The organism is Paenibacillus tianmuensis (assembly GCF_900100345.1).
Lineage (GTDB): Bacteria > Bacillota > Bacilli > Paenibacillales > NBRC-103111 > Paenibacillus_G > Paenibacillus_G tianmuensis.
Genome location: NZ_FMTT01000003.1, coordinates 55718 through 112810, shown reverse-complemented (window position 1 = coordinate 112810; position 57093 = coordinate 55718). Strand labels below are relative to the sequence as shown.

Sequence of the window (57093 nt, the reverse complement as noted above, 5' to 3'; positions counted from 1 at the left end):
ACCTTCGCCAGAAACATTTATATGTACGTGAATATCATCGACAATAAAGTAAGAGGTTTGAAAATTATATAGTATCCGGTTGCATTCAAGTTTGTTGTAAAGAACAGCGACACTTCGCTGTTGGGGTTGTTGGGAATGGGAAGTAAGGATGCACCCTCGCCTGTTTACCGGACTGCAAGGCTCCTAGACAAAATGCAGCCCGCCCTCTAGCGAGGGACGAGCTGCATTTTTCGTTTTACTTACGTACGAACGGAAAAATTAATTGCGGCACAGGGGTACTTATACCGAGCTCACATCGCTTCAAGATCCAGCAGATAATTTTTATACCGATCCAGATAACTTATGCGTTGCTCATTTGATATATATTCGGGTTGGTAGACGACAAAAGGATTCAAGACTTTGATGTGGGAATACTCTAGCATGCCGACTTCAATGTGTTTAATCCAATCTCTGATCGGTCCCTTTTGTCCTTTCAAGGAATAGGATTCTTCTGAAGCACCCGTGGTCATGATACATATTGCCTTTCGGCCGCTTAAGTTTTGAGGAACACCGTCAATATGTCCATAGGCAAATCCATAGGCAAATACCCGATCGACCCACCCCTTCATGATTGCAGGCATGGAAAACCACCATACCGGAAATTGGAACAAGATCAAGTCCGCCCATAGCACCTTGTCTTGTTCTTGCTGAATCTCTTCTGCAAAGCGTTTATGAATCGAGGAATTCATTTGCTCTGCAGATAGACTTAAAAACTCGCTGTTTTTTCGCTCCATAAAATCATAATAATCCGCAATGGGATTGAATTTCATTGTGTACAAATCTGAAATCTGTACTTGATGCCCTGCTCCAGTCAGTGTTTCCACCGCCAGATTCTTCATTGCGGCATTGAAAGAGTTTTGTTCCGGGTGAGCATAAACGATGAATACCTTCATAGCTGACCTCCATTGTTTTTTTGATTGTACATTAACGAAGACAATTGAATGAGCAAATCTGTGACAACGATGCGCAAAAAAATCAGGATGGCAGTTCAAGCAAGCGGGCCGCACTATTCAATTTGTCCGGATTCATCATGACATAAACACGCGAAATGGCCGAACCGTCCGGAGTGAAAGCCAGTGCGTAAACGCCATACGGTTTGCCGCCATGCATCACCATGAAGCTGTTGTGGCCGTTGACGACAACCGACCGGATAACGCCATTCTGGAGATAACGAGAAATGGAAAAAGCCAGCAAAGCCCGGACGCGGTCCCGGCCATAAATCGGATTGACAGCGGCTTTCACTTTGCCGCCGCCGTCTGAAAGCAAGATGGCGTCTTCGCTCAGCAATTCGACGATGGAGGCGATATCTCCGGCGCGAAAGGCGGCACTGAACGATGTGCTGAGCGCCTCAGCTTCCGGATTCAGGGGTGCTATCGGCACGCCGGCGTCGTTCTTCTGTACGTCCAGCTTGCGCTTGCCGCGACTGAACAGTTGCCGGCAATTGACAGCAGATTTGCCGATCATTTCGCCGATATCCTCGAATGTGAAGCCGAGTGTTTCCCGCAGTACGAAAACGGCCCGTTCCGCCGACGTCAGCCGCTGCATGACGACCAGATATGCGTAGGCGATGTCATCCTTCAGGGCCAGTGCTTCCGCGGGATTGCCTTCGGCCGCTGTGACGATTGGTTCGGGCAGCCATGGGCCGATATAAGTAGTTTTCGCCTTGCGCGACGATTTGAGTTCGTTCAGGCAGCGGTTGGTGACAAGTTTGCACAGGTACGCTTTCATATTGGCGATTTCGCCGGAATTGTGGTGCTGCAGCGAAACGAACACGTCCTGGACGACATCTTCGGCGTCCTGCGCCAATCCGAGCATCCGGTAGGCGATGGAGAAAAGAAGCTGGTGATACTGTTCATAAAGAGCATGGTAATCGAGCATTTTTATCCATTCCCATCTGCATAATAGGTGAGAAATCCGAAGCCAAAATCTTTGATATTTCGTAAGCGATTGTTTCAAATAAGTTGAGAATTTTATTGTCAGCAATTTATCTTACTAAAGGGTTTTTCATAAATATTGCAAAAAAGGTCACTTTGCGAACATGCAAAGATCTTGCCTATTATTCAGTCCTTTTTGAAGATAAATTCAACATTCTATTTGAGAACTATCTGGTTGTTCTGTTCCGCTATTCTGAGGGAGTTTAGCCCATATCTGGCGGACGACGGAAACGTGTTGCCTGCTCAAAACTATAGGCGATGCTGATTAGCGTGGGTTCACTAAAAGCCTTCCCGGAAAAGACAACGCCAAATGGACCCTGCGTCGAATCGCCATCCGCATCAATTGTTCCTTTGGCTGAATAACCGGCAGGCACCGTAATAAGGGGATACCCTAACCGGGCAGCAATATACATGCCATCAATGTCACCTGGTAACATTAATGCATCTAAGCCGTGTTGATCGAGTACATAGTCAATCCCTTGCGTTACAGCCGGCTGACTATATTCTTGACGTTTAAGTTGATAGGTTGTCTCGTTTAACGCATTTTGTTCCGAGCGAATCAGATTGTCTTGGCCAAACTTCAATGCGGAAGCAGCGTGTTTCTGATTATAAGCTATCAGATCTTGAAGAGAATGCACGGGCATATCCGAATTCAACTTCGAAAAATAGCGGTTCAGGCCTGTTTTGAATTCGTAGCAGATAACATCATTGTTCCATGGGTGCTGTTCCATATGGAGGTCCACAGGATCGACAACTGTAGCACCTTGCTCACGCAGAACATTGATGGCGGATTCCATGATGGAAAGTCTTTCTTCATCTAACGACCGATAGTATTGTCTGGGAATCCCGATACGAGCTTTATGCAGAAAATCTCGGTCGAGATAAGTTGTGTAGTCGCGTAATATACGATGCGGGCTAGCCCAAGTTGCCTTATCGTTTTCGTCAATCCCGACGATTGCCCCAAGTAAAATCGCTGCGTCAGTGACTGTCTTGGAAATTGGTCCTGGCGTATCCTGACTTGCGGAGATCGGAATAATGCCGCTGCGGCTCGCAAGTCCTACAGTAGGCTTTATTCCGACGAGAAAATGTTGGCTGGCCGGCCCAATAATCGAACCTGCGGTTTCTGTTCCGATCGCTGCTGCCGTCAGGTTCGCCGCTACGGCTGCAGCCGATCCTGAACTTGACCCGCTGACAAAGAGCTTGCTAGGTCCATATGGATTCAACACATATCCGCCTCTGGAACTGTATCCAGCTGGCATACGGTTTGACATAAAATTCGACCACTCGGTCATATTTGCCTTACCCAGAAGAACTGCGCCGGCAGCACGAAGCTTTGTGACTATGAACGAATCTTCATGAGCAAACGACTCAGCCAATGCGATTGAACCAGCGCTCGTATGCATCCGGTCGCGCGTATCGATGTTATCCTTGAGCAGGATTGGAATTCCGTGTAGCGGCCCCCTACTACCTGTTGTATTTCGCTCAAGGTCAAGACTCCTTGCGATTTCAAGCGCATCTGGATTGATCTCTAATACGGCATTGATCAAAGGATTATACCTATGAATGCGTTCGATATATGCAAGAACGAGGGCTTCGGAAGTGCATTCACCCGTAGTCATTGCCTTCCGCATGCTCACCAAATCGGCTTCCTGAATCCAATCTTGCAAGTTGATGCTCATATATTTAGTACCCCCGGTGCTGGTAAATTTTTAGACAGCAGTAACATGGTAACATGCTGCCTTACCAAGGGTATAGGGAAAGTTTCGATTAGATTAGAAAGTATCGGTTGGGCATTGCAATAGAGCTTTACTTTCCCGAATGTCAATGTTGAAACTATAGAAATCTACCCTTTAGTCAAATTGCATAACAAATCGACTATCAGTGCATCTCTCTCCAGAATTGTTCTGGATTCTCAATAATTTCATTAGAATAATGGCTCAAAACCGAAATCAGTTCTTGACGAATTAAGCTGAGGCTAGAAAAATGGAAAAACATCTGCTAATCCTGTAATGTTGTAAGTCCGACCAAACAACAAAAAGGAATAAACAGATGCAAACCCAGTATATCAATGAAATGCTCAACTTGCCAGAGCTAAAGATAAACCAAATTCTATCCATCAATGCTGATGAACTTCACATAGAAGCTGTACCACTGGACGACAAACAATGCTGTCCCTGCTGTGGATCGGATCAAGCCGTCATTCGCAAGGGAAGCAATGACATGCGGATCGTCCGGCATCTGTCCGTGTTTGAGAAGAAAACCTATTTGCATGTACCGTCCACTCGCCTGTTATGTACGCGCTGCAAAGCTGGGTTTGTATGGATGTACGAATTTGTCGGACCGAAGCAGCGCTACAGCAGACTTTTCCGGTCCCATACCGCTGAACAAGCATTCGGTTCTACAGCAGCGCATAGCGCCCGCATGCAGCAAGCGCCAGTCAGCACCGTACAACGCATTCATAACGAGGCGGTTCCGGTTGAGTACGAGCGGGTCTGTGAGCAAGTGTGGGAAGAAGCCAAAGAAACGACTGATCTGGTTTTAGACGTCGATGATTTTGCAATCAAGAAAGGTCATGCGTATAACACCGGGATTTTCAGCGCCGCCATTACTTCACACGAAATCGCAGTCGCTATAAAGCAGGCATTCTGATCGAATGTAACCGCCATCGGATGTTGGGCTAGCAGTCAAGCACTGATTTTGAGGTTGAGCCATAATTTTTCGACAAAAACTTTTCACTGTCCTGTACATATAATCTTATCCTAATTGGAAAAATAAGATCATGGTTTGGAAAATCGGGACAGGGGTGGCAAAGAGTGTTATCCAAATGGTCTCATCTTAAAAAGCTCTTTGTAAAGAATCGACCGCAAGCAAAGCATAATCCGGATTCATCTTCCGATTCCATTTTGCTAAATAAGAGCCTTGCGGCCAATATAGCTTCGCTGCGTCAAGCCTTTGACCAGTGTCAGGATCTAGTTATTCACGATTTTTTCATCGGTGATATACAGGCTGTGATCATTTATTTTGAAGGTGCAATCGACACCCAGACGCTGAATCAGAATGTGCTTAGCCCTCTGGTTGACGTCACCCAATCGCCTCGCACGCTAACCGAAATTTCGTCGATGCTCACTTCGCCTAAATTTCGCAGCGTCGCACTTCTGTCAGATGTCATCGCTGGAATAACGGAAGGCAATGCCATTCTATGTTGCAACGGGATGGAGGAAGCCTTACTTCTCTTCTTGTCCAAATGGGAGCATCGCTCCATCGAAGAGCCGCAAGCAGAATCCGTGGTGCGCGGGTCACGTGAAGGTTTTACCGAACTTATCGGACTGAACCGCTTACTCGTTCGTCGAAGGTTAAAATCCCCCCGCCTCAAGACGCTTTCTTTAAAGCTGGGCAGCTTGAGCCAAACCCAAATCAACGTGATGTACGTGGAGGGAAACGTCGACCGTGAGTTGGTGCAAGAGGTGATGTCAAGGCTTAACCGCATCCGGACGGATATAGTTACGGAGAGCAACAGCCTCGAAGAGTGGATTGAAGACCACCCGTTCTCCCCATTCCCTCAAGTGCAATCGACGGAACGCCCTGATGTCGTTTCTGCGGCGTTATCCGAAGGCCGGGTGGCAATTCTGGTCGACGGTACTCCGTTCACGCTGCTCGTTCCAGCGACACATATCGCTTTCCTTCAATCGCCCGAGGATTACAACCAACGCTTTCTTGTAAGCACGGCGATCCGCTGGCTGCGGTATTTATTCTACATAATTTCCTTGGTCGCGCCTTCTACTTATGTAGCTGTTATTAGCTATCACCAGGAGATGGTGCCGATCTCACTGCTCATGAGGATCGCCTCTACGCGAGAAGAGATCCCATTCCCAGCCTTTTTTGAAGCGTTCATCATGGAGATCATTTTTGAAGCCTTGAGAGAAGCCGGTCTGCGGCTTCCGAAGCAAATTGGCTCTGCGGTCAGCATCGTCGGAGCGCTCGTCATCGGTCAAGCAGCTATCCAAGCCGGACTCGTGTCGGCGCCGATGGTTATGGTGGTAGCGATTACGGGAATCGCGTCTTTCATGGTGCCACAGTATGCGACCGGGGCGGCGATAAGATTGCTGCGCTTTCCCATTATGATACTTTCGGGTTTGCTCGGCTTTTTGGGCCTAATGATCGGGCTGATGCTCATTCTCACTCACTTGTGCGCCTTGCATTCGTTCGGCCATCCCTACCTTCAATCGATTGCCCCTATACGTTATCGGGAATGGAAGGATGTGTTTTTGCGTGCACCTTCGCCATACCTGCATCAGGAAGCGGTGTATGCGACTCCGCAAGACAAAAAATCGAAACGCAATTAAGTGGGGATGGCGAACAACCGCTTATTTTACGCTCCTTACTCTTCTGCTTTCGGGCTGTTGGGATCGCAAGGAAACAAACGAGCTCGGCATGATTCTTACTGTAGGATTCGATCAGCTCGTCGACGGTACCAAGGAGGTTAGCATCCTCTGGTTTGTCCCCGGCGCAGGCGGAGGTGAGAGCGGTGGCCAAAGCGGAAGTAGTAGCGGAGGACGTCAAGGAAATATTTACCGCTATACTGGTACCGGTCGAACGGCAACCGAAGCCTACAGCAGTATCCAGCAGAAAATCACCCGTAGGCTGTTCTGGGCGGAGACAAAGATCGTCCTGTTTGGGGAAACACTTGCGAAAGCGGGGATTTCTGATGAACTTGACTTTCTGTTCCGCAATCTAGATACCCGTGAGCAGATGAGATTATTCCTCTCGGAACGCTCCGCCAAAGAAAAGATTTATGAATTATCTGATCCGAATGTTGTCAGCTTGCTGCTTTCATTCGCCCAGGATGCTAAATTTCGCTCAAATACATTGGTCGAGGTGATGCAAGGCATCAGTGGCGAATCCAAGGCGTTCTTCCTACCATATCTGGATACTCGTAAAATCAATGTAAATTTGAAGCAAACAGGAATTTGGCAAGAAGCCGATAAAATAGCCGTGATTTCGCAACGGAAGCTTACGGGCTCTTTGGAAAAGAAGCTAGCCAAAGGAAATTTATGGTTGGGCCCAAATCTCTTGCGTAGAATCGTCGGTGTCCCGTTCGGGAAAGACGGCCAACTAGTCACTCTGGAAATTATCCGTCATAAATTTCGTTTGAGACCGCAGGTTTCGGGGAATAAGTGGTCAATGGAGGTGAGAATCGATGTAGAAGCTGATGTGTACCAAAATACATCCAACGTCAATTTCTTCGCCGCGGAAGATAACTTGAGGAAGCTAGAAGGACCCTTTAATAAAGAAATCCAAAAAGAAGTGGAATCCGTGATCGAGTATCTCCAAACGGAGGCTCGTGCGGATGCGATCGGATTCGGTCATGCCTTCCATTGTCGGTACCCAAGTATCTGGAAAAGAGAGAAAGCGAACTGGAATGAACGGTTCCCGAGTGTGGAGACGAAAGTGGTCGTCAATAGCAAAATTCGCCGTGCGGGTCTTTCTACGTTGATCCAACTGACGGATCCTAAAAAGTGATAAACTGGAGGAAGTGTTGATGAGAATTACCAGCCGAAGTCTCTTTTGGCTTATTATCTCCATGCAACTCATCATGAACGTCATATTCACAATTGGTCCGGCCATGCAATTAGCGAAGCAAGACGCTTGGTTCTCTCTCATTCTGGCAGTAGGTCTAGGAGTCGGGATCGCGTGGTTATGCGGAAAGCTAGGTACGTGGTACCCGGGGCTTTCAGTCATTGAATATTCTCCTAGAATTATTGGCAAATGGGGAGGGAGATTCATTGGATATGCCTACCTCTGTAACTGGCTGCTTATCAGCGGTATCATTTTACATGCATCCATGTCGTTCCTGACTACTACGATTTTACATCGAACTCCACTATGGGTCGGCGTTTCGGTGTTGCTGATCGCATGTCTATACGCAGTCTATAAGGGCATTCCCACAATCGCCCGGCTAGGTGAATTGGTCTGTCCATTCATTATCATCGGAACATCGGTTCCTCTTTTTCTAAGTCTCAATCATGTGAAAATGGACCTGCTGCTGCCTGTTTTAACGGATAATAGTGTGCTGTCCCTTATACAGGGCTCTATGCCTCTCGCTGAGTTTCTGGGGGACTGCATCGCGATACTGGTGCTGTCGAAGTTCGTGACGGATCCTGAACGGATCGTAAAGCATGTCGTTCTGGGTGTCGGCCTATCCGGCTTCGTTACGTTCGTAGCGGGTTTTCTCATCTTGATCGTATTTGGCTCAAACGTGGGGATGAGTTATTCTTATCCTTACTATGGATTTATACGCTATATTTCGATTGCTGGATTTATTGAAAATATCGACGCCGTAGTCATTGCTATCTGGATTTCCAGTATGTTCATAAAAATCAGTCTTTACCTGTTTCTTGCTAGCTACAGCGCGGCACAGCTTTTTCATATCACCAACTGGAGGAAGGTAATTGCCTTCATAGCTTTGCCCGTGCTTGTGATTGCGATATTGCCGCGAAACTCAGTGCAGGTGGGGGTTACGTTCCCTCAAAAGGTCGCTGCGCCGTTTTTATTACCGGTGTTCAGTATCGCTATCCCCCTTATGCTGTTCCTAACAGCACTTGTCAAGAGACGAAAAAAACGTTCAAGCGCTTAAATTGATAAGACCGGGGTGGCTCTCATTGATTAACCAAGCGGCTCCGCCGCACTGAAATATTCAAAATAGCGTCTTTGACCAAAACTGGGTACTTGATTTATACTGACGGCATCGATTCTAGACGTTTCAACCAGTGGAAAGTCACTTCGTCGTTTTCTTCTGCAAAATCATGATGGTTCGTTATCACGATTCTCACTGCTTTATAGACCCTGCAGATTCCATAAAAACTTTGGTCGATACTATCAATTTTCGTATAATAGATTCCACTTTTGGGCAACAGAAATGGTTCGGATATGATGAAGACACCTGTCGAAATTTTCGTCCCCTTGATTTCATAATGCTTCCCAAGATATTCCGGAACTAAATCAACCAAACCATCCGACACAAGATGCCGAATATGCGTAGAACTAATCTTTTTGTACTGATGACTTAATTTTTCCTCTTCATGTACGTTAAAATAGCCTGCCCCTTCATTCCTGAGAGTCTCTATACTCCCCTCGCCTCTGTTCCCGTATTTGAAATCAAATCCTGCAACAACGTGCTTTGCTCGTAAAGAGATCAAATATTCTTGTACAAAATCGCTGGATGACAATTTCGCGATATTTTCGTCAAACCGAACAACATATAGCCTGTCTACACCCAAACGTGAAAAAATTTGTTCTTTGATACGCAAGGGTGTCAAATACTTCATCGGTTCTAACATATGACCAACAATCTGTCGGGGATGTGGGTAAAACGTCATAACTGTCAAAGCTAATTTTTCGGCCCGTGCAATCCTGGCCGCTCGATTAATAAGAGATTGATGGGCGATATGTATCCCATCAAAAAAACCAAGAGCCATGGCGCACGAACATTTGGTCGTTGTCTCAATTTCACATGGATGTGACAAATGTATCGTTTCCATTACTTAACTCCTTTCGCTTGATTCTTGACTAGCAGTAGAATCCAGTATCGCAGAAAGTCCCCCTTACAACTACTAGGGAACTTTCTTATACTTGAAATTCAATTATGAAATTGAATCTCAGGAGCAACTAATTAGCACTTTCTGTCCAGCAGTCTCCAGGACGTTTCTTCGGTATCGATTATTCCCAAGGGAATTTCATTTGCAAATGATCGGAAAACTCTTTGCTTCCCTCCCGACGGAACTTCCGCATTTCAGCTCGCTGCTTGGCAGATTCGTGCAGCATGATTTCTTCCTGTGTTTCGGGTATGACTTGCGGCACGATAACTGGCTTTCTGTTTTCGTCCAGCGCGACGAACGTCAAGAACGAAGTGGCGGCAATATCCCGTTTTCCGCTTTTCAAATCTTCTGTGATCACCTTCACGAACACTTCCATCGAGCTCTTGCCCGTCCAGGTGACGAACGATTCCAGGCATACCGAATCAGTCGGACGGATCGGCAACAAGAAGTCGACGGAGTCAGTCGAGGCCGTCACAATCGATTGCCGGCAATGCTTCGACGCGGAAATGGAGGCAATATCGTCAATATACGACATCAGCTTACCGCCGAATAACGTATTGTGATTGTTGACGTCAGTCGGAAAAATGCGCGACGTTTTATACGTCCTCGATTCTCTCACATATCTGATTTCCATACAGAAAGCCCCTTTTTTAGTTGGTTTATACGAATAGTTTGCTCGATCCGCTTCCTGTATCCCCGCTTGACCGACAGCCGATTCTCACATTTTGCCTGCTTTATTCGCTTTGCCTTTTGTCGCTTCTCCGCCGGCGTCGGGCGACGCTGGAATCGATGGCTGCCTGTACAACGGCTTCACGCACCCGTTTCACGACATTATGGTCAAACACGCTCGGTATAATGTAGTATTCGTTCAGCTCGTCTTCACTTACGACGACGCGATCGCTTTCGCCGCGGCCAACTTCATCTCCTCGTTGATTCGACTCGCCCGGCAGTCCAGCGCTCCACGGAATATACCTGGGAAACAAAGCACGTTGTTGATCTGGTTCGGATAGTCTGAACGACCGGTAGCCATGACGCGCACATACGGCTCGGCTTCCTCCGGCGTAATTTCTGGGGTCGGATCGCCATTGCGAACACGATGGGATCGTCAGCCATCTTCTTCACGTCTTCGACGGAGAGTAACTTCGGACCGGACAGCCCGATGAACACGTCGGCCTCCTTGATCACGTCAGACAGCTTGCCCCTTAGACCGTGTGGATTCGTATGCTCCGCATACCACCGCCATGCATCATTGCTGTATGCGTGAATCGCCATACATACCCGGGCGACTCCCGGCGTATAAACACGTGACAAATCTTCTCGGTTTTTGATTGGCATTTTCGGAGTCGTTTCGATTTTGCCGCCAAAGGTGGACAAGGAACGTCTGATCCGATGCGTTAATGACTTTCACGCCGGGCAAGCCTCGCAGCTTGTCCACGATCGTATTTATCATATCCGAATCGCTGACCTGCACTGTTATGTCGCGCGTTGTCGTCGACTTGGTTGAGCCGCTTACGTCGACCGCCATGATTTCCCCGCCCCCGTCGCCGATCGTCGTGGCGATCTGTCCGAACGTGACTAACTCCTTATGCATCTCCAATCGCAATATGACGCTCGTACTAGAACGTAAATTCCCCAACATTAATGTATCACTCCAAACAAATTGGTATAGATTTTCCTCTATTGCCACGCCGATTCGCAAACATTCACCGCGATGTTATTGGCCGCCTCCACAGGCTAATTAAGCAGCGTCCGATCTACTTCTCTGCGTCTCGAATTTAAATGCTGATTGTGCCCAATATTCTTTTGATTCGAAAAGGCGCCACACCCATTTACAAGTCAAATGAGTAGGCGCCTCTATCTAATCCATCACTTCGGTGCAAACAGGCCGGGAGGGAAAGACGTAGTCCAATACTCCGGTTGTCGCCGATGTGATAAATAGCACGGTACCGAAAGGCGGATGCCAGGCCGATCGTCAGATTGATAATGATGATCGGCCCTAGGTGAATTGGATCCACGCCGTATTGGGCGGCGATCGGTAACAGGATCGGCGTAAGAAAAATAATGCCCGCAGCGCCCTCAAGGGGGTTGATGCTATTGCTTTCTTACAGAACGCGATGCTTTAAGCTGGGGAATACTTCGCGAATACGCTGCACTTCCGTTGGGTCGATCTCCGCCTTGACGATCGTTTCCCGTTCCCCACTTGATGCTAGCACTGTACCCCATGGATCGATTACCGAGCTGTGTCCGCCAAGGAGCACGCCACGAGTTGTACCAACACAGTTGCAGGAAATGAGAAAGCACTGATTCTCAAGTGCCCGTGCTGTATTGAACATCTTCCAATGCTCCAGTCGCTGATGCGGCCAAGCAGATGTGATAAGGAAAAACTCCGCTCCCAGATCAACCTGCTGCCGGTATAATTCGGGAAATCGTAAATCGTAACACGTTGTAAGTCCAATCTTACCGAATTCCGTTTCAAATACTTTAGCGCCCTCTCCTCTTGTAAGTATCTCGCCTTCTTTGGATCCATAGCGGAATAAATGCGTCTTTTGATACGTGCCTGCCAGCTTGCCCTGACGGTCAAACATGACGCTGGTGTTGTAATAACTACTGTCCTTCACTTCCACGAAGCTTCCGGCGAATATCCAGACGGCGTGCTGCTTCGCCTTGTCTGCGAACAGCTGCACGAACGAGCCGTCCAATGGTTCAGCTTCTTTCACATAGTTATCAAAGGAGAAGTATCCAGTAGCCCAAATTTCTGGAAGTAGGATCAGATCGGCGTCAGCCGCCGCCTGATCCACGAGAGCCGCAGCACGCTGGATGCGTTCCTCTTTGGACTCCTGATCATTGATTTCCAACTGAATGGAAGCAATTTTCATAAACCTGTTGCTCCTCTCTTAAGACAAACCCTTAAGTTGCGGTTCTCATTTCGTCATCGAGCTTTTTGACCAAATCTTCCTTGTAATCAATGCTGTTTAAGCGAATTCGTGTGGAATTTTCCGTGCGACTCCCGATTCCATAGCTGCTTGGATGACTTTTTTTCTAACGATTTCAACAACTCGGGTATTGAAAACACTCGGGATGATATACTGCTCATTTAGCTCGTCTTCCCCTACTATTGAAGCGATTGCGTAAGCCGCAGCAAGTTTCATCTCCTCGTTTATTTTCGTCGCTTGGCAATCCAATGCGCCTCTAAATATCCCTGGGAAGCATAATACGTTATTTAACTGATTCGGATAATCAGATCTTCCAGTTGCCATTACTCGAACGAAAGGTTCTGCCACTTCCGGCAAAATCTCCGGGATGGGATTGGCCATGGCAAAAACGATGGGATCCCGGGCCATTTTCTTTAAATCTTCTGCATCAATGACATTCGGACCGGACAAGCCGATAAACACATCTGCATCATTCATAGCATCTGACAAACTACCGGTTATACTGTCAGGATTGGTATGCTGCGAATACCATTCAAACATCGGATTATCGTAATTTTCGCCCCGATGCAGAATACCTGCAGATCTTGTGGCCCCGACGATATGCTTTACACCGGCTTCGATCAACATTTTCGTGCAAGCCACGCCTGCCGCGCCAATCCCGCTGAAAACCACTTTAATTTCTGCCATGTCTTTGCCGACTATCTTTAATGCGTTTATCAATCCTGCTAACATCACTACAGCCGTTCCGTGTTGATCATCATGAAATACCGGTATATCCAGTTCTCTCAGTAATCGTTCTTCGATTTCGAAACAGCGGGGTGAGGAGATATCTTCTAGATTAATTCCTCCAAATACCGGAGCGATAGATTTGACGATTTTAATGATTTCTTCCGTATCTTTTGTATTTATGCAAATAGGAAATGAATCAATCCCGGCCATTTCTTTAAACAGCATCGCTTTCCCTTCCATCACAGGCATAGCTGCAATTGGCCCTATATCGCCCAAACCAAGTACAGCCGTCCCATCGGTCACCACTGCCACCGTGTTGCGTTTGATTGTTAACGAGTATGCCTTGGCAGGGTCTTCGTGCAACGCCATACAGACACGGGCTACACCGGGGGTATACACGTGGGAAAGATCGTCCCTGTTTTTTATTGGCACTCTCGAATTAACTTCCAGCTTGCCTCCTATATGCATCAGAAAGGTGCGATCGGATATGTTCATTATTTTAACTCCGGGCACTTTACCGATGCCGTTAATTAATTCCGCTTCATTCTCTGTATTCGGAACTGAAACCGTTATATCGCGGACACTCACAATCTTGCTTCTGCTTACAGTGTCCACTGCCACAATTTCCCCGCCCGTCTCATGAATGGCGTTTGCTATTTGGATAAACGCGATGTTGGGTTCCATTTCCAGTCTTAAAATAATCGTATGGATGCCGCTTGTTTGACCTCTCATGATACATCTCCTTTTGCCGCTGAATATATGGCGTACTCATAAGCGTATAGTCAAAAACAATGATCAATCGCTTTATTGGCGTTGAGCTCGACTTCGATGCTGGAAACTTTTTGACGATGACGATTCACCCATACGCCAGTAGACAATGAAGCTCACGGCGACGCAGGCTGCTACATAGAAGTAAAAAAGCGACTCGGACCCGATGATTTTGAACTATAAAGTGATGTATTCCGCAGTTCCGCCGAACATTTATTTGGAATAGTAGCGAACTTCGAACGTTTTGCAGCCGTTTTTCGAAATCCAGGGCCCGTGCTTCATGCCCGGCGGACGGCAAGCCACCATGCCGGCGGTGAACTCCTGCTTCAGCGTGAGGTCATAAATCGAGCCCTCGATGATGTACAACTCTTCCCAGAAATCGTGGATCTGTACGCCGTTCGGAGACGTGTCCGTACCCGGTGCAAAAATGAGAATGCGTGTCGCAACCCCGCTTTCCGGGTCTTTGGCGATCACCCGTTCCGTCAGCCCCTGCACTTTGCTGAACGGCACCTCTTCAAATTGACGGTAATCCGTAAATTCCAATTCCGGTTTAGCCATGTTTTATTCCTCCTCAGCGTCTTTAAGTAATTTTGTGCGATACTTGAGCTCAATTCTGCGACCGGTTGCGCGATCGGTCATCTCTGCGCGGAACGTGCCTCCGTACACAAAATCTCCGTGCAGCGGGAGCGTGCCGCAGTATAACGCCATGCCGGCGGCGTCATACCTTCGCTCCCGCACGATGCGCATCAGTTCGCTCGGGTGCAGAAACTCGCCGAGCGTTCCGGATTGATACAATTGCTCCTTGCCGTCTTTCTCCACCCAGCTTCTTACTTCGATATCGTCCCAGTGGTCCAAAATATTGTCCAGCGCCCACACCTCTTTACTGACCGGCTTGGCGCAAACCTCCTTCGACTTTTGGATCGATACCGCCTCCAGCACGCGGTCGGTATGGTCGCTGCCGAGCCCGACGTACCATTTGCCGTTCACATCCAACAAAACGGCTTCCGCCTCGCCGCTACCATCGTTGCGGACAACCGTAATTTCGCTTGCGGTTTGCAGTAGGTGCGGGGAAAGATCAAACAGCATGGGCACCCGGGGTGGAGCCGGGATCCCCAGCTCCTTCAATTCGTCGATATGCTTTTTCACGGCCTCCTGGTTTTTCCCCGTATATCCGGCGATAACCAGCCGTTTCGGCGTCCATTGCAATGCCGTTCCGTTGCAAATCAATTCCAAATGGCGCACTTCCTCTCTTAAGGCTGGTTTAATGCGATTTTCATGAATCCCGCTGTCCTTTTTTCGTATCATTTTGCGCCGTTTCGCTTTACGGCAAGCTGTTGAGTGCGGTTCTCATTTCGTCGTCCAGCTTCTTGATCAAATCTTCCTTGTAGGTCTTGACGAAGGCCGGTTGAGTCACGATTTTACCGCCGTAGAACATGATGTCCCGGATTTCTTCCACAGTTACTTCGATGAGCGCCATTTTGAGCGTCAGCCCTTCCGTCTTGGCCACCTTCACGGCCGCCTTGCCTTTGACGGAGAACACCGTCTCCTGCACGATAAAATTCATGATGAGCCGCGGATCCTGCTGCAAAATCTGCACGAAATCCGATTTCGCATCTATGGCGAAGCGGATTGCCGTCGGACTGACGGCATATACCCACGACAGGCAGGTGGAGTAAATGTCCCCCGTTTCCCGGTTGACGATGTTCAGGAACACGATATTTTGCCCTTGCAGTTGCTGCACCATTTCGGGCGATAATTCGGCAATCACTTTGGACATGGCTTGTGATGAACCTCCTTCCGTGACGTATGCTTGTTATGCTTTCGGCAGCTCGTAGCTGTTCAGGAAGCGCTCCAGCAGCTCAAGCGGCTCGTGGTAGCCGTAATTGCGGAACGCGTGCCCTCTTACCACAAAAGGCGCTCCATTGTAAAACATTTCATACTGCTGATGACGGCCGGCGAATTCCGAGCCGATGACATCCCAGGCGAGCCGGAACAATTTGATCTTCATTTCGGAATCGACGCCCGTCGCACGGATGTATTGCCGGATATCATCCTTTGTCTCCTCGTTCACCATCTCGTGATAGGAGGACGGTAACTGAAGCACGCCGCCGCCGACGAGTTCGCGCAATATTTTGATAACGCCGGCGTAAACCTGGTCCTGCATCCCGACGATGCCGTACAGATAGCGTGAGGCCGGGCGGGCGTTACCGTATTTGTCGAACATGCACTCGTACTCGCTTGCCAGCAGCATGCCTTCGACAGTCGCCGCCAGCGACGCCAGCTCGCCGAGCCGCTCCTGCACTTGTGGAAATTTGTCAGTGCCGCCCATTGCGGTAACTTTCCGGGCAATGCCGATCAGGAATTTGATTTTTGTGCAGAGGCGGATTTGTGCCTGATTGTTACCCAGCACGTGCGCCGGCGTCTTATGGAACTGATCGCGCGTAGCCTCGATGTTCCTGTAGACGAAGACGTGCTCCCACGGAACGAACACATCGTCGAACACCATAAGCGAATCGCTTTCGTCGAACTGGGTCGACAGCGGATAATCGAAAACGCTCTCCTTGCCCATCGCATAGCTCGGACGCGGATACAATTTCAACCCCGGGGCGTTCAGCGGCACAACGAACGAAACGGCGTAATCTTCGTCGCCCGGCCTCAGCGGAGTAATGCAGCTGACGAACAAATCGTTGGATACCGCTGCGCTCGTGCCAAGCATTTGCGAGCCGCGGACGACGATGCCGTCCTTGCGCTCTTCCAGCACGCCTACCGGCAAATACTTTTCTTCCTGTTCGTAAGCCGCCTTGCTGCGGTCGACCTGCGGCGGGATGATGACGTACGTGACAAACAGATCTTCGTCGCGGGCTTTCTTGTAATAGTTATGCACGTTCCGTTCATATTCGCCGAACACCTCCGGGTAGCTCGAAAACCCGGCCAGGAAACTGGCGACGTGATCCGGAGTGCGGCCGGCGAAGCCGCATGTCGCTTCCGCCCACCGCTGGATCGCCCGGCGGCGCTGCGCCAAATCATCGCGGCTGCGCGGAATCATGAACACCTTGTTGGCGACCGTTCCGTCCTCCGTCGTATACGTCATCTCGTTTGCCGGATCGGCGGCCATATCATACAGCTTGGCGTACGATTGGACGATGCCGGCAAATGCCGGATGTGTCGTTACATCCTTGACCCGCTCTCCATGAATATAGATGCACCGGTCGTCCTTCAGAGACTCCAAATACTGTTTGCCGTTACGAACCATGGCTGACCATCCTTTCACGCACAGAGTATTGTGTGTCGTGTATACATAAAGTGTTTCATTTCAGCATGTTCATGTTAGAGAAACCCGTAAAAGACGCTGTATTCCAGTGCCTTTTACGAGTCATCTTGCAAATGGTAACGGATACACGTCAATTGACAGGTGGCTGGACTGCTGCTATAGAGTTCAGCCCGAACTTATCCTTTAGCCAAAGCGCCACTTCGTTGACAAGTGCGTCCAAAATAATTTTGCCGGCTGCGGCGTTAGCCCCTCTGGGCGTGCCGAACACGCCGTTCGGACTGACGGCTCGCACTCCATGCAGCTGTATTGTTTCCATCCAACCGGGCCGTGCTTCCGTATACCCGGAAACTGTTCCGAATGAGCGGACCCATTGCTCACCCATCGCATGCAGCGCCAAACTCGTTTCCAGAGACCCTGCATGGCTGTCCGCAGGTGTAAGCTTCAGACCCGCGGACAGTCCGGCGTCATACATGACCTGCAGGAACCTGCGGAAATCGGTGTAAGCCTCAATCTGCAATTCACTCCGGATTTCGGAACTTCGTGCAGCGTACTCACCGAGAAAGGTGAAGTTCCCCCCGTGAAAGCTCAGCAGACAAATACGCTTCAGGCCCATGTGCTGGAGTCCGTCGATATATGAATCGAGCACAGCTCCGAGAGAAGTTGGATTCAGCGTGATCGTGCCCGGGAAATCGGCATGATGCTCTGACAAGCCGGCGGTTAAAGTCGGTGTTACTATTACAGGTTCTCTGAAGCACTCTGCAACTTTGGCAGTCAGGATCTCAGCCAAAGCGGAATCCGTTACTAACGGCAGATGCGGTCCATGCTGCTCCAAGGCTCCAACCGGGATTATCCCCACCGCTCCCGGCCTCTTTGAAACTTCGCCGGCTTCAGACGACGTCAGGTACTTAAGGTCGATGCAGCTCATAACGCTTGCTCCTTGCCGGCTTCCGCTTCCGCAGAGCCGTTCTCATCAGATAGAAACACATCTTGAAACGTGATTGTTCCGGCTGCGCGTTTCTCTTCCGCATATTGCCCGCGGTTGATCAACTTCAGCTGAGGACGCTCCCGGCGAATTTGGTTACGGCGCGCGGCCGTGGCCTCCTCATCGACAACATAATCGATTGTCAGCCCCTGAACGCTTTTGTGAATAATTACGCCATAGTCACGCTCTGCACATTCAAGCGAAACGATTTGACGCAGGACGTCCAATCGCACCTCTTCAGTCTCACGCTCAATGGGGTCCCCCCAGCCTCCGCCGCCGGGCGTAGTAACACGGATAAGGTCACCCGCTTTAACCGGAATACCCTCTTGGCAAAACTGAACGAGCTTCTCCTGCGGTGTACCCGGATTAACCCATGTTCTCCCAGGTGTTCCAGGTTCTCCGCCGTTGACACCAAAGCAGCCGAAGGCAGTCCGGTCGACGTAGGTCACGTAGTAGCAGTCAGCCAAAACCCGGATATCCTTCACATAGCCCATGCCGCCGCGGTACTTACCGGGACCGCCCGAATTGGGATTTAGCGCTACGCGCTCGATCAACACCGGATATCGCTGCTCGATGAATTCGGCCGGCAAATTTTTGGAGTCGTTGACCATATCGACTGCATCGGTTCCGTCGGCAGTCGGCCGCGCTCCGGAGCCTCCTCCAAACACCTCACGATAAATCCATGGCTTGCCATCCGCACCATAGCCGTATACACCGTACACCTGCACACAGTTCATATCCGCAACAACATGCCCGCCGAACGCTTGCGCCAGCGCTGCGCCATAGGCACCGAAGCTGCGGAACCAGCACTGCATTCTGTTAACGACGGCTGCCGGATATTCCGACGTGAGCACAGTGCCCGGCGGCAGCTCGCAGCGGAACACTCTCGTCAGCCCTTCGTTGATGACAGTTCCCGGCGAGAACTGAGCGAGGAACGAGCCAACCCATTTCGAGAGGAAGCGGCCATCACTGGGGGAGTTCAGCGGTCCTTCCGTCTGCGGGTTCGTACCGGTCCAATCGAGAATAATTTTTTCTGGATCCTTGCGCAAAGTAACCATCAGCTTTACCGGATCGGCGAGATTGATGCCATCGTTGTCGAGGAAGTCCTCGCCAGTGAATTCGCCATTCGGGAACATAGGCAAAATAACGTTCCGCACCGCGTCCGCGCAGCGATCCATCAGCTTGTACATAGCCGCTTCCAAAATATCCGCTCCAAGCCGATCACACATCTGCTTTATCTGTCGTTCAATGATTCGGCAGGCGCCGATAAATGCATCTAGATCGCCGCGCATCGTATCCGGGAAGCGGGTGTTGCGAAGCACTATTTTATAGATGTCTTCGTTGAACTTCCCTTGGCTGCACAGCTTGACGGGTGGAACTTGGATTCCTTCTTCAAAAATACTCCTCGATGTAGTAGGCCAGCTTCCGACCGAGCGCCCGCCAACATCCTCGGTGTGTCCGAAGATCATGGTGAATGCAATCAGCCGCTGGCTATGAAAGATCGGCAGGCACACACAATAGTCCGGCAGATGGGTAATGGTGCCGTGCGAGTCATAAGGATCGTTATATAAAAACACGTCGCCTTCGCGGATTTCCTCAAGCGGAAAGTGGGCGCGGATCGGATCTGCGCTGGCCCCCCAAGAAACGGATGTTACATTGTTGCAGTCGACCGTACAAATGGATGCCCGGAAATCGTGCTGCTCGCGAATGATCGTCGAACGGCCGGCCCGCTCGACAGCCGCTTCGCCCTCTTCAATCGCAGCCTCAAGCCCGCCTTCAACGACATCCAGTGTAATCGGGTCAACGAGCGCTTTACAACGCTCAATACGCATCCATTCTTCCTCCGAACGAGGCCACTCCTGCTGCCGAAACGGTTTGTATTGCGGCGTGCGATAAACGGATGTATCGAAAAATACGGCGTTGTCCTTTGACATAGTGAACATTCCCTCCCTTAAACTTCCCGTGTAATAAGCAGGTGTCCGTATTCGTTCACATGGACCGTCCAGCCGGGCTCGACTACCGTCGTCGTGTCGTATTGCGTAATGACGGCCGGACCTGCAAGCGGTTCAGCCATAGGCTCCATGGGGCGCTCGTACACCGGGCAATCCACATAACTGGAAGTTTCGCTGATGTATAATTGGCGCACTCCTTTGAGCAGGTCACTCCACTGCTTATTCGAAACCGCTTTCGGACGTAGGCTGGGCGGAGCCAGCAAGCCGAAGCCGGTAACACCGATATTGACGATTTCAACCAGAGTTTTATTTTCATAGGCGTAGCCGTATTGATTTTCGTGTATGGCATGGAAGTTCTTCAAGGCACTGTGAATTGCGCTAGTCACCGCCTGATGTTCAATCGGTAGTGAGACGCGAATCTCGAATGCCTGACCGACATAACGCATATCTAGAAATGCTTGAAGCTGGACACGTTCCGAGCCAAACCCTTGCTGTTCGAGATCATCCATGACTCGTTCGCGCAACTGTTTGAACTCATCGTTTAACCGCTCCATATCCAGCATGTCTTCACTCTGCACGTCAGTAATGACGTGATCGACGCGTACGTCCGAGTATAATAACCCGGCGGCCGCTGTTGCGCCCGGTGCGGTTGGTACAAGAATCGTTCTCATGTCCAACGCTTTGGCTACTGGAGAAGCCAGAAGGCCTCCCGCTCCTCCGAATGCAAACAATGCATAGTTGCGCGGGTCGCGTCCGCGCCGGACGGAAACGACGCGGATGCCGGCTGCAATACTTTGCGTGGTGAGCTCGAGAATACCAGCTGCCGCTTTTTCAACGGAAAGGCCGAGGGGATCGGCAATCTTAGACTTGATCGCATCATAGGCAGCTTGACGATCCAACTTCATGGAGCCACCCAGCAGATAAGGCGGAATACGGCCGAGGACGATGTTTGCATCCGTTATCGTAGGCTCTTGGCCGCCTCGTCCATAGCATACCGGACCCGGACTAGCGCCTGCGCTTTGCGGACCGATACGAAGCGACTTATTGCCGCTTAACCAAGCGATAGATCCGCCTCCGGCACCGACGGTAGTCATATCGATCATCGGAGATTTGATATCGTAAATATCAATTTTCCCCTCATTCAGCAACCTGGGAATACCGCCCTCTATGAGAGCCATATCGGTACTGGTGCCGCCCATATCGAGCGTCAATACGTCATGAATGCCTGCTGCAGCGGAGATGGCGGCAGCAGCAATAATACCGGCGGCCGGTCCGGAGAGCGAAGCTGCAATAGGGCGTTTGATCAGCTCGTTTGCAGTGGCAACTCCACCGCTAGACTTCATTACAAACAACGGTGCCGACGCGCCAGCCTCATGAATACGGTCGCTAAGCTTGTCTAAATAAGTGGAAAGAAGCGGCATTAAGCCGGTATTTAAGCACGTCGTTAATGTCCGTTCATATTCCCGATATTCACGAATGACATCGGCAGACGTAGACACAAAACATTCCGGGTATTCTTCCAGGATGAGTTCACGTGCGCGTTCCTCATGTACAGGATTTCGATACGAGTGGATGAATGATATGGCTATCGCTTTTACGCCCAGTTCACGATACTCACGCGCTGTCAGTCGAATTTGATCCTCATCCAACGGCAGCAGTTCTTCGCCTTTGTAGTTAAGTCTGCCTTTAACCTCGCGTACAAGCTCAAGCGGTACAACTCTGGCAGGCTTAATCCACCACGTGATTGCGCCAAACTCCCCGGGCACGTTCTGACGGGCTACCTCGAGCATGTCGCGGTATCCGTGGGTGACGATAAGGCCGAGACGAGAGTACTTTGACTCCAATACGGCGTTGGTAGCTACCGTCGTACCGTGCAGAAGCATGGAAATGTCGGAAGCCTCCACGCCAAGCTCCTTCATTACTCCCTGCACTGCGGTAAGGAATGCGCGAGACGGGTCATCGGGGGTGCTTGATGTTTTGAATACCTTCTCTTCGCCCGTCTCGTCGTTCAACGCGACCAAATCTGTGAAAGTGCCTCCTGTGTCGATACCAATGCGCCAACTCATTAAATCCTCTCCCTTCTAAAATCTTGCTGAATGCAGAGACAGTAAGCGGTTACATTTTAATTCGTCTGCGTCTGCTTGAAAACACTGTACCATAACAATGGCTACTGTATCTGTTACTTACTTACATACCGATAAAAAAAAGCGTCCGGCACTTAGGACTGCTTCAGAGTAAGGACGCCGGTTATTTATTCCGCTCCCAGCTCTGCCGTCCGTTCAAGCGCCGGCATATCAATAATGCATACTTCCCCCTTGCGCATCTGAACGATTCCGCGCTCCCGCCATTCGTTAAGCACCCTCGTCACCATTACCCTGGATGTGCCCACCAAGGACGACAGCTCCTGATGTGTTATTGACAGCGAGCGAGTCCCCTTCGGTCTCCAGCGTAGAATTTCAAGCAAAATACGAGCCAACCGCACTTCGAACGGGTCAAAGGTCAAAGACATCATCTGGTTGCTGAGCATCCAAACTTTATGCGCCATTGATTGCATCAACGTGAGGACAAAATCCGGTCGAGCCCGCATGATCATCTCCATCATAGCCTGAGAAAACTCACTTACTTGAGTGGGTTCCACCGCTTCGCATTTATACCAATGATTAACTTGTTGAAAAAATGGAACATCGGCGAAATACTGACCGGGCTCAGCAAAGGCGACTACTTTCTCCGTACCGTCGTATCTGAGGATCGATGCCTTCACTTGACCGGAATGCACATAATAGAAGTGTTGCGCAGGTTCACCCTGTTGAACAATGATACTCCCCTTCCCGAATATTTTGAGTTTAACAAGCTGACTGACTTCCGGCGGCAGCGGACCGAATCGACGGGGAAAAAATGCTTCATGAAAAGCATGTTGCATACCTTCTATGCACTCCCTTACTGATAAAACTGATAAAGCGCCAAGATTCAAAGCAGCGCAGGCGGGAAGTTCGCTCGTGTACCGGTGGGATTAACCCACCCGCCTTATCACTAGCGGCTTTGAGTTAAAACATCCCAACAATTCGCACAACTTGTAAATGATGCCGAAGAAGGCCTGCTAAGGCGAATACCAAGTATTATTCCAAGTATTATGTTTTGTATACAATCGTGTTTGCTTCGTTGCTTTGCCGTTCCCCAGAAGAGGCATTTTGACATTTTTGTAAGCGATTTCATTTTTGAACGATTGTAAGGACAGAACAGTTCGTCCGACTGTTTCGGTGGATCAGGCCCTGACACGTATTCCTTGTTCGAAGAATAGACATCCGGTTTATAGAGTTGGCAAAAAGATATATAGGCCTAATTTAAGTTTCAGCATAGATCATCCCGATTGGCAGTGTCAACATGCTTTTATGCGCCCTGCAGCCAGAATTTTCTTTTCAACAAGCTTTTAAAAAATCGTTTTATGCGCCTCCACAGTATTAACGTGACATCCGTCGGGTGATGAATGTCGGATTCCACGACGGTGCTGTCGGTGCGCAGTTTACGATGTTTGAGAATTTCTTCTCCATTTGAGCTTTTGCACCAGTGCCTCGTTCAACCCGAAGCACCTTCAGCCAGGCTCTGGACGACAAAGGACAAATTATATCAGTGATGCCCAAAAAAGCATTCTCACGGGCCAGCGACATTTATGTTCCAACTCAACGACATTTTATCCTCAAATCAGCGACATTTTTAATTACAACTCACACACAAAAGAGAAAAGAGGCCCGAAGGCCTCTTTTCTAGCTGCAACGGCTGTAGCCGCAGTTGCTGCAACTTTTACAACCTTCGGTGTTAATCAGCGAAGCCGAGCCGCAGGACGGGCACAGGTCAAGAGACGTGGCCGCGCTGCGTGTTACCGCGTATTGAGCGGTCGTTTCCATCACGACCTCCTGCGTGGCGGTGATGTAGTCATCCGCGCTTTCGGAGAAATCGCCGTGCATTTCGAGCGCTTTGGCGACGGCGTCGGCAATCGATTCGACGCGGTTTGCGCCGAAGCCGATCGCGCCGGAGCCGCCGATGCCCTTGAGGTGCTTGATCAGCAGCTGCACCTTGTTGCCATGGTCGCCGTAGCGCAGAAACAGCGAGCAGACGCGTCCCAGCGCTTCGGACATCGCGAAGACGTCAGAACCTGCTTTGCCTACGTTCAAGAAAATTTCGCTCGGGCTGCCGTTCATATCGTTAATCGTAATGTAAGCCATCCCGAACGGGGTATTGAATTTATATGTCGCCCCGCGTAGAGCCTGCGGACGGCGTTTGTATTCCTTGTCGAACACCTGCTCCGTCTTGGCGTCAATGTTGACTGCCAGCGATTGGGACAGGTTGGTGAGAGACTTCTCCTCGCCCGCAGCGGGCTCAGCCGCGGCCGGCTGTGCTGCCGGTTTCGCCTCCGCAGCCTTCTCTTCCTTCTTGTCCGTGCTCAGCACCTGCACGTCGCGGCTGCCGTCCCGATAAATCGTCACGCCTTTGCAGCCCAGATCGAAGGCAAGCTCGTACAGCTGCTTCGTTTCTTCAACCGTAAAGTCGGACGGGCAGTTCGCCGTCTTGGAGATTGAGCTGTCCACCCATTTTTGAATGGCGGCCTGTGCGCGAATATGATTTTCCGCGGACAAATCCATGGCGGTAACGAAATAGTCCGGCAGCTCTTCGTTCGGATGCTGATCCTTCCATTCCTGAGCAATCGGCACGTACTGCTTGTCGAAGCCGAGACGGCTTTGACGGTAGTACTCGAACGCAAAGTACGGCTCGATCCCTGTCGAGGTGCCCACCATCGTTCCCGTGCTGCCCGTCGGTGCCTGCGTAATGACCGTTACGTTGCGCATGCCCTTCTGCTGGATGGCGGCGCCCACTTCCGGGAAGACGGACGTCATATGCTTCATGAAGCCGCTCTGCAGGAACGGTTCCGCTTCGAACTGCTTGAAGGAGCCTTTCTCTTCCGCGATATCGGCAGACGCCAAGTACGCTTCCTTCGCCATGAAGCCGTACAGCTTATCGAGGAATTCGAGCGATTCCGGACTGCCGTAGCGGATACCCAGCTTAATCATCAGCTCGGCAAGACCCATGGAGCCGAGTCCGACACGGCGCTCGTCCTGCTGGTTCACCCGGTTTTGTTCGAAGTGATACGGCGTTTTGTCAATAACGTTATCCAGAAAACGCGTGGAATAACGGACGACCTCCGCAAGCTCGTCCCAAGCCATGTCGTGATTATGCTCATCGTAAAACTTGGACAGGTTGATCGCGGACAGATTGCATACGCCCCACGCCGGCAATCCCTGCTCGCCGCAAGGGTTCGTGCAGATGATCGGGTTGAAATACCAGCTGTTGGACATCTGGTTGTAATATTCCATAAATACGACCCCGGGTTCCGCCGATTTCCATGCGGATTCGATAATCGTATGCCATACGTCGCGCGCTTTGATCGTACGGTAATGGTTTATTTTTTTACCGGTCTTTCTCCACTTGTCCAAATCGCCGTCCCACAGCTCGTCATATTCGGGGTCGGTCGTATCCGGATAGACCAATTCCCAATCCAGATCCTCTTTGACCGCCTTCATAAAACCGTTGCTGACGCATACGGACAAGTTGGCGTTCGTGATCTGGCCCATCGTTTGCTTCACGGTAATAAAATCGACCACGTCCGGATGCCAGTCGTTGATCATCAGCATCAGCGCGCCGCGGCGGCTTCCGCCCTGTTCGATCAAGCCGGTCGTGTAGCTGAACAGTCCGCCCCATGACACCGCGCCGCTCGAAGAACCGTTGACGCCTTTGACAACGGAACGCCGCGGACGAAGCGAGGACAGGTTAATCCCGACGCCGCCTCCGCGCGCCATAATTTCCGTCATTTCGGACAGCGTCGCCATGATACCTCCGCGGCTGTCATGCGGGGACGGGATGACATAGCAGTTGAACAGCGTCAATTCGTCGCTTGCGTCCGCTCCCGCGGCGATCCGCCCGCCGGGCACAAGCTTCCAGTTATCGAGCACGTAACGGAACTTGTCCGTCCATTCCTTGCGTTTCTCCGGAGTTGCTTCCACGGAAGCCATGGCAGCGGCCAAGCGGTCCCACATCTGCTGCGGCGTTTTTTCCAGCGTCAGCGTCAGCTTCTCGACGGAGGAATCGACAACCTCTCCGCTCCGCAGCTTGACTTTGACCTGGGTTCCTTGACGTTCAATGACTTCCCCTACTTCCTTGGCCGGAAACTTCGGATCGTCCTTCGTCAGCACCAGTACCGTATCTCCCACCTTCGTATTGCGGGTATCGGCATCCTTCATCGCATAACGGTCAAGAAATATTTTTTCGCTTAAGCCTTCCAATTTGGTCTGCTGCATGGTCTTCAAAACAACAACCTCCCGGAAATATTTTCAAAGATGAATCACAATATATGGTATGCGAAATTCATTATACAACACAATATATTGTGTTACGAATAGGCAAAAAGCGGATTTAACGGTGTAGTAAGGAATACAAGCCCGATAGCTTCTTTTTTCGCGGTCAGGCTCTCTTTTTTGTTGATGAACTATTCATCTTTTTCGACAAAACCGGCCTAAGTTAACGGAAAACTGGATCTATGTACGCCCAAAAACATGTTGAAACCAACCTTGAAAATCTGCCCTTTGCTTCGTTTTGACAATGATTCAGCCGATTGTTAGTCTAGTAATAGTATAACCGTATTCAGCAGTATTATCAAACATATGTTCCCATTTTCCAAAACCTACATGATACGGGAGGTGTACCCATGACTCCGATTTACTTGATCCAAGACAGACTCGTTCCCAAGGAAGAAGTTCGCGTCTCGCCGGACGATCGCGGGTACTATTTCGGCGACGGCATCTATGAAGTATTCCGCGTCTACGGAGGCAAATTGTTCGAAGCCGAGGCGCATTTCAAGCGGTTGGAGCGCACGGCGGCTGCCGTCCGCATAGACTTGCCCGCTGCGTCAAGCGAATTGCAAAAGCAGTTGGAACAATTAATCGCCGCAAACTCGCTCATCGAAGGCACCGTTTACCTCCAGATCACCCGCGGTACGGCGCCTAGATCCCATGCGATTCCCGCTGATGCCGAACCTGTCCTTATGGCTTATACGACCGAGCTGAAGCGTCCCGTTCGCACGATGCAGCAGGGCATCGCCGTCGTTACGATGGAGGATATCCGGTGGCTGCGCTGCGACCTGAAGACGCTCAACCTGCTGCCCAACACGCTGGCGAAGCAGCACGCGCTCGATCAAGGCGCGGACGACGTCATATTGCACCGCAGCGGATTGGTCACGGAGTGCAGCGCCTCCAACATGATGATCGTCAAACAAGGCGCAATCATTACCCATCCCGCCGACAACTTGATCCTGCACGGGATCACGCGCGCCGTGGCGCTGCGCCTGGCCCGCGAGCTCGGCATCCCGGTTGCCGAAACGCCGTTCACGCTGGACGATCTCCGGCAGGCGGATGAAGCGTTCGTCACTGGTACGACCATCGAAGTAACGCCCGTCATTTCCGTTGACGGCATTCCCGTCGCCTCAGGCAGCCCGGGACCGGTCACGCGCCGCCTGCAGCAAGCCTTCGAGCAGGCCATCTCCTCCTGCATCCCTCAATAAATATCAAAAAACCTTCGGAGCGCTATCTCCGAAGGTTCCATTCTTCATTGCCATATTTTTCTTCCGCCAGCCGTTCCGCCAGCTCCTGCTCGTATGAGGTCAGCTCTCCCGGAACCAGCTTTATGCCCAGTCCCTCGGCCATGCCGGCCAGAAACGCCTCTTCCGTCTGTGCCAGCCCGGCCGGCGGTTGTCCGACGCTGCGAAGCAGATCGTTGATCGCGACCGCCTTCCGCAAAAACTGTTGCTTCATCCGTTCCATGATCCGTTCGTTCTTGAACCTGAGCAGCCGGAACAACTGGTCCGCATCGAGATCGAGCAAAATCGACCCGTGCTGCAGCACGACGCCCTTCTGCCGGGTCTGCGCGCTGCCGGCCACCTTGCGCCCCTCCACGACAAGCTCGTACCAGGAAGGTGAATCGAAGCAGGCCGCCGAGCCCATCGACTCGTACTTGCTCTTGTCCTCCTCGCTTTCGAGCTGCACCATATCGGCCGCCAGTCCGAGCTTGCGGAACCCAAGCAGCAGCCCTTCGCTCAGCACCCGATACGCTTCCGTCACGCTTCGTGGAATGCCGGGGTAGTTCTCGGACACGATGATGCTGTACGTCAGCTCCTTATCGTGGAGCACCGCCCTACCTCCGGTCGCCCGCCGGACGAAGCCTATGCCTTCGCGCTCCAGCGCATCGAAATCGATCTCTTCCTTCGCCTTCTGAAAATAACCGATCGACAGTGTCGGAGGATTCCAGCCGTAAAACCGCACGGTCGGCGGCGCTGCTCCTTCGCCGTGCGCGGTCAATATCGCTTCGTCTACCGCCATATTGTAAGCCGGCGAACCATAGCCGGACCGAATCCATCGCCATTCCTGCGTCATCCGCGATCCCTCCCATTTTCTATCGCCACCGGCCGCAAGCCGGCTCGCTTTACCTCTTAACAGCGAGGCATTTTGCCGCACGCAAGCCGAATACCCGCTGATCTCCAGCCACGAGCAGATCGCCCGGCTCATCCAAAGCGTGAGACGCTTCCGCATCAACCGGCGTCGTGCGGGGCGTGGCTTCCGAACCGAATATGAAGCATCCGGCGCAGGTCGCAGTCAACAGAAGCGCGAGGCAGATACGTAAGCATCTGCTCAAAGGTTGCTCTCCCTTTCTCTACCGACCTGTCACCGCGGAAATCAAGAGCCTGGCGTCCGTCCGCCAGGCCCCATCCCTTTCATCATAAAGCATTGCCAGTTCGTTTGAAAGACTTTATTTTCGTGCATACTAAAAATTGACTCGATTCGTTACCCGATGGAAAAGGAGCGCGTCCGATGCAATCCACCGAGCGAAAAGAACACGTGCGTCAATTGAATGAGCATGTTCAGCTGTATTTTGAACGGGATTGGTTCGAGGAGCTGCACGACCGGGCGCAGCGCAACGGTCCGTGGGATGACTGGATGATGTTCCGGCTGGCCGAAGAGGCCGAGCAATCGGGGCTGATCCGCAGCTTCGACGAGCTCCAGTGCTTGTCGCATTTGCCGAATCTGGTGCCGATGGACCATCAGATCGATACCGCCAAAAAAGTACTGACCGAAATGCGCGGACGGGCCATTCTGGCGGACGAGGTCGGGCTCGGTAAAACGATCGAGGCCGGCCTCATTCTCAAAGAGTACATGATCCGCGGACTTGTCCGCAAGGCGCTCATTCTCGTGCCCGCTTCGCTGGTGCTGCAATGGGTGCGCGAGCTGAACCAGAAATTCGGCATTTCCGCCGTCGCCCAGAAAAAAGAATACATGTGGGCCGCGAACGATGTCGTCGTCGCTTCGATGGATACGGCCAAGCGCGACCCGCACCGGGACATCGTGCTCGGGCTGGAATACGATATGTTGATCGTGGACGAGGCGCACAAGCTGAAGAACAAAAAGACGACCAACTACCAATTTATCAACGAGCTGCGCAAAAAGTACTGCCTGCTGCTGACGGCGACGCCGGTGCAGAACGACTTGAAAGAGCTGTATAACCTGATTACCCTGCTCAAGCCGGGGCAGCTTGGCGGTCAGGGCAGCTTTCAGGCGAATTTCGTCGTGGACAAGCGGATTCCGAAGAACGAAGAGCAGCTTCAGCACGAGCTGAGCAAGGTCATGATCCGCAACCGGCGCAGCGACGGCAACGTGAATTTCACCAAACGGATCGTGCGCAATATCCCTTTGCAGCTCTCGTCCGAAGAGCAGGCGCTGTACGACGGTGTGACCCACTTCGTCCGCGGGCGGTACGAGGAGTCCGGCGGCGATATCGGCAGCATTTTGTCGCTTGTCACGCTCCAGCGCGAAGTTTGCTCCAGCCGGGATGCGGTATTCATCACACTCGTCAACCTGTTCAAGAAAACCGAAGAGAACTCACCGCTCCGCGCCAAAATCTGGGAGCTTGTCGAGCTGATTCGCAGCATCAAAGCGAATACGAAAGCCGAAAAAGTGATGGAGCTGATCGGCAACATCGGGGAAAAAGTGATTATTTTCACGGAGTACCGCGCGTCTCAGGAATATTTGCTGCACTATTTGAAAGAGCGGAAAATTTCGGCCGTCCCTTACCGGGGCGGCATGAACCGGGGTAAAAAAGACTGGATGATGGACTTGTTCCGCAACCGGGCCCAAGTGCTGATCGCCACCGAAGCCGGGGGCGAAGGCATTAATCTGCAATTTTGCCACCATATGATCAACTTCGACCTTCCGTGGAACCCGATGCGGGTGGAGCAGCGGATCGGCCGCGTGCACCGGCTCGGTCAGCAGGAGGACGTCAAAATCTACAACCTATCCACCCTCGGCACCATCGAGGAGCATATTTTATCGCTGCTGCACGAGAAAATCAACATGTTCGAGCTGGTCATCGGCGAGCTGGATACGATTCTGGAGCGGTTCGAGAAAAAAACGTCGCTCGAATCGCATCTGGCCAAATTGATCTTGTCTTCGCGCAGCCAAGAGGACATCCGCCAGCAGCTTGACGAACTGGGGCAATCGTTCACCGTTGTCCGCTCCGAGGTGGAGTATGAGTCGCAGGAGAACACGCGGCTGCAAAGCGTGCTGAACGCGGTAGGCCGCCTTACCCCCGGGCAGGACCACGGCGGGGAGGAGGCCCGGCTATGACGATGACGGCGGACCAGATCCGCTCCTTCGTGCTGCGCTATCTGGAAGCGGAGCAGTGCGACATTATGGAGAAGCATCCGGCCTACGTGACCGTGAAGCTGTCGCCCTCCGCCGACAAGGATTTGAATCACCGCCCTTATTATTGGAGCTTCGTCGAACGGACCGGCGTCACCCCGGAGACGATGACGTGCACCTTCGTCTTCGACCCGGAAGCCTACCGCGAGCTGCAGCCGCACGGCCCTCCTGGCGGGCCTCTGCCCGGCGTCAGCACCGCCGCTCCCGGGCTCGCGGGCACGGCCGGGACGCCGCCCGGCGGGCCCCCCGCAGGAGCTGCGGCGCAGACGGGCACGATGCCCGGCGTAGCACAGCCGCCGCAGGGAGACAGCATCCTCGGCCGCTATTTCGGCTTCGTGCCGACAGCTTTTACCGCGCGCATTCCGCGGGACGAAGTGACCTACGGCAGCCGGCGGCTGGAGCAGCTGTTCGCCGCCGTCCGGGCAAAAGGTAAGTATGTCCGGCTGTTCGAGCAGCATGTGCTGGAGCAGCCTCGGCGATCCGCAACCGTGCCTTACGATACTTGGCTCGCCGTCAATTTCAAGGTAGAGCTGGCCTGCGATATGAAGCGCAGCGAAATTCACTCGCTGGGCATCCAGCTGCAAACGGGCGTGATCCGCGAGCGGTTCATGGATTGGATCGCTCCGGTCACTTTTACACCGCAGCTGCCCGCTCACGTCTACATTACCCCGGACCGCATTGCGCTGCCCCGCGCGGTGCTCTACCTGGAAGAGCATCTGGAAAACAAGCTGGCCAAGTACGACCACCGTTGGGCGAAGGAAGCCCAGCTTCGGCTCGCGGATGAACAGGCTCGCGTCCGCGATTATTACGAAGCGCTGCTCAAGACCGCCGAGCCCGATCAAAGACCGGACATCGAGGCGCAGTACGCCGGCCGCTCCCGGGAAATCGAATGGCAGTACCGCCCGCGCATCCGAATATCCGCCATCAACTGCGGATTGTTCCACGTCTCCTCTGCGAAACCGCCCGCGTACTGACGAACGGGCGCGAAACGGTACGTTTTTCAGAGGAAAGTATTTTTGGACGGGCTACAGGTTCTAACAATCTTTTCGGCGCATACCTTGTACAATAAAGACATATTCGCAGTGGAATGCGCATAATGCCGATACTCAGGCCAACGACTCCCAAGCGAAGCAGGTGAAACTATGAAAAAGCTTTCGTTCGCGCTCGTCTCGCTGCTGCTCGGCACAAGCCTGCTTGCGGCCTGGCCGCTCGAATCGCCCCCCGCGCATGCGGTGCAGGAAACAAAGCCATCGGCTCCTCCGTCCGCGCCGCCGACGGAACCGGCAACCGACATTGCCGCTCCGACGCTGCAAGCGGCCGTGGAGCGGTTTATGAAGCAGCTCGCGCTCCAGCCCGGCTTCGAGCCGTGGCAGCAGGCGTCCTGGACAAGCTATCCGCTCGGACCGGGCATGCATGGCTGGGTCATCATCGTCAGCGCCGGAGGCTCGGAAGCGGGCTATCTGGTTATCCACGCCGGAGAAGCAGATACGTACCGGCTGACCGAGTATGGCAAAGGCGCTTACCCGTTATTCAGCTTGCAAACGCTGCATCGAAGCTTGGTGCAGCTTGAACTTATCGAATATCCGTATCAAACCGAGAGATTATACTTTGGTCCGCTGCAGGCGCTCTGGAAAATTACCGTGCAAAACGCGGACCGCATCTGGTATATCGACGCCAAAACCGGTGAGGAAATGCCTTTCACCGGCGACGCCAAGCTGCCCAAGAGCAAAGCGGCGCCCGCGCCAAACATCACCAATACCGATGCCAAGCATACAATAAAGGAAAGCGGGCAAGCGGAGCCCGCGGAGCCTTATGCCCGGCTGCCGTGGGTGCAAAACAAATCGGGCAAGCCATTGCCCTTCGACGATCTGAAGCAGTTGATCGCTCAAGGCAGCAAGCCCGTGTTCGCCGCCGAGCTTTACGAAGGCAGTGTCACCGTGCCGCTTCCCGTCGCAGGCTTTCAAGTGTGGTCCAGCGGGGATCGCTTCGTGCAATTCCGGCAGGACGACGACCGCTTTCTTCCCTACGAGGCGCTGCAGCGTCTCGGCAGCTTTTACCCTTAACCTACGGTTTCTCCTCTTCCCTATATCGAAAAGCTTCCCGCCTGACGGCAAGAAGCTTTTCCTTTTTTTTATTCAGGCACCATGCTTTAGCTGCTTTGATTTCACCGCTCCGCTCGTTTGCTTAGGCTTCTTCCGAAGCGCCGGGCGCCCTCGCGCAAAGGCTTCGTCCACATGTCGATCGCCACCGGCAGCATGCCGAACCAGCGGTACTGCCACGGCTCCTTGCCTTCCCTCCGGTCCGCCCGTACCTGCCTCCGCACCTCCTTCGGCGTCTCGATGTACCGGACGACCCGCTCCGTTACATATTTTACAAGCTCGTCGCTTTTCGCCATGTTGCCATTCACCTCTACATCCCAGTATGATCCGCACCCGGTTGCGGCAAACCTGCCTTCGTCTTATTAAAGCCGGTAACGGTCGCATGCAAAAAAACACCCGGATGCCGGCTGTCTATGACAGTCCGGACAAACAGGTGTTTTTGCCATGTGATGTGATGAGGTTTAAACCTTCTCCGGCGCTTCCAGACCGATCAACGCCAGACCGTTCTTCAGCGTAATCCTTACAGACTCCACGAGCGCAAGACGCGCTTTGCGCACCTCGGCATCGTCCACCTTCAGAATCGGACATTCATGGTAGAAACGGTTGAAACTTTGCGCCAGATCGACCAAATACCGGCTGATAATGGAAGGCTCCAGCTTATGCATCGCCTGCTCGACCCGTTCCTTGAACAAGTACATCTGCTTCAGCACGCCTTGTGCCTCTTCATTTTCCAAGTGCTTCGGATCGAAGCCTTCGAACGACTGCGTCTCCGCTGGATCGGCTTTCGCCAGCACGCTGCACGTCCGCGCATGCGTGTACTGCACGTATGGACCGGTTTCGCCCTCAAAATTCAACGCCTCGTCCCAGGAGAAGACGATATCCTTAATCCGATTGTTGCTCAAATCGTTGAAAATAATCGCCCCTACGCCGACCTTCCGGGCGACTTCGTCTTTATTTTCCAGATTCGGATTTTTCTCTTCGATGATTTCGCGGGTCTTCTCGATCGCTTTGCCGAGCAGATCCTCCAGGTTGATCACATTGCCCTTCCGGGTCGACAGCTTCGCGCCTTCCAGGCTGACTTTGCCGAACGGCACGTGCAGCATTTGCTTCGACCAATCGTAGCCCATCAGCTCGATTACCTTGAACAGCTGGTTAAAATGCAGGCTTTGTCCCGCATCGGTCACATAGACGGCTTTGTCGAAATCATACGTCTTCTTGCGGTATTTAGCCGCCGCCACGTCGCGCGTATGGTACAGCGTTCCGCCGTCCTTTTTCACCATTAAGGCTGGAGGCATATTGAAATCGTCGAGCCGGACAAGCAGCGCTCCGCCGTCTTCTTCCAGCAGGTTTTTCGCCTTCAGCTCGTCCAGCACCTCGGCCATTTTATCGTTATAGAAGCTTTCGCCCGCATATGAATCGAACTTCACGCCGAGCAGATCGTACATCTTGTGGAACTCCTTCAAGCTGATGTCCACAAACCAGCGCCACAGCCTGTGCGCCTCCTCGTCCCCCTGCTCCAGCTTCACGAACCAGGCGCGCGCCTCGTCCTCCAGCTCCGGCTTCACGTCAGCTTCGTCATGGAACTTGACGTAAATGCGCTGCAACTCGTCGATGCCTCCCGCTTCGACGGCCGCCTGATCCCCCCACAGCTTGTAGGCGACGATCAGCTTGCCGAACTGCGTGCCCCAATCGCCGAGATGGTTGATGCCCACGCTATTGTATCCCATAAAGTTGAAAATGTTATAAAGCGCATTCCCGATGACCGTCGAGCGGAGATGCCCGATATGGAACGTCTTCGCGATATTCGGCGAAGAGAAGTCAACCACGATATTGCGTCCTTGACCGTATTCCTGCGAGCCGTAACGGTCTTGGCGCGCCAATACTTCACCGACGACTTCTTTGGCGAAAGCGGCCGGGTTCAAAAATACGTTAAAATAACCGGACACCGCATCCACCCTCTGAACCGATGCGTTGTCGCTCCAGCCTGCCTTCAGCTCTTCCGCAATCGCCTGCGGCGCCTTCCGGAGCTGCTTGCTAAGCTTGAAGCAAGGCAGCGACAAATCCCCCATCTGCGGATTCGGCGGATATTCGATCAGCTCCGCCAGCGCTTCCTGCGATAAGCCCTCAAGCTTTGCTGCCAGCTGCCCGGCTAACCATTGTTTGTAATTCATACACGATGTGCCCCTTTCTTCGAACGAACGCCGCCATCCCGCAATACGCTTTCATACAAGAAAGCACCCCGGTCGGGGTGCCGTTTTTCAACGTCGCACGTAGGTCTTGACAGCCTTTGCATATGTTCCATTATATCGGGCGCGAAAAACCGAGTCAAGCCGGGTTTGCTGCGTCATCTCAACGATTTTGGCGGTCCGGCGGCGCTTCGTTCCGGCATCGGACACGATGTTTGTATGAATTTTGGACATCGACGAAAAAATACGGGAGGAAATGCAAAAAACCGGAGCTTCCGGCTGCCGCCGGTACCCTCCGGTTTACGAGTTTAAAGCATTTTCTGCATCATGACGACGTCCAGCAGCTTGCCGAATTTGAAGCCGACCTCGCGCATCGTGCCCACGGTATCGAATCCGAACTGCCGGTGAATGTGAACGCTGCTATCGTTGCCCTCCACGATCCGCGAAAGCACCGTATGCAATCCGGCCTTTTTCCCTTCAGCCAGCACGGCTTCCAGCAGCTTTTTCCCGAGTCCCTGACCGCGGTGCCCGTCCCGGATATATAAGGACAGCTCCGCCGTACGCGCATAGGCCAGCCGGTCGGAGTACCGGTTCACAGCGGCCCAGCCGAGAATTAAACCGGCATCTTCGGCGACGACGACCGGGTAAGCTTCGCCATGCTGTTCGAACCACTCCAGCTGCTGCTCCAGCGCACGCGGAACCGTATCGAACGTCGCTACCGTCGTTAGCACAGCTTCGTTATAAATATCCAAAATGTGCGGTACATCTGCATGTCCGGCCCGTCTGATCTCCATTAGAAGCCCGCTCCCTCTCACAAAATCCTAGAGATTTTTTCGCCTACTATAGCAAGGTTTCGGGAGAAATGCAAGACTTCGAACAGGAGACTGTATATCACAAACCGAGCGTCTCCGCCATATCCTTAAGCACCGCTTCATCCTTCATCAAGCTCACGGCTTTTCGGAAATCCGTGTACATCACGCGGTCTTCATCCAGAAACGGCACCTGCTTGCGGCACTGGGCGTATACCCAGGCCGTTCCCTTGCCCAGCCCGTCGGCTCCGCGGTAATCGGCCGCTTGCGAGCCACACAGAAGCTCGATCGCAACGACGTTGTATGCATTTTCGACGATTTTGGCCGCTTTTCTCGCGCCGATCGTTCCCATGCTCACATGATCCTCTTGATTCGCCGAGCTTGGAATCGAATCGACGCTGGCCGGATGCGCAAGCGACTTGTTTTCGGAAACGAGTGAAGCCGCGGCATACTGCGCAATCATGAAGCCCGAGTTCGTGCCGCCGTACTTCGTCAGAAACGGAGGCAGTCCTCCGCTCAGCTGGGGATTGACCAGCCGTTCGATTCGCCGCTCCGATATATTCGCCAGCTCCGCCACCGCAATGGAGAGGAAATCCATCGCCAGCGCAATCGGTTGGCCGTGAAAATTGCCGCCGGAGATCACTTTCTCCTGCTCAGTGAATATGAGAGGATTATCCGTTACCGAATTCATCTCGATCAGTAATTTATCGTGAATATATTGAAGCGCATCGGCCGAAGCGCCGTGAACCTGCGGTACGCAGCGCAGCGAATAAGCGTCTTGGACACGCAGCTCCCCTTGGTTTGTCATCAGACGGCTGTCTTGGGTCAGCTTGCGGATATTCGAAGCGGCCTGCTGCTGGCCGGCATGCGGGCGGATGTCGTGAGTTTCCGGGTCGAACGCCTGCCTTACGCCCTGCAAGGTCTCGGTGGTCAAAGCGGCGGTGCAATCCGCCCATTTGGCCAACTGCAGCGCGTCCCAGCAAGCCAAAGCGCCGACGGCGGTCATCACTTGCGTACCGTTAATCAAAGCCAGGCCCTCTTTCGCTTCAAGCGACACCGGTACGATTCCGGCCTTGTCCATGGCTGCTTTTCCGTCCAGCTTCTCCCCCCGGAACGACGCTTCCCCTTCCCCCATCATGACCAGCGCCAAATGGGACAGCGGGGCCAAGTCGCCGCTTGCGCCGAGCGAGCCTTTCTCCGGGATCAGCGGAACGACGCCTTTGTTCAGCATCTCGACCATCGTCTCCACGACGGAGTAACGTATCCCGGAATAGCCCTGGATCAAGGCGTTGATGCGCAGCAATACGATCGCTCTCGCCACTTCCTCCGGGAACGGATCGCCGATGCCGCAAGCGTGACTGCGGATCAAATTGACCTGCAGCGTCTTCGCGTCCTCGCTCGAAATGTACGTGTCGCTGAATTTGCCGAAGCCTGTGGTCAAGCCGTAGACGACCTTTTTCTCCGCCAACAGCTTCTCGACGTATTGTCTGCTCTTCATTACCTTTGCTTTGACCGAAGCGTCAAGCTCGACTTCGTAGCCGTGGCGTGCCACGAGCACGACCTCCTGCAAGGTCAGCTTGCCGCCGCCGATCATAATTGGTGCTGTTTTTATCATCACAAATCACTCTCCTTATGAAATGGACACAAAAAAAGAGGCCACACCAAATCAATGGTCATGACCTCTAAACGAAACTATAAGACTATGGTCTACAATTATTCAATTGAAACGCCTGAAACTGCGATCCGGTCATTCAAATATGATTGATACCGAAGCCCAGCACCTCGTGCTCGAAGCCTTTTTTCGGAGCACCGATCGTGCCGTACATACATACGCAGATCCATTCCCCTTCGTCCGGTTGATCCACCTCGGTTGACAAAGGGCCGCGAACGATGGCGAAGGTAAGCCCTACCGTACGCAATACGTCCCGAATCTGCGGGGTTCCGCGGCTTACCCCCTGCAACGCCTCAAGAATCGCGTGGTACAAGCCATGTGTTTCCCGGTACCGCTTTTCGTCGATGACCCGATTGTTTTTGGCAGCCGTTTCGATGGCCGCAACGACTTTCGCGCTGTCCATGGAGCCGACTTTCCCGACGGTATGCCGGTAACCGTCCGCGTCCAGCTTTCGTACGATATCCGCCCCCAGCGCATGGTTGTGCATCATCGCCAATAAGGCGGTTAATTTGCCGATCGTAGAAGGAATCCCTTGCTGGCCCGTCACTTGCATGCCCCTTTCCTGCGGAACGCCACAATAAAAATAAAAAAGACGCTACAACAGCAAATGGGAAAGCTGCTTCCCGCTCCCATAAAACTTGCCTTGTATCGACCCGACTATACACTAAATGATCTAAAAGGATTTAACTCATCGCTAAAGTATCTGATGAAATTGTATCATACATCACGCGGGTTGACAACGAGGCGCCGATCGGCAGAGGGAAAAATAACCCAATCGGCGATTGACAAATACGATATATCGTATTACATTTTTTATAACGATATATCGTATTGTTTTATTAGGAGTGGCGTTCATGTTTTATTTCAATCGACATGATGGAGAACATCGTAAGAGCGAAAGAACTAAAGGGCAGCATATGCTTTGGTTGCAAGAAGACCACCGCGTGCGTTACAAACGCGGAAGATCCTCCGGCGGCTGCGAGGAGGGCAAACAGCGGTTTTTCAAGCGCGGCGAGTTCAAATATGCTTTGCTTGAGCTTCTCGTTTCGGAACCCATGCACGGATATCAACTTATCAAAGCGATGGAGGATAGAACCGGCGGACTGTATGTCCCTAGCGCCGGTTCGATTTATCCAAATTTGCAGTTACTTGAGGATATGAGCTTGATTACTGCAAAGGAGGCGAACGGGAAAAGGCTGTACCGCATTACGGAGGCAGGCTTGGTATGTCTTCAAGAGAGAAAAAGCCGGGATCAAGATTGCTGGGAACGGGAAGGTCGGCGGCGGCCGGATGCCGATCTCGAAAAGAGCGACTTGCGGGAGATGATGAAGGAATGGTCCGAGGTCATCTTTCTTATTGCAAGAGCGGCGAAAAAAAGCGGTTGTTCCCCGGAACAATATGTTAAATTTCGCGGAATCATAGAAAAGCTTCAGCTGGATTTAACTCAATTGCTTGACGGCTGTGACGATACCCTTTCGGAAGACAACCGTTCCTAAACTACAATAAAGCGGGGGGGCGCATGCCTATGTCCACGAACTCGAAGGCAAGGCGGTATGGATTGCTTGCCGCCGTAGGTCTTGGCATTCTATTGAATCCTTTGAATACGACGATGATTTCCGTAGCCTTTTCAAGGCTCGAAGCAGACTTTCACATTGGCTACGACGTGATTTCCTGGTTAATTGCTACATATTACGTAGCCAGCGCCATCGCTCAGCCTGTCATGGGAAAACTCAGCGATTTGATTGGGCAAAAACGCGTATTCCTATTTGGGCTGGGGCTTGTTACGATTTCCTCTTTGTTGGCCCCATGGTCTCCAAGCATAGGCTGGTTGATCGGTTTTCGGGTCATTCAAGCGATTGGCACTTCCTCGCTGTTCCCTTCCGGTATGGGGTTAATACGCAGCTCCATAACGGAAAAACAAGCCGGCGCTTTGGGCGTACTATCCATCTTTACGTCCACGTCCTCCGCCTTTGGACCCGTGATCGGCGGATTTTTAATTCATTACGGAGATTGGCCGGCTATTTTCTGGGTCAACTTTCCGGTTATCGCGATTTCTTTTTTATTGTCCGTCAAATTTTTGCCGAAAGACGGCCCCCGAAAACGTTTGGGTTCCGGCGGATTGGATGTCGCGGGGATTGTTCTTTTTACGGCGCTTATTATTGTCTGGCTGCTTTTCTTCCTTTCCTTTGGGTCCGGACTCAAAGTCTGGCTTTTGCTTTTGACCGGTATTGTGCTTGGGTTCTTGTTCTACAAGTATGAAGTAACTCGTACCCAGCCGTTCATTGACATTTCCTTCTTGAAAAAAAACCTTAATATTTGCCTTGTCTACTTGCAATATCTTGGGGTAAACATCGTGTTTTATGCGATACTGTTCAGCATACCGTCCTACTTGAAGCAAGTCCAACATTTGGATGATCGAATCGTTGGCGTCATTATGCTTGCGCTGTCCGGCTTCGCTGTAGCCGTTACGCCGCTGGTCACCAGGCTGGCAGACAGATCGGGCATCAAAATGCCGCTAATCATAGGCTCATCGTTCCTTTTGGCCGGTGTTCTTCTTATCTTGTTGCTTCCTTCGCCTTCGACGGGCCATTTGATTGCGGTTTTATCTGTCTTTGGAATCGGGATAGGGTTTCAAAATCTTAGTTTGCAAGCCGCTATTTTTTCATTTGTTCCCAAGGAGGAGACCGGTATCGCTTCCGGGTTATTCATGACATCCCGGTTTATCGGGACGATCCTCTCCTCAAGCATTTTGGGAGCGTTTTTCAGTGGCGGAGTTACCGCTGCGGGAATACAGGATATGGCTATGATTTGCGCTCTCATCGTCTTGGCCTTGCTGGCTTTGTCGATCGGCATGCCGGGCGGTTCGAAAGTCGTCCAAGCTTCGAAATCGTTAGACAAGTGATCAAGCAGTAAGGCGGCCAACAGGCCGCCGCTGCTTTCAACGCCTCCGGCTGTTCAATTCGCGACGGTTTGATAACCGCTCGCGGCTTTACGGTTCAGACGATAGCTGATGAAGGTCAGCATCGATGCGGCGACCGCTGCGATTGCTCCGAACCAGGAAACATCGATAAGCTCCATGTTCGTCGTAACCCATCCGCCCAGAGCCGATCCAAGCGCAATTCCGACATTGACGGATACGGGAACTAAGGACGAAGCCAAATCTTTGGCCGCAGGGAAATGCTTGTCCGCCAAATCAATGAAATACAATTGCATGGTGGAGCTCATGACATAAACGACAAGGGCAATGAACGATATGCTAACCAATCCTGTGACAACCGAGTTGGAGGAAACATAAAGCGACGCGAGAATGGCGGCTTGAATCAGAAACACATACCGGAGCTTTCCAATTCCGTTGCGGGCCGCCAATTTCCCGCCGATCAATGTGCTGAAGATGGATACGACACCGTAAAGCAAAAATATAAGGCTAATATACCGGTCCGGGACAAAGAGCACTTCTTGCAGCAGAGGGGTCAAATACGTAAAAACGGTATAGGTCGCCGCAATGCTTAACGCCGGAATAAAGAACGCAATCACAATACGCGGGTTGGTGAATAATCCGATTTGTTTTTTCAACGAACTCCGCGTTCCCTTCAGCCCTCTTGGAATGGTCACTGAGCTGGCGATGAGCGAAACGACTCCCAATAGAGCGGTAAACCAAAAGGTCATATGCCAACCGCCCCATTGTCCGATATAGGTGCCAAGAGGCACTCCGATGACACTGGCGATTGTAAACCCGGCGAAGATAATGGAAATCACCGCACCCCTTTTTTCGGAAGATACGGTTTCGCTGGCAACGGCCATGGCGAGTGCGATCAAAGCTCCGGTAACGACGGCGGTGATCACTCTGGAAACAAGAAGCAGCGCATACGACCCGGATACAGCGGTTAACATATTCCCTGCAATAAATACCGCGATCAAAACAAGCATGAGCGGGTATTTGGAGAATCGGCTGAATACGGCCGTCAAGATTGGCGTACCTACGGCAAAAGCGATGGCAAAAGCCGATACCAGAGCTCCTGCCGTCGATATGGCGACATTTAAGCTGGTGGATACTTCCGTCAATAGCCCGACAATGACAAATTCGCTCGTTCCCAGAACGAAGGTTAACAAAAATAAATTTAAAGTCAGAAGCTTTTGTTGTTTCGTCAAAACCGAATCTCCTTTCCAATCAAAGCGATTCTCAATCAAGCTCTCTCGACGGCAATCTGGACCTCGGCAACGTAAGCTTCCGGATCATCCAATTTTTCATGAGGGATGCAGATTTCGCGTCGCGGCTCATTTTCCTTCATTCGATATCCGTTTCGTTCGATCCACATCGCCAATTCCGTACTTGCGGTGCAGGGGCTCGTTATCCTGCAATGATGAATAAGCGTGGCCATCATCGGAACTTCCGGCAATCGCTTTACCGTAAAGAGGAAGCGGCTCGGCATATCGTGAGTGAGCAGCCGGGCCACTTCGATGTCCATATCGTCTTCACATTCCTCGCAGCCATGCCAAAGAACCATTTGGGACAAAGAAGATACGCCGTAGCTTTCCAAATGATCGTCGAGCTGGCGGAAAAGCTCGGGAAGCTGACTAAACGAAACTTTTTGCCGGTAAGACACTACAAGCTGCGGCGCCGCTTCTTTTAGAACGACATCGTGCGACGTCAGATGTTTCCCCTCATTCTCGATGGCATGCAGACGTTCCTTGATTCGGGCAAGCTTGGCCTGCTCCTTATCCAGAACGGACTGAATCTCGTTTTGCTTGATCCGGAACATCCCTCGAATTTGCTCAAGTGGGATTTCCTCGCCTATCATCTGGCGAATTTGATCCAGCGAGAAGCCTAATTCTTTATAGGCCAAAATGCGGTGGAGCTGAAACAGCTGGTCGGCTGAGTAATACCGGTATCCGGTATACTTGTCGGTGTGGGCCGGCTTGAGCAAATTCAATTGGTCGTAGTAACGAAGCGCCTTGACCGATACTTGGCCGATCTTCGAAAACTCGCTGATTTTAAACATGGATACACCTCGCTTGTCTAAATGTTATTTCTGCCCTTCCTTGCCTTAATCGAGTATAACTTTCCCGTTAAGGGGAGAGTCAAGCGGGATTCAATGGCGACAGCCGAACCGACGGTCATTCCAAACGAACTCCATATCGACAAAAACATCCCGCTCCTCACTCAAAAGTGAGGCGGGATGTTTGTTTTTAGCTTTATTTCACTATGTTCAGTCAAACCATCATTACAATTGAATTGGTTGCTGTTGTTTGAGCCTCCAACACGGCTAAAGCCGTGGGATTCTTAGCTAGTTAACGCACGCAGGCCATTTCTGTTTTGTGCCGACTGCTAAGTTAAGAGCTAGCTCATTAGCTCATCCTAGATCAGAGCGTATAGCTATCTAGGCTGATAGACTGTTACCATCTATCACAGGTTGGCGCAGGATGTTGATCGCTCCAACTCTGTCGCGGTGTGCGCGATACCCGCATGAACACTCATACGTTCGGTCCATTGCCTTGTTCCGTTTCTCGCAGTTTGGACACGTTTGGGAGGTGTACGCAGGATTGACTTCGATGATGTTGATTCCTTTTATTAATCTTCGAAAATTCTCCTATTTTGTACAACAGAAACACCTTCTAACTCAACATCATGAATGCCATTACATACAAGATTCCACTTAAAATCGGGATAACCGGCAGCTTTCTAATTCTTTCAACTGCACGTTGTCTATAATCTCATTTGCAGCCAAGCGGCTAATAACAGGAGCCAACGTAATAGCAGAATGCATAACTGCCAAGTAAAGACCCTTTATTTGATCATGAAATCCAACAATAGGGTAACCGTCTTCAGGCATAGGTCGCATTCCAACCTTGATACTTTGCAGCTCCAAATTCTCGCCTCCTTTTAACTGGTGACGAAGAATTTCAAACGCTCGCTTTCCAATGGCCTCCGGTCCATTTTTACCCGACTCATCCATATAATCTTCCGCCGCAATTAGCGTATCATCGGTTAATTGCCTTGCTTCAAACTCTGCATTGGTAATCAAGGTGTGGATTAACTTTTCTTTCGATTTCATGTGAATGATAATGGAAGGCGAAGGAGCGACAGGAACATCGAAGCCCAGCGGCTTACAGAGCTCGGGTACAGCTGCGCCGGTGGCCAAGACGATGACGTCCGATTCTATAAAGCCATTTGAGGTGTATACGCCAACAACCTTGCCGCCCTCTTTTTTTATTTGCACAACTTTTGTATCAAAAAGTAGTTTCGCTCCATTTGCCTCTGCTTGTTCCACTAAACGTTTTGTTGTTAAAATAGGATCTATTCCGCCTTCTTCAAAAGCAAAAGCAGCTTCTTCCGGATATTCCTTCAAATTAGGTTCTAATTCCAAGATCTCCTGCCGAGTCAGTTTTTGGATATGAGACTCCTCCGCATTTGTAGGAACTCCCCATGTCAGTGCTCCGTGCCAGTTTATCTTTAAATCAGGCAGCTCTTTTTCCAATTCATGATATTCGGCTAACGTTGCATCATACAAATGTCGAAAATTTTTTAATACCCGACCCGAAGGATTTATCCAAGCGAAAGATTTTTCAGTTACTCCACAGGCAACTGTTGAATGACTCTCGATTAACGTGACATCCTGATTCCGTTTTGATAAGTTATAGGCCATTGACGCACCGACAATACCTGCGCCAATCACTATAATTTTTTGTTTCTTAATCATGTAAGTTTCCCCCTACAACCAGCCTTTATTCTATAAAATCGTTGCACACGACAAGGTGCGATCGGAAGTCGGACTCCCATGTTGCGGCGATACTTGTATCCGGTACCCCATCATGCTGGGGCTTTCCTGTTACGCGCTTGTGTCCGGTACTGTCCCGGCGTTAAACCCGTCCACTTCTTAAAAGCGCTTTGAAATGCGCTGGGCTCCGAAAAAAACAGCAAATAGGCAATGTCGCCGATCGTATAATCACTTTTTTTCAAATAACTTATGGCCAATTCCTTGCGTACCCTGACAGATAATTCATTATAGGAAGTTAGCTCTGCCTTCAACTTATTCTGGAGTGTTCTTGTGCTTATTTCGAAATGTTCTGCGGTTTGCTGTAAGGTCGGAAAAAAGGATGGAACACACTCTTTCATCCATTGGACTGCCCGATCTGAAAACATGCTTTCCTGTGTCAGCTCATCTCTGGTTTCCTGCGCAATGTTCTCGAAAAGTTCCAGCAGTCTTGCATCGGAATACAAAATCGGGTACTTCAGCACGTCCTTACTCATACGAAGAACATTGTCTTTCTCGCCAAAGCGGGGAACTTTCCCGAAAAACGCCTTATAAGGCTCTATATCCGCCGGTGCCTCATGTATAAATTGAATCTCATGCAATGGGATACGGCAGTTGCTAAGCTTGTTGATCAAATGATACAGCGAGCTCGCCATCTCCTCCACACTATGACGTGATATTTGACCGGGATGCTGTAAAGAATAGCGGATCAGGACATCTTCGCCCTCCACTTCCCACTCCAGATGAAATACGCTACACAGAATCACATTGTATCTTTGATAAGCGGTTAGCGCATCGGCAATGGTTTTAGAATGCAAAATCACATAACCGAGAATGCCCATATCGGTAAGCTCCAGGATCTGTCCTTGGTGCAAGCCAAAATGATCATCTTGCGTGTAATTCGCTGCGGCGATCATCAATCGCTCCAATTCCTCTTCCGTAATACGGGCCTCTTTATCCTGCAACAAACAACTGTCAAACGATGCATATCTGAAATATGGATCCAGTTCATATCCTTTATGAGTAATTGTCTTCATCATCGGATATATTATCGTAATGGGAACTCCCCGGTTCTTCAATTTTTATTCCCCTTTTGCGCGAATCAGCAAGTCCATTGCGCTGTCGAGCATTCATTTTTTTTTCAATTCGTTCTATGCTTATATTATATCGCAAACAGCCACTAAGGTAAGTAATTAATTGGGGGCAAGAGGAGGAACTGAACATGAAATCGAAGATTCTCGTTATTAACGGACATCCCGACCCGGAGAGCTTCTGTGCGGCCTTGTCCGACGCTTATATGAAAGGGGCCGCGGCCAGCCAAGCCGAGGTTCGCTCTATTGATTTGAGCAAGATCACGTTTGACCCGAACCTGAAATTTGGTTACCGTAAACGAACGGAATTAGAGCCAGATCTGATCGAAGCGCAAAAACTCATCCAGTGGGCGGATCACCTTGTATTTGTTTATCCTACATGGTGGGGTGTAATGCCAGCCATTCTGAAAGGATTTATTGACCGGGTTTTTCTCCCCGGCTTCGCTTACAAATACAGGGAAAATTCTTCACTTATGGATAAGCTCTTAACCGGCAAGTCCGCGCATTTGATCGTCACTGCCGATACTCCGTACTTGTACAATAAGTTGGCCTATGGTCATGCAGAATACAATGTGATGAAACGCAACATATTGAAATTTTGCGGAGTATCGCCTGTACGCGTTACGGAGCTTGGAGTGATCAAAGGGTCATCGGATGAAAAACGCGCGAATTGGCTCGCTAAAGTAAATCAGCTTGGGACTAAATTGACTTAAGTACTTTCTGATCTCAATATACATTATATAAACCTTAGAGGAGCTGCGCTTAAGCAAGCTCCTCTATTTCGTTGCCCTGGGAATTAAACGCTTGACATTAGGTCTGACCTAAGGTGTATCGTTAAGATGTTCCAAACCTCATCCTTGGGAGTGAAGTTTATGAAGAGTGAAATTACGATTAGTGAATTAGCTAAGCTGATGAACGTGTCTGTTCATCAAATTCGTTATTTTGAAGAAAAAGGGGTCCTTCAACCTGCTTATACAGATAACAATCAGTATAGAATGTACGGCATCGAGCAAGTTTACCAACTAGCGCATATTTTGTTGCTTCGCAAGCTGGGGGTACCTGTTCATTCCATAAAAGAGTATATGACTTCCTACTCTGCGGATCAATATCGACAGCTTCTTCATCATTCCCTGCGGGAAGTGGATGCGGAGTTGCAACGACTCCAAGAGCTTCATCAGTTCATCACAAAAGTGTTGAATGAACAACAAAGCTTTAGCCTGCACCCCAATCAATACCAAATCAAGCGGCGAGAACCCACTTATTTAACACGTTGGATGGAAGTGGATTCACATACGAAGCTGAATGCTACACGATTGACCGGACAGGCGAAGCGCGTTCCGAACTTGTTCGAATCGGACATTCATTATTTATATGATGGTTCGAGTGATGGTTCGAGCACCGTTACCTTATGCCTGGAAACGCAAGCCCCTGGCGATTTCTCTTTGCCTGCAGGCGATTACCTTTCCATACAGAGCCTTGTGGATGAAGAAGAGTCTGAACATATGATTAAACAGTTTTACGACTACGCTGCTGCGCAGTCTTATGTCATAGCAGGACCTCTGATCCTCATAGAAAAATCTTATTTATCCCTATTTAGCCAAAGCAGGCTGCACTATGAGCTGCAAGCCTTGATCGAACCGGTTGCAAATTCCGAAAGGGGAATCGAACATGACGGTAGCGCCAATAACAATTGAACCTATGCAGGCCAAGTATAATCCACAGATCGGCCGATTGCTTGTTCACGGGTTTCGCGGAAAATTTCAAAAATTGACGAACAGAAATGATGACGATCTCGCTCTTTTTTTCGAAAAGCTTCTTGACCATTTTCCCGCGGAACCGGCAAGTCGAAGAATGGTCGCCCTGCAAGAGGGAGAAGTTATCGGAACGATAGCTATCAAATGGAAGCCGGAATCTGACATGAAACAGAAGCAAGAGCTTCCTTCGTGGAAGAGCTTCAATAGGTTTGGAAAATGGAACCTGTTTAAAATGCTGCTCGGGTTACATTTATTAGACCATAAACCACAGGCTGGAGAATGTTATATTGTAGACGTTGTCGTCCATCCGGACCATCGAAGCAAGGGGGTTGGAAAGCTGTTATTTCAGTGGGCAAAGCATTTTGCACAAACGGAACCGCGCCTGGATGCGCTGAGCTTGCACGTCGTAGGCAGCAACCCTCGTGCCAAGCACCTATACGAGCTCCTGTCATTCCAGACTCAGTTACAACAAAGTAGCTTGGTACGGCGTCTTTTGTTCAATGAATCAAAATGGGATTATATGGTTTTAAAATTAAAATGATAAGGTAATGAGGAAAACATATGCGTCTTTTTACGAAAGAAAAAATATCTTTAGCTGTCGTCTTGATGAATTTATTTATTGCCTATGTAGGGGTTGGCCTTGCTGCTCCCGTCATGCCGTCGTTTGCAAAAGAAATGCATTTAAGCGGTGAAGTCATGGGATACTTGATTTCCGCTTTTGCATTTGCCATGCTTCTCTTCTCTCCCATTGCCGGCATCTGGGTAGATACGATCGGCAGAAAAAACATACTTATACTAGGGCTATTCCTTTTTTCTTTTTCGGAGCTGTTATTTGCCATTGGCAATCAGGTATGGGTATTGTTTCTTTCAAGAATTTTAGGGGGCATTAGCGATGCCTTCATTATTCCGGCAGTTACCGCTTTTATAGCGGATAACACTTCATTGGAAGAGCGACCTAAAATCATGGGCTATCAAGCTGCCGCGATAAGTTTAGGGTTCATCATCGGTCCCGGTATCGGCGGATTTATAGCTGAATTAGGGATACGTGCACCATTCTTCTTCGCCGCAGGATTCACCTTGGTTACTACTATCATTTCATTGCTTGTTTTGCAAGAGCCTTTGTCTAAAGAAAAACGAATGGAAAATAGACAAAAGAAATTAAATGGAAGTTTTTTGTCGGAGATTAAAAAATCATTTCAACCTTTGTATTTGGTACCCCTGATCATTGTCTTTGTATTATCTTTTGGACTGTCTGCCTACGAAATGCTGTTCAGTCTTTTTGTTGATTCGAAATTCGGTTTCAATGCGAAAGATATTGCCGTCATTATTACAGTAGGTTCCATATCGGGTGTGGTGGCTCAAGTGATGTTCTTTGAGAAGCTGGTAAATAAATTCGGCGAGAAGAAGCTGATTCATGCCACGATTATGATTGCCGCAATTTTCATTCTTGCTTCTGTTTTTTCCAGTGGTTATTGGAGCATTTTGGCCGTTTCCAGTATTGTATTTTTTGCTTGCGATATACTTCGTCCCGCAGTGACATCATTACTTTCAAAATTGGCCGGGGAAGAGCAAGGATTTGTCGCAGGGATGAGTACCACATATACAAGTCTTGGAATTATTATTGGGCCTGCATTAGGCGGTATTTTATTTGATGTAAATATTAATTTACCGTATATTTTCGCCGCAGTTGTCCTGTTCGCCGCTTTTGTGATGGCGGTATTGTGGAAAAATAATGCGGGGATGCAGTCGCGATGAATTTACTTCACAGCACGAATCGTAAAAGGATGATATCGTATGAGTCAATCGAAAAAGCGGATAACCGCCCTGGATTTTGCGAGAGCATTGGCGATCTTCGGCATGATTATCGTGAACTATAAGCTTGCCATGCAAGCAGAGAATGGCGGACCGGCATGGTTGCAATCGATTGCCGGTTTGCTTGAAGGGAGATCATCCGCCTTGTTTGTCGTGCTGGCAGGAATCGGGGTGTCATTAATGACCTCGAAAGCCCGAACTTCGATGAACGAGGAGCTCATTCGTCAAAGCCGGAACAGCTTGTACCGTAGAGCCGCTTTCCTGTTTATAGCTGGCGTGCTGTTATTGCTAATGGGCTGGAGCGCCGACATTTTGCATTACTATGCCGTGTTCATGCTTGTAGCTGCGGTCTTGATCACCGTATCCGACAATAAAATACTCGGCCTGTTCTCGATTGTTCTGTTAGCATCGCAAATATTTTTAGTTATATTTAATTACGGCAACGGTTGGAACTCAAGTTTTAGGGAATACTCGGGCTTTTGGACGATCGAAGGGTTCACTCGCAATCTGTTATTTAACGGATTTCATCCTGTCTTTCCTTGGTTGTGCTTCTTCCTCATCGGCTTGTGGATTGGCAGAAAGCGTTGGCTGGATAAGGAAAACCGATCAAAGGTACTGCTATATTCGCTATCGGGAACGGTTGTTTTTGAAACCCTTTCTTTCTTCCTAATCCAATGGACCTCTGCTGAACTAAATGTTGGAGTAGCAAAATATCTTTTTGGAACTAAACCGATGCCGCCCACAATGCTATATGTTCTCTCCGGAATTTGTTCATCTGTGGCTGTTATTGCGATCTGTCTTTATGTGGTCGACAAATTTGAGAATTCCCCTCTGACGCAGGCGGTGATCAACACTGGACAATTATCGTTATCCCATTATATCGGGCACATCGTTATCGGATTAGGGCTGCTTCAGGCCTTAGGCTATTTAGAAAATGGCGGACTTTCTTTTGCAATGGCCTATGGAACCGCTTATTTCATAGTCGCAATCGTCTTTTCGAATCTGTGGATCAAATGGAAGACAAGAGGTCCAATTGAGCTGATCATGAGAAAAGTTTGTTGAGTCGTATAAATCGGCCAGCACGCCAACGAGGGCCTTCGCCCCATACTTTAAACGAGCCTCAGAAGCAATTCCGAGGCTCGTTTGTCATTGATTTTTTATCCAACACTTCCTCGTGCCTTTACCCTTTGACGGAACCGACCAGCATCCCGGAAATAAAATATCGCTGCAAGAACGGATATACCAACATGATCGGCAGTACCGTAATCATCGTGATCGCCATCTTCAAGCTTTCCGGCGTAACCGTGTTCATGCTGGCGTTCAAAGCCCCCGATTGCATCAGGGTCGCGTTATTCGCGTTGGAAAGCGTTTGGTAGAGCACGTACTGCAGCGTGAACAATTCGGGATTCATCGCATTATACAACTGCGTATCGATAAAGCTATTCCATTGCCCGACCGCCGAAAATAGAACTACCGCGGCAAGAACGGGAAGACACAGCGGGAAAATAATTCGCCAAAATACCGTCAAATCATTCGCTCCGTCCACGACGGCCGCTTCTTCCAGCGAATCCGGCAAGCTTTCGATAAATGTTTTGATCAGGATCATGTTGAATACGCTGACAGCAGTCGTGACGATGTATACCCAAAACGACTTGGAAAGATTCAGTTGAACAATAAGAACATACAGCGGAATTAGCCCGCTGGAGAAATACATCGTAAAGACAAAGAACTTGCGCCAAAAGCGAACCGCTATAAAATCGTCTCTCGTTAAACAATAGGCCGCCATCGACGTTACGAAAATCATGACAACCGGGCCGAGAATCGTCCTTCCGACAGAAATCAATATACTATGGAAGATCGCCGGATCTTCAAACGCCCGCGCGTAGGCGTCTAGCGTGAAGCCTGCCGGCAATACCAGCAATCCCTGGGGCAATTTGCTCGGTTCGCTGAGCGAATAGCTGATGATATACAGGAAAGGAAAAAACATGATTATCCCGACAAAGGTCATCAATACATAGTTGCCAGCGTCAAAGAGCCGGTCGAACGTTGTTCTATTTTCCATGGCAGCCCCACCTTTACAGCAATGATTTGCCTGTCATTTTCTTGGATAGCTGGTTGGCCCCGATGACCACAATCAGACTGACAATCGTCTTGATAATGCCAACCGCCGTCGCATAAGAGAAATTTCCGAGTTTGAGGCCGAATTTATAAATATACATGTCCAGAACCTCCATCGTTTCCCAGTTGGTCGGATTCGTGAACAGGTAGAAAAGATCGAAATCGGAATTGAGTACCCATCCAATGTTGAGAATCAACAAAATGATGAACGTCGGTATCAAATTCGGCACCGTAATATGCCATATTTTTTGGAATCTTCCCGCTCCGTCCATGTCGGCCGCTTCGTACTGATCGGCAGAAATGGAAGTGATTGCCGCAATATAGATAACAGCATTGTACCCCAAATACTTCCATCCTTGCACAAAGATGACGAGGAGCCATGAATACGCTTTATCCCCAAGTACATTAATGCCTTGCTCGAGAATCCCAAGCTTGATCAGCGACACATTGATCGCCCCGGTCGAACTCCCTAACAGTGCATGAATAATCGCATACACGATTACCCACGAAACGAAGTATGGGAAGAACGAGACGGTTTGAATGATTTTTTTGAACCACTTCTGACGTACCTCATTTAACAATATGGCGAACACCAAGGCAACCGTCAGGTTTAAAATAATGACCGAGAGGTTCATAACGAGCGTATTGCGGATTAAATAAATATAATCCGTGCTTTCCATGAAAAACATTTTAAACTGCTGAAGACCGATCCATGGAGCTTTCCACAGATTGATGCCCACCTGATAATTCTTGAATGCGATCAGCCATCCGAACAGCGGTACATAATGGAAGAGAACAGTTAACAGAACTGCCGGAGAGATCATTAGAAACAAATATTTTTGCCTGAATACTTTCTTTACCCATGTCGCTTGGTATTGTCGTGCTGCTCCCGAGACGATCACCGCCGCTTCCTGTTTCGCCATCTGCGCGAGCCCTCCTCCCCTGACAAACGCTTAATTTGAGCACATGGGGAATTTACAAGGTGAATATAAATTCCCCATGGTTTGATTATTTCGTATACTCTTTCACTTTGGCTTGCTGCTGCTGGAAGATCTCGTTGTACTTGTCGACGACTTTCTGCGGATTCAGCACCTGATATTGCTTCATCAAGTCTTGCCAAATCTGTTCGAATTCTGCTTCGGACTTGGCCATGACCAGTTTAGCCGAATTTTTGACGCGAAGCTCGACGATTTTCTGGGAAATCATTCCTTCGGAGCTGGTAGGATCGATAATGATCCCGCTCGCCAATCCGCCCGGAGCAGGGACACCGTTCTTCCTGAACCAATCTTTCGAGTTGGCCCATCCGAGCGTTTTGTAAGTGTCTGCCACCGTCTTGGTCAAGGAAAATTCGTCGGAAGCCGCGGTATCGTTCAAGAGATTGTAAGGCTGGTTGTCCTTCGCCGTAAGAAGTCTTAACCCCAGGAACGACATACCGACGCCGATGCCTTGCTTGGATAAGTAATTCGGGTCTTCCCGATATCCTTTTTTAAATTCGTCCGTCAGAACCCGTTTGCCGTCGACCCGCTTGTAATGAACCCCTTCTACACCGGCTTGAAGCAGGATCTGCCCTTCCTCGGAAGAGAACCAATCGATCAGCTCGAAAATCCGCTTCGGATCCTTGGCGTTCTTCGTAATGATGATGGAGTCGTACGGGCGCACCGTTTCCAAACGAAGATTTTTCTTCTGACCTTCCTTGACCATCGTGTTCGTCTGAATCGGAAGCTGGATATATCCGAGATCCGGATGTCCCGCTTTTTCCAGCGATGTATTGACCTGATCTTTAATCCACATCGTATAATAGAAGCCTAAGGCTTGGCCGGAATTGACTTTCTCCGTCACTTGGGTGAGCGTATCCGTGAAGCTTTCGTTGTCGAGCAGTCCTTCGCGATACAATCTGTTGAAAAACTGGTACGATTCTTTTGTATACGCATTCAAAAGCATATCTTCAAATTTCTGGTCCTTTATATTGAAGATAACGCCTTCATTGCCGACCGAGATATACTTGTCCCCTTTCTCATACATAATGGGCATGATACCAGCCATCCCCCACGATTCCGCCAAAGGAGCGACAACCCCGAGCGTTTTCTTGCCGTTCGTCGTCGGATGCGCAGCGATCGCTTTCTTCAGGAATTCCACATAGTCATCCGTGCTCAACAGCTTCGGATAGCCTTGTTCCTTGAGAATATCGTTACGAATGGCGATATCGTTGCATTCGCAAAAGTTGTTGACATCCTGTGGTACGTTCGCTTCCCATTTGTACAATTTGCCGTCGCTCGCCGGCAGCCGCCAGAAAGGAATGGAAGGCTTATTGGCCTCGTTAAAATATTTGGCATCCTTCAAATAATCATCCAGCGGCAGCGCAGCGCCTGCATTGATATATTTGGTTACTAAATCCTGACGTTCTACGCGCAGCATCTCCGGATAGTCTCCGGAAGCAAGCATCATGTTCAGCTTGTCCCGATAATCGCCGCTAAAAGGAATGAATTCAAATACGATGTTGAATTTATCTTTAATGACTTTCCCGACCGGAGTCTCATCACTTCTCTTCACGATCGTATTCCCCGTCGAAGTGACTAATACCTTGATGGTATATAACGCTCGCTCTCCTGTCGGAGCGTCGCCGCTTGCTCCCAGATTCGAACCCGTGCCCCCACAAGCCGTCGCAAACAGCAACAGCGCCGCTACGCCAATCCCCGTCATTCGTTTCCACAGTTTCAAAGTCATCCCCCCCTTGAAGTATCCCTTGCCCTCAAATCACAATTTAATAATTTGATCCGCATACGAACCGCTCTTCCGGAAGTTGGGCATCTCCATCGCTCTTCCGCCGTTCATAACGGATAGCTCGGATAACAGCGCTACGGCCGTCCATTCACAGGCGTCGTAAACATCAATGGCGGGTTTCTCCAACCCTTTAACCGCATTTACGAAATCCTCGATGATGAAATAATCACTCCCCCAATGTTTCGCATTCTTCTGCTCCTCCGTTGCGTTCTTGTAGCGGTCCGGCAAATAGTCATAGAAGTCGCTCAGCGGGCGCCATTCCCTATTGTAAGCGGGATCACCTCCCATCGATTCCAGCCACACTTTATGCTGATCACCCATACCGCGCGGCGCTTCGAAGCATCCCTTCGTTCCTTGCAGAGTGTAGTTCACATTGAGCGGCCGCTTCGAAATGCAATCGGTGCGAAGCTTGATCAGCTTCCCGCTTTCCATCTGGCAGAGCGTAATTGTCGTATCTTCTTGGCGAAAGCGGGAATCCGTATGCCACCCTGAACCATAGCAAGAAACGGATCGAATCCGGTCGCCTTCGAACCACTTCATGACCGGCCCGAGGCTGTGTGTCGGATAGAAATTCCCTCGCTTGCCCAACTGCCAATACTTGCGCCAAGTCGGTGCTGTTTGCTCTGCTGCATTCGTGCGGTTGAATTGGTAAGCCAAACTGCGAACGTCGTGAAGATATTCCCCTTCGCCAAAGTAGACTTCACCAAACAAGCCTTTCTTCACCATATTGGTGATCATCTGATTTTCCGGAATATAGCAATAGTTTTCGGCCATCATATACACGCTGTTAGACGACTCCACAACTTCCTTCAACCACCACAATTCGTCCATCGTAACTCCCGCCGTAACTTCGCAAAACACGTGCTTTCCTGCTTGCAAAGCTGCGATCGTTTGCGGTACGTGAAGCTGCATGGGGGTAGAGATGACTACGGCATCGATGTCCGATTCCAGCATGTCTTCGAAAATTCGGTAGGTATGCTGTATTCCATGCTCACGCGCCGCTTCCTGAAGGTACTCTCCATCCAGATCGCAAAGCGCCACAACTTCCGTATCGGGGCAACTCTGGAAGCCCTGAAGGGAGCTAAGTCCTCGCACTCCTGCGATCCCCACTTTAATTGTCATATTCATCCACCCCTAAGTCATAGACAAGATTTGTAAGCCCTTTCATTTCTAATGGTTCGTGTGCTCTTCCTCACACTTTTATTGTAGAGGAGGCGTATCGTGAATGTAACATGACAAAACCGTAATTATAGCAGGACAAAAAAGCACAGATTACGAAAGCGCTTAACTAAATTTTCGCATCCGGACCGTTTTCTTGTACTCTGCCGGAGAAACCCCTTTGAATTTCTTGAAGATCCGATAAAAATAATTTAAATCCTTATAGCCGACCTCCTCGCAGACTTCATACGTTTTCAAGTAACCTTCTTCCAACAGTTTTGCCGCTTTTTCCATTCGGACCCCGTTTAGATAATCGATGAACCCCATGCCCGTATGCTTTTTGAACAGCTTGCCGATATATCCTTGGTTAAGAAAAAACTTGTTCGAGAGAATCGCCAAATTGAGGTCTGTATTATAATGGCAATTCACATATTGAACGATATGGTTGAGCACATCATGGTCGAAACCGCCGCACTTCTCTTTGATATGGAAAGCCGTTTTGACGCATGCGGCCTCAATAAACGCAACCTGCTGCAGTACGTCGTTATTGGCACTAACATTCCCGGCATCGATTTCGTTGTCGAGAATGGTTTTTAAGTCGCCGCCGATTTCGTTCATTATGGTCGCAAGCTCCATAAAAATGCCGATCATGATGGAATACAGCACTTTATTCGGCTGTTGTAAAGAATCCGCGTAATGGGAGAGGCGTTCCATCTCATGCAGGATACCGGCCTCATCGCATTGTCGAACCTTGCTTATAAGGACGGAATGATCCCAAGCGGAATCCGAATTGCAGTCCATTTCCATATTATCGTAGATCGCTATACCGGCCCCGTGAACAAGCCCTTGCCATTTTGCGGCTCTGCAGCTATTTCGATACGATTCGGGAATGGCTGCGGCGCTCATGGCCTCATTTCCGAGTCCGATGATAATCTCGCCGCTTGTCACATGCTGAATATCCGTATACAACTCGGGCAGCACCACTTCTTTAATGTAACTCATGTCATACTCCCCGCTGTAAAGAAGAGCCCCAAGCAGATCCTTCTGCTCCGGTTCAAACACATACCCGCATTTATGCTTCTCCAGCGTGTTGCTCATGATCTCCTTCACGATCTGCTTTGAAATGCCGTATTTCATTTCTCTTGGAGTACAGTCTGCATACCGATTATCGCCAAACAGCACGATGGAGACGCAGCAGGTGCTGTCCGTCAGGATTTTTCCCCAACCCCCCACATCGTAATCCGTTTGGTCCCATGCTCCGGTTTTGACCAGCTGAACAAGAAGTTTTTCCCGTATAAAATTCTCTTGCTTTTTTAGCGACCGTTCGTTGGTGCGTTCATGATCCAGCTCTTTTTTAATGGATCGAACCGTGCTTTCCAGCATATCCCTATTGATCGGCTTCAATATATAATTGCGGACCCCGTACCGTAAAGCCTCTCTTGCATATTCAAACTCCGAGAAACCGCTAATGATAATAACTTTGGCGCCATTGCGCGTTTCATTCAGCTTTTTTATCAGCTCGATGCCGGACATTTCGGGCATTCGAACATCCGTAATAATGATATCGACAGCCGTTGACTCCAACTGTTTGAGCGCATCCGAACCGTTACGCGCAACGCCCGCAATTCCGAATCCCTCGCTCTCCCAATCGATGATCAGCTTAAGTCCTTCGCATATATTGGGCTCATCATCCACAAACAAAACTTTATACATGTCTACCCCTCCTGTTCAACTGGCGTCCGTTACTGGTAAACTGACCACTACCTCAGTCCCTATCCCCTTGCCGCTGTGTATGACCAGGCCATATTGATCCCCGAACAACAAGCTGAGCCGGGTATGAATATTGCGGAGTGCTATCCCGGAGT

General features: G+C 50.4%; 47 protein-coding genes and 4 pseudogenes (1 of these 51 running past the window's edge). 15 read left to right on the top strand and 36 right to left on the bottom strand.

Going from position 1 to position 57093, the window contains the following annotated elements:
* Positions 1-290 precede the first annotated feature (290 nt).
* The 3 genes from BLO51_RS03285 to BLO51_RS03275 all read right to left on the bottom strand — a co-directional run bounded on the left by BLO51_RS03285 (position 291) and on the right by BLO51_RS03275 (position 3652).
* Entirely contained in the window at positions 291-932 is a 642-nt protein-coding gene (locus tag BLO51_RS03285; RefSeq protein ID WP_090666812.1) for an NAD(P)H-dependent oxidoreductase, read from the bottom strand.
* An 82-nt stretch (positions 933-1014) separates the two neighbouring features.
* On the bottom strand, positions 1015-1917 hold the full coding sequence (sigJ, locus tag BLO51_RS03280; protein ID WP_090666810.1) for an RNA polymerase sigma factor SigJ: 903 nt from the start codon (positions 1915-1917) through the stop codon (positions 1015-1017).
* 259 nt (positions 1918-2176) lie between these two features.
* Positions 2177-3652 (bottom strand): amidase family protein, encoded by a 1476-nt coding sequence (locus BLO51_RS03275; RefSeq protein ID WP_090666808.1) that lies wholly within the window; start codon positions 3650-3652, stop codon positions 2177-2179.
* Between the two features lie 370 nt (positions 3653-4022).
* On the opposite strand from BLO51_RS03275, the pseudogene BLO51_RS03270 reads away from it, so the two are divergent.
* The 4 genes and pseudogenes from BLO51_RS03270 to BLO51_RS03255 form a co-directional block, all read left to right on the top strand.
* A pseudogene (locus tag BLO51_RS03270) lies at positions 4023-4565 on the top strand (transposase family protein); the annotation flags it as partial.
* A gap of 221 nt (positions 4566-4786) precedes the next feature.
* Positions 4787-6316 carry a spore germination protein gene (locus tag BLO51_RS03265; protein WP_167670096.1) on the top strand — a complete coding sequence of 510 codons (1530 nt, stop codon included), beginning with the start codon at positions 4787-4789 and terminating at the stop codon, positions 6314-6316.
* Entirely contained in the window at positions 6231-7493 is a 1263-nt protein-coding gene (locus BLO51_RS03260; RefSeq protein WP_090666804.1) for a Ger(x)C family spore germination protein, read from the top strand. The genes BLO51_RS03265 and BLO51_RS03260 overlap by 86 nt, the downstream gene beginning before the upstream one ends.
* A gap of 19 nt (positions 7494-7512) precedes the next feature.
* Complete coding sequence (locus BLO51_RS03255; RefSeq protein ID WP_090666802.1) at positions 7513-8607, top strand: GerAB/ArcD/ProY family transporter; 1095 nt, start codon at positions 7513-7515, stop codon at positions 8605-8607.
* A 97-nt stretch (positions 8608-8704) separates the two neighbouring features.
* Here BLO51_RS03255 and BLO51_RS03250 read toward each other — a convergent pair whose 3' ends face one another.
* The 16 genes and pseudogenes from BLO51_RS03250 to BLO51_RS03185 form a co-directional block, all read right to left on the bottom strand.
* Positions 8705-9511: a hypothetical protein gene (locus tag BLO51_RS03250; RefSeq protein ID WP_090666800.1), complete on the bottom strand. Its 807-nt coding sequence runs from the start codon at positions 9509-9511 to the stop codon at positions 8705-8707.
* Positions 9512-9689: 178 nt separating this feature from the next.
* Entirely contained in the window at positions 9690-10202 is a 513-nt protein-coding gene (locus BLO51_RS03245) for an acyl-CoA thioesterase (protein WP_090666798.1), read from the bottom strand.
* A gap of 100 nt (positions 10203-10302) precedes the next feature.
* Positions 10303-11207, bottom strand: a pseudogene (locus tag BLO51_RS30075) (malic enzyme-like NAD(P)-binding protein).
* Positions 11208-11397: 190 nt separating this feature from the next.
* A complete protein-coding gene (locus tag BLO51_RS28415) occupies positions 11398-11601 on the bottom strand; it encodes a hypothetical protein (protein WP_245719517.1) in 204 nt (67 codons plus the stop codon).
* 69 nt (positions 11602-11670) lie between these two features.
* Complete coding sequence (locus BLO51_RS03235; protein ID WP_090666797.1) at positions 11671-12444, bottom strand: carbon-nitrogen family hydrolase; 774 nt, start codon at positions 12442-12444, stop codon at positions 11671-11673.
* 96 nt (positions 12445-12540) lie between these two features.
* Positions 12541-13962 carry an NAD-dependent malic enzyme gene (locus BLO51_RS03230; RefSeq protein ID WP_090666795.1) on the bottom strand — a complete coding sequence of 474 codons (1422 nt, stop codon included), beginning with the start codon at positions 13960-13962 and terminating at the stop codon, positions 12541-12543.
* 72 nt (positions 13963-14034) lie between these two features.
* Positions 14035-14211 (bottom strand): annotated as a pseudogene (locus BLO51_RS30070) (alpha-ketoglutarate transporter); the annotation flags it as partial.
* Positions 14212-14556 (bottom strand): cupin domain-containing protein, encoded by a 345-nt coding sequence (locus BLO51_RS03225; protein WP_090666793.1) that lies wholly within the window; start codon positions 14554-14556, stop codon positions 14212-14214.
* Between the two features lie 3 nt (positions 14557-14559).
* On the bottom strand, positions 14560-15303 hold the full coding sequence (locus tag BLO51_RS03220; RefSeq protein WP_090666791.1) for a DUF2848 family protein: 744 nt from the start codon (positions 15301-15303) through the stop codon (positions 14560-14562).
* A gap of 16 nt (positions 15304-15319) precedes the next feature.
* Positions 15320-15775, bottom strand: a complete 456-nt coding sequence (locus BLO51_RS03215; RefSeq protein WP_090666789.1) for a PNPOx family protein — start codon at positions 15773-15775, stop codon at positions 15320-15322.
* Between the two features lie 36 nt (positions 15776-15811).
* A complete protein-coding gene (locus BLO51_RS03210) occupies positions 15812-17251 on the bottom strand; it encodes a 4-hydroxyphenylacetate 3-hydroxylase family protein (protein WP_090666787.1) in 1440 nt (479 codons plus the stop codon).
* A gap of 148 nt (positions 17252-17399) precedes the next feature.
* Entirely contained in the window at positions 17400-18194 is a 795-nt protein-coding gene (locus tag BLO51_RS03205) for a creatininase family protein (protein ID WP_090666784.1), read from the bottom strand.
* A complete protein-coding gene (locus BLO51_RS03200) occupies positions 18191-20185 on the bottom strand; it encodes a hydantoinase B/oxoprolinase family protein (RefSeq protein ID WP_167670092.1) in 1995 nt (664 codons plus the stop codon). The genes BLO51_RS03205 and BLO51_RS03200 overlap by 4 nt, the downstream gene beginning before the upstream one ends.
* A 17-nt stretch (positions 20186-20202) precedes the next feature.
* On the bottom strand, positions 20203-22269 hold the full coding sequence (locus tag BLO51_RS03195; protein WP_090666780.1) for a hydantoinase/oxoprolinase family protein: 2067 nt from the start codon (positions 22267-22269) through the stop codon (positions 20203-20205).
* Positions 22270-22454: 185 nt separating this feature from the next.
* Complete coding sequence (locus BLO51_RS03190; RefSeq protein ID WP_090666778.1) at positions 22455-23123, bottom strand: Crp/Fnr family transcriptional regulator; 669 nt, start codon at positions 23121-23123, stop codon at positions 22455-22457.
* 841 nt (positions 23124-23964) lie between these two features.
* A complete protein-coding gene (locus tag BLO51_RS03185) occupies positions 23965-26559 on the bottom strand; it encodes an adenosylcobalamin-dependent ribonucleoside-diphosphate reductase (protein ID WP_090666776.1) in 2595 nt (864 codons plus the stop codon).
* 398 nt (positions 26560-26957) lie between these two features.
* On the opposite strand from BLO51_RS03185, the gene dat reads away from it, so the two are divergent.
* Positions 26958-27809: a D-amino-acid transaminase gene (dat, locus tag BLO51_RS03180; RefSeq protein WP_090666774.1), complete on the top strand. Its 852-nt coding sequence runs from the start codon at positions 26958-26960 to the stop codon at positions 27807-27809.
* Between the two features lie 22 nt (positions 27810-27831).
* Here dat and BLO51_RS03175 read toward each other — a convergent pair whose 3' ends face one another.
* A complete protein-coding gene (locus BLO51_RS03175) occupies positions 27832-28677 on the bottom strand; it encodes a lipoate--protein ligase family protein (RefSeq protein ID WP_090667006.1) in 846 nt (281 codons plus the stop codon).
* Positions 28678-29112: 435 nt separating this feature from the next.
* On the opposite strand from BLO51_RS03175, the gene BLO51_RS03170 reads away from it, so the two are divergent.
* The 3 genes from BLO51_RS03170 to BLO51_RS03160 all read left to right on the top strand — a co-directional run bounded on the left by BLO51_RS03170 (position 29113) and on the right by BLO51_RS03160 (position 33059).
* Positions 29113-30921 (top strand): DEAD/DEAH box helicase, encoded by a 1809-nt coding sequence (locus BLO51_RS03170; protein WP_090666772.1) that lies wholly within the window; start codon positions 29113-29115, stop codon positions 30919-30921.
* Positions 30918-31970, top strand: a complete 1053-nt coding sequence (locus BLO51_RS03165) for a YqhG family protein (protein ID WP_342672325.1) — start codon at positions 30918-30920, stop codon at positions 31968-31970. Before BLO51_RS03170 ends, BLO51_RS03165 begins: the two co-directional genes overlap by 4 nt.
* A 168-nt stretch (positions 31971-32138) precedes the next feature.
* On the top strand, positions 32139-33059 hold the full coding sequence (locus BLO51_RS03160) for a hypothetical protein (RefSeq protein ID WP_090666769.1): 921 nt from the start codon (positions 32139-32141) through the stop codon (positions 33057-33059).
* Between the two features lie 101 nt (positions 33060-33160).
* On the opposite strand, the gene BLO51_RS03155 is transcribed toward BLO51_RS03160, so the two are convergent.
* The 5 genes from BLO51_RS03155 to hutP form a co-directional block, all read right to left on the bottom strand.
* On the bottom strand, positions 33161-33391 hold the full coding sequence (locus BLO51_RS03155; protein ID WP_090666767.1) for a YqzE family protein: 231 nt from the start codon (positions 33389-33391) through the stop codon (positions 33161-33163).
* Positions 33392-33556: 165 nt separating this feature from the next.
* The gene (argS, locus tag BLO51_RS03150; RefSeq protein ID WP_090666765.1) at positions 33557-35266 is read right to left on the bottom strand and encodes an arginine--tRNA ligase; all 1710 of its coding nucleotides are present in this window, start codon (positions 35264-35266) and stop codon (positions 33557-33559) included.
* A gap of 323 nt (positions 35267-35589) precedes the next feature.
* Positions 35590-36075, bottom strand: a complete 486-nt coding sequence (locus tag BLO51_RS03145) for a GNAT family N-acetyltransferase (RefSeq protein WP_090666763.1) — start codon at positions 36073-36075, stop codon at positions 35590-35592.
* A 97-nt stretch (positions 36076-36172) separates the two neighbouring features.
* Positions 36173-37705: a histidine ammonia-lyase gene (gene hutH, locus BLO51_RS03140; protein ID WP_090666760.1), complete on the bottom strand. Its 1533-nt coding sequence runs from the start codon at positions 37703-37705 to the stop codon at positions 36173-36175.
* 136 nt (positions 37706-37841) lie between these two features.
* Positions 37842-38315, bottom strand: a complete 474-nt coding sequence (gene hutP / locus BLO51_RS03135) for a histidine utilization transcription antiterminator HutP (protein WP_090666758.1) — start codon at positions 38313-38315, stop codon at positions 37842-37844.
* Between the two features lie 229 nt (positions 38316-38544).
* On the opposite strand from hutP, the gene BLO51_RS03130 reads away from it, so the two are divergent.
* Positions 38545-39258, top strand: coding sequence for a PadR family transcriptional regulator (locus tag BLO51_RS03130; RefSeq protein ID WP_143006811.1), 714 nt, complete (start codon positions 38545-38547; stop codon positions 39256-39258).
* A gap of 29 nt (positions 39259-39287) precedes the next feature.
* Positions 39288-40664 carry an MFS transporter gene (locus tag BLO51_RS03125; protein WP_167670091.1) on the top strand — a complete coding sequence of 459 codons (1377 nt, stop codon included), beginning with the start codon at positions 39288-39290 and terminating at the stop codon, positions 40662-40664.
* Between the two features lie 53 nt (positions 40665-40717).
* Here BLO51_RS03125 and BLO51_RS03120 read toward each other — a convergent pair whose 3' ends face one another.
* The 5 genes and pseudogenes from BLO51_RS03120 to BLO51_RS03100 form a co-directional block, all read right to left on the bottom strand.
* Positions 40718-41911 (bottom strand): MFS transporter, encoded by a 1194-nt coding sequence (locus BLO51_RS03120; protein ID WP_090666753.1) that lies wholly within the window; start codon positions 41909-41911, stop codon positions 40718-40720.
* Positions 41912-41946: 35 nt separating this feature from the next.
* The gene (locus BLO51_RS03115; RefSeq protein ID WP_090666751.1) at positions 41947-42762 is read right to left on the bottom strand and encodes a MerR family transcriptional regulator; all 816 of its coding nucleotides are present in this window, start codon (positions 42760-42762) and stop codon (positions 41947-41949) included.
* 378 nt (positions 42763-43140) lie between these two features.
* Positions 43141-43326, bottom strand: a pseudogene (locus BLO51_RS03110) (zinc ribbon domain-containing protein); the annotation flags it as partial.
* 90 nt (positions 43327-43416) lie between these two features.
* On the bottom strand, positions 43417-44460 hold the full coding sequence (locus tag BLO51_RS03105) for an NAD(P)/FAD-dependent oxidoreductase (protein WP_174551186.1): 1044 nt from the start codon (positions 44458-44460) through the stop codon (positions 43417-43419).
* A gap of 110 nt (positions 44461-44570) precedes the next feature.
* Positions 44571-45593, bottom strand: a complete 1023-nt coding sequence (locus BLO51_RS03100; RefSeq protein ID WP_090666746.1) for an AraC family transcriptional regulator — start codon at positions 45591-45593, stop codon at positions 44571-44573.
* A gap of 143 nt (positions 45594-45736) precedes the next feature.
* On the opposite strand from BLO51_RS03100, the gene BLO51_RS03095 reads away from it, so the two are divergent.
* The 5 genes from BLO51_RS03095 to BLO51_RS03075 all read left to right on the top strand — a co-directional run bounded on the left by BLO51_RS03095 (position 45737) and on the right by BLO51_RS03075 (position 50233).
* Positions 45737-46318 carry an NAD(P)H-dependent oxidoreductase gene (locus BLO51_RS03095; protein ID WP_090666744.1) on the top strand — a complete coding sequence of 194 codons (582 nt, stop codon included), beginning with the start codon at positions 45737-45739 and terminating at the stop codon, positions 46316-46318.
* Positions 46319-46477: 159 nt separating this feature from the next.
* Positions 46478-47299, top strand: coding sequence for a helix-turn-helix domain-containing protein (locus BLO51_RS03090; RefSeq protein ID WP_090666742.1), 822 nt, complete (start codon positions 46478-46480; stop codon positions 47297-47299).
* Entirely contained in the window at positions 47274-47900 is a 627-nt protein-coding gene (locus BLO51_RS03085) for a GNAT family N-acetyltransferase (protein ID WP_090666740.1), read from the top strand. Before BLO51_RS03090 ends, BLO51_RS03085 begins: the two co-directional genes overlap by 26 nt.
* Positions 47901-47920: 20 nt before the next feature.
* A complete protein-coding gene (locus BLO51_RS03080) occupies positions 47921-49114 on the top strand; it encodes an MFS transporter (RefSeq protein ID WP_090666738.1) in 1194 nt (397 codons plus the stop codon).
* A gap of 39 nt (positions 49115-49153) precedes the next feature.
* A complete protein-coding gene (locus BLO51_RS03075) occupies positions 49154-50233 on the top strand; it encodes a DUF418 domain-containing protein (protein WP_090666736.1) in 1080 nt (359 codons plus the stop codon).
* 118 nt (positions 50234-50351) lie between these two features.
* On the opposite strand, the gene BLO51_RS03070 is transcribed toward BLO51_RS03075, so the two are convergent.
* The 6 genes from BLO51_RS03070 to BLO51_RS03045 all read right to left on the bottom strand — a co-directional run.
* Entirely contained in the window at positions 50352-51233 is an 882-nt protein-coding gene (locus tag BLO51_RS03070; protein ID WP_090666734.1) for a carbohydrate ABC transporter permease, read from the bottom strand.
* A 13-nt stretch (positions 51234-51246) separates the two neighbouring features.
* A complete protein-coding gene (locus BLO51_RS03065; RefSeq protein ID WP_090666732.1) occupies positions 51247-52212 on the bottom strand; it encodes an ABC transporter permease in 966 nt (321 codons plus the stop codon).
* A gap of 85 nt (positions 52213-52297) precedes the next feature.
* On the bottom strand, positions 52298-54007 hold the full coding sequence (locus BLO51_RS03060) for an extracellular solute-binding protein (RefSeq protein ID WP_090666729.1): 1710 nt from the start codon (positions 54005-54007) through the stop codon (positions 52298-52300).
* Between the two features lie 36 nt (positions 54008-54043).
* Complete coding sequence (locus tag BLO51_RS03055; protein WP_167670090.1) at positions 54044-55192, bottom strand: Gfo/Idh/MocA family protein; 1149 nt, start codon at positions 55190-55192, stop codon at positions 54044-54046.
* Positions 55193-55354: 162 nt separating this feature from the next.
* Positions 55355-56941 (bottom strand): response regulator transcription factor, encoded by a 1587-nt coding sequence (locus BLO51_RS03050; RefSeq protein ID WP_090666725.1) that lies wholly within the window; start codon positions 56939-56941, stop codon positions 55355-55357.
* Positions 56942-56956: 15 nt separating this feature from the next.
* Positions 56957-57093, bottom strand: the 3' portion of a protein-coding gene (locus BLO51_RS03045; RefSeq protein WP_090666723.1) for a sensor histidine kinase. 1705 nt of this gene lie beyond the right edge of the window; 137 of the gene's 1842 nt are visible here — the last part of the coding sequence; its start codon lies off the right edge, out of view; its stop codon occupies positions 56957-56959.

Coding starts and splice junctions, on each gene's coding strand:
- BLO51_RS03285 (WP_090666812.1), bottom strand. CDS start 932: ATGAAGGTATTCATCGTTTATGCTCACCCGGAACAAAACTCTTTCAAT.
- sigJ (WP_090666810.1), bottom strand. CDS start 1,917: ATGCTCGATTACCATGCTCTTTATGAACAGTATCACCAGCTTCTTTTC.
- BLO51_RS03275 (WP_090666808.1), bottom strand. CDS start 3,652: ATGAGCATCAACTTGCAAGATTGGATTCAGGAAGCCGATTTGGTGAGC.
- BLO51_RS03260 (WP_090666804.1), top strand. CDS start 6,231: ATGTGTTTTTGCGTGCACCTTCGCCATACCTGCATCAGGAAGCGGTGT.
- BLO51_RS03255 (WP_090666802.1), top strand. CDS start 7,513: ATGAGAATTACCAGCCGAAGTCTCTTTTGGCTTATTATCTCCATGCAA.
- BLO51_RS03250 (WP_090666800.1), bottom strand. CDS start 9,511: ATGGAAACGATACATTTGTCACATCCATGTGAAATTGAGACAACGACC.
- BLO51_RS03245 (WP_090666798.1), bottom strand. CDS start 10,202: ATGGAAATCAGATATGTGAGAGAATCGAGGACGTATAAAACGTCGCGC.
- BLO51_RS03235 (WP_090666797.1), bottom strand. CDS start 12,444: ATGAAAATTGCTTCCATTCAGTTGGAAATCAATGATCAGGAGTCCAAA.
- BLO51_RS03230 (WP_090666795.1), bottom strand. CDS start 13,962: ATGAGAGGTCAAACAAGCGGCATCCATACGATTATTTTAAGACTGGAA.
- BLO51_RS03225 (WP_090666793.1), bottom strand. CDS start 14,556: ATGGCTAAACCGGAATTGGAATTTACGGATTACCGTCAATTTGAAGAG.
- BLO51_RS03220 (WP_090666791.1), bottom strand. CDS start 15,303: ATGATACGAAAAAAGGACAGCGGGATTCATGAAAATCGCATTAAACCA.
- BLO51_RS03215 (WP_090666789.1), bottom strand. CDS start 15,775: ATGTCCAAAGTGATTGCCGAATTATCGCCCGAAATGGTGCAGCAACTG.
- BLO51_RS03210 (WP_090666787.1), bottom strand. CDS start 17,251: ATGGTTCGTAACGGCAAACAGTATTTGGAGTCTCTGAAGGACGACCGG.
- BLO51_RS03205 (WP_090666784.1), bottom strand. CDS start 18,194: ATGAGCTGCATCGACCTTAAGTACCTGACGTCGTCTGAAGCCGGCGAA.
- BLO51_RS03200 (WP_167670092.1), bottom strand. CDS start 20,185: ATGTCAAAGGACAACGCCGTATTTTTCGATACATCCGTTTATCGCACG.
- BLO51_RS03195 (WP_090666780.1), bottom strand. CDS start 22,269: ATGAGTTGGCGCATTGGTATCGACACAGGAGGCACTTTCACAGATTTG.
- BLO51_RS03190 (WP_090666778.1), bottom strand. CDS start 23,123: ATGCAACATGCTTTTCATGAAGCATTTTTTCCCCGTCGATTCGGTCCG.
- dat (WP_090666774.1), top strand. CDS start 26,958: ATGACTCCGATTTACTTGATCCAAGACAGACTCGTTCCCAAGGAAGAA.
- BLO51_RS03175 (WP_090667006.1), bottom strand. CDS start 28,677: ATGACGCAGGAATGGCGATGGATTCGGTCCGGCTATGGTTCGCCGGCT.
- BLO51_RS03170 (WP_090666772.1), top strand. CDS start 29,113: ATGCAATCCACCGAGCGAAAAGAACACGTGCGTCAATTGAATGAGCAT.
- BLO51_RS03165 (WP_342672325.1), top strand. CDS start 30,918: ATGACGATGACGGCGGACCAGATCCGCTCCTTCGTGCTGCGCTATCTG.
- BLO51_RS03160 (WP_090666769.1), top strand. CDS start 32,139: ATGAAAAAGCTTTCGTTCGCGCTCGTCTCGCTGCTGCTCGGCACAAGC.
- BLO51_RS03155 (WP_090666767.1), bottom strand. CDS start 33,391: ATGGCGAAAAGCGACGAGCTTGTAAAATATGTAACGGAGCGGGTCGTC.
- argS (WP_090666765.1), bottom strand. CDS start 35,266: ATGAATTACAAACAATGGTTAGCCGGGCAGCTGGCAGCAAAGCTTGAG.
- BLO51_RS03145 (WP_090666763.1), bottom strand. CDS start 36,075: ATGGAGATCAGACGGGCCGGACATGCAGATGTACCGCACATTTTGGAT.
- hutH (WP_090666760.1), bottom strand. CDS start 37,705: ATGATAAAAACAGCACCAATTATGATCGGCGGCGGCAAGCTGACCTTG.
- hutP (WP_090666758.1), bottom strand. CDS start 38,315: ATGCAAGTGACGGGCCAGCAAGGGATTCCTTCTACGATCGGCAAATTA.
- BLO51_RS03125 (WP_167670091.1), top strand. CDS start 39,288: ATGTCCACGAACTCGAAGGCAAGGCGGTATGGATTGCTTGCCGCCGTA.
- BLO51_RS03115 (WP_090666751.1), bottom strand. CDS start 42,762: ATGTTTAAAATCAGCGAGTTTTCGAAGATCGGCCAAGTATCGGTCAAG.
- BLO51_RS03105 (WP_174551186.1), bottom strand. CDS start 44,460: ATGATTAAGAAACAAAAAATTATAGTGATTGGCGCAGGTATTGTCGGT.
- BLO51_RS03095 (WP_090666744.1), top strand. CDS start 45,737: ATGAAATCGAAGATTCTCGTTATTAACGGACATCCCGACCCGGAGAGC.
- BLO51_RS03090 (WP_090666742.1), top strand. CDS start 46,478: ATGAAGAGTGAAATTACGATTAGTGAATTAGCTAAGCTGATGAACGTG.
- BLO51_RS03085 (WP_090666740.1), top strand. CDS start 47,274: ATGACGGTAGCGCCAATAACAATTGAACCTATGCAGGCCAAGTATAAT.
- BLO51_RS03080 (WP_090666738.1), top strand. CDS start 47,921: ATGCGTCTTTTTACGAAAGAAAAAATATCTTTAGCTGTCGTCTTGATG.
- BLO51_RS03075 (WP_090666736.1), top strand. CDS start 49,154: ATGAGTCAATCGAAAAAGCGGATAACCGCCCTGGATTTTGCGAGAGCA.
- BLO51_RS03070 (WP_090666734.1), bottom strand. CDS start 51,233: ATGGAAAATAGAACAACGTTCGACCGGCTCTTTGACGCTGGCAACTAT.
- BLO51_RS03065 (WP_090666732.1), bottom strand. CDS start 52,212: ATGGCGAAACAGGAAGCGGCGGTGATCGTCTCGGGAGCAGCACGACAA.
- BLO51_RS03055 (WP_167670090.1), bottom strand. CDS start 55,192: ATGACAATTAAAGTGGGGATCGCAGGAGTGCGAGGACTTAGCTCCCTT.
- BLO51_RS03050 (WP_090666725.1), bottom strand. CDS start 56,941: ATGTATAAAGTTTTGTTTGTGGATGATGAGCCCAATATATGCGAAGGA.